Source organism: Geotalea sp. SG265 (assembly GCF_022808985.1).
Classification (GTDB): domain Bacteria; phylum Desulfobacterota; class Desulfuromonadia; order Geobacterales; family Geobacteraceae; genus Geotalea.
Window position 1 is genome coordinate 114,436 of the sequence record NZ_JAKZFT010000004.1, and the last position, 57,671, is coordinate 172,106.

The following is a 57,671-nucleotide window of genomic DNA, read 5'->3' on the forward strand; positions in this document are numbered from 1 at the left end:
AGGGCCTTTCTCGCCCGCAGGGCCAGGGAACGGATCCGCTCAACCGTATGCACCCGGTCTGACAACTCCGCCAAAATGGCGGTCTGGTAGCCCGAACCGGTTCCCAATTCCAGCACCTTTTCCCGGCCCGTCAACTGCAGCATCTGGGACATCAGGGCCACCATGTAGGGCTGGGAAATGGTCTGTTTTTCGCCGATGGGGAGGGAAGAATCACTGTAGGCCTGGGCAGCCATGGCCTCTTCAACGAAGATGTTGCGTGGGACCTTGAGCATGGCGTCGATGACGCGACGATCCGTGATGCCGCGGCCGATGATCTGCGTCTCCACCATTCTTCGTCGTGTAATCTCAAAATTCATAATAAAACCTTAATGCCTTCAGCCGGAAAAATATAGCAGACAGGCAATCATCTGTCCAGATAACAACTGCTCCGGCATCAGAAGATATCCCATTTTTTCAGAAGGGCGATGGAGTTGTAATTGGTCAGATCGAGATGCAAGGGGGTGACGGAGACGTGCCCACGGGAAACAGCATGGTAATCGCTCCCTTCGATGTCCTTGAAATTGAGATCGACGGTGCCTATCCAGTAGTAATTGCGTCCGCGGGGATCGACCTTGTCGATTATGGTCCCCTCATAGGATCGTTTCCCCTGGATCGTTACCAGGGGGGGGCGGATTCTCTCCCCGGGCAGGTCTGGAACGTTGACGTTGAGGAATGTATCGGCCGGCAGCCCCTTTTTCTGAGCCGCAGCGGCAAGTTTCACGGCAAATTGCGCTGCAGCATCGTAATTGGTCCCCTCGGCGGACGTCACCAGGGAAACGGCAATGGCGGGGATTCCCATCAACGTTGCCTCCATCGCCGCAGAGACCGTACCGGAATAGGTGATATCGTCGCCAAGATTGGCCCCCCGGTTGATGCCGGAGACGACGATATCAGGCTTGAAGGAAAGGAGGCTGTGGATGCCCAGGTTTACGCAATCTGTGGGGGTGCCGTCTACGGCAAAGATATTTTCGTCGATCCTGTTTGCCCGGAGTGGATGATGGAGGGTGAGTGCATGCCCCACCGCACTCTGCTCCCGGTCCGGGGCAACGACGAAGACCTCGCCGAGGGCAGTCATTGCCTCTGCCAGTGCTTTCAGACCGGGGGCATGAACCCCGTCGTCGTTGGTCAGGAGAATTTTCAAAAGCACCCCTTTTCGTACCACCTTCTTTATAAGGTACTAAGCGGTTTTACCCTTGTAAAGGCTGCCGGAAATTAATTTCTCTGCTCCGTTTTTCCAGGCGCGCACGAAGACGGAGGCAAGGTTGCTAAAAATGCAGAAGCGGAGCCCTGAAACGAAAAAAGAGGCTGCGTTCACAGCCCCATTTTTATTGGACGATATGGGCATCAGCGGTTCAGCCGAGGAGGTCGATACATCCCGGGCCCGTCAGGGAATAGGTGCAATAAGGTTACTCATGCCAGCCTTATGTCCCTTGACCGTCTTAATCAGCGCCTTCACCTCCGGCGGCATCTCCTTACCTTCCTTCATGGCCGTCTTGATCTGTCCGGCCAGATAGGAGTGGTTGATGAAGATGTCCAGAACCGCCAGCATGAAATCCTTTTTCCAGCCGCTTAGCTTATTCAGATTCTGGAATTTGTGCATGTAGAACTTCTGGGCTGCCTTTCCCAGTTCCCTTTCCAACTCTTCCACCGTCATCCTGGTCGGCTTCAAAACCGGTTCTACCAGGTTGTACTTGCGGTAGTCCTTGGTGACGACATATTTTTCCAGCTGCGGATAAAGCTCCGCATATGGCCAGGGCGCAATGGCAAGGAAAAAGGCCATGTCAGGATTGTAATGCTTGGCCAGCTCTATGGTGGCTGCGATGGACTCGGGAGTGTCCTCGGGCATGCCCAGTACGAATGATGTCTCCGAAACGATGTCGGCTTTGTTGATGATGTCGATAGCTTGTTTTGACTGCTCGACCTTGGTGTCCTTCTTGAAAAGATCCAGTGTTTCCTGGGAGCCGGCCTCGACCCCCACATAAATGTGTTCGACCCCCGCAGTGCGGTACTTGTCCATGATGTCGGCATCGCGGAGAATATCGTCAACCCGGGTCTCCATGAGAAGTTTGACCTTGACCTGCCGCTCGATCATCAGATCGAGGATACGCACCCAACGGTCACGGTCGAAGGTGGGAATCTCGTCGGAAAGCATCGCCACTTCCACACCGTACTTGCGGTTAAGCATCTCCAGCTCGGCTACGAAGTTCTCAGGGCTTCTGGCCCGCCAGGTCTGAGCCCAAAAGAGCTGCTGTGAACAGAAAGAACATTTCTGCTGACAGCCGCGCGATGAGGAAACTATTGCCAGCCGAGCGTTGTTTTTGGCCCGGTAGGAATAAATCGGCCATTCAACCAGGTCCCATGCCGCGGGAAGTGAATCCAGGTCCTGTATGTAGGGAGCCTTTGCCGTAGCAACTACACCACCACCGGCATAGAAAGCCAGACCGGAAACCGTCGCAGGATCACCGCCGGCATTCAGGCAGTTGAGCAGGGCAGGCAGCGTCACCTCCCCTTCCCCACGCACCACGTAGTCGATCACGTCATGGTCGGCGGAGAGCAGTTCCTCATAACAAAACGTCGCGTGGACATTGCCAACGACGGTAACAACCTCAGGGTTGATGCTTTTGGCCAGGCTGAGAAGTTCAACAGCATGAACTATGGAAGCGGTATAGGCGGTCGTGGCAACTACATCGGGCTTGAATGCCTCGATTCTTTTCCGTATCTCCGGCCATTTATGCCACAGGGACATGGCATCATAATAATCAACTTCGTAGCCCTGTGCCCGCAAGGAACCTGCTACATAGACGAAACCCACATTAAGCCAGGTGCCTGCAGACTCAACAACCCCTGAATGGTAAGGCGGAGTGATGAGTGCCACCCGTTTTACTGTCATTGAGAACTCCTTTGAGGCTAAATACCCGAAATCACAAAAGGCAGCAATTTTCATGCCCATTAAAAGGCAGCGACGAAGGGACGTTTCCTACGTATTATTAAAGACTTAGCCTGACCAGGTCCGAGTTTTTATTGGCCGGTAGTGAAATGACCGTTCGACCGGGGCAACTGGCGCCAAAAGTATCGAAGGCTGCCCTATCAGTGAAAGGTCATGCCGAAAGCGAACCAGTAGCCGATGCCGAAGCCGATGAACAGAACGATATGCTTTGCCAGGAGCATGCGGCGGCGCATCCTTTCCGAGTCGGCCCCATAATAATTGTCCACATAGGTGAAGGTCCGCCCCGAGCCTGTCGCCATGATGACGATGCCGGCCGTCACACTCTGCCAGAAAAAGAGGTGCTCGACATGATTCAGTATGGCAGTTACCGATGGTTCCTTTCCATGGATATCATGGAGTACCACAATGGCGATTATGGCCGCCAGCCAGTAGCCCGCTGCAAAGTCATGGACGAAGCCATTGAAAACGACAAGGGATTTTTTAACGCTCGCCAAGGTAGTTTCTCTGCCCAACCCTTTGATTTACAAGCAACCTGTCAGGGGAGGTAATTTAGGTTATTGAAGCGCTCGGATTATCGCACAAATGACGTATCCGCACAATTTTATTTTTTAATCTTTGCCATCCCCCTTCTATTGCCTCGCCGCCAGGGTTATTCCTTGACGGCCCTTACATCCCTGCGGTACTATTCCTGTCATAGATAAAGGTCGCACTGACGCTGTTTTCTTGTGCATCACTGCAAAAGAAATAAGCAGACCCCACCCACCCCCGACACGGGGGGCCGTGATTCCGGCACCTCAGACTGTACCTTTATTGGCTCAAACATTGCTAGCACAGTTTTCCAACGTCTGGCAGCACGTCCTTTTACAGGAGCGCATTTCTTATGGCCACTGATATCACGGTAACCCATCGCCTCACTGAAGAAATACTCGGTTTTATCGAAGCGGGAGTAGACGCCGACCTCTCCGATGAACAGTTCAATGATTACTCCATGCAACTGTTTGCGCTGCAATATGCGAACAACGCCATCTTCAGGGAATTTTGCGACGCCAAAAAGGTGAAACCGGGTGACGTCAGCCGCTGGCAGGACGTCCCGATGGTTTACAATGATGTTTTCAAGACCCACCTGGTTGCATCCTTCCCACTGGAACAATCTGTAATGGCCTGTCTCACGGGAGGCACGACCAGTCTAACCCAACGTGGCCGCATTTTCCGAGACGAAGACGGCAAGCGACTCGTCTTCGGCGCCAACAGGATGATGACCGGATCGTATCTTTTTCCAGACTTCGAGGAGGGAAAACGCTGCCGTATCCTTATCCTCGCCCCAAGTCCGGAAATGGCGCCATCCATGGGGATGGCCATTGGCATGGACCAGACCCGGCAGGCCTTCGGCACCTCCGACAGCATGTTCCTCCTGGGAAAGACCGGCATCGATGTGAAGAACCTGCTCAAGGCACTGCGCGAGTCGGAAGCGAGTGGCGTGCCGGTGGCGCTGATAGGGGCTACCGCAGCCTATGTCTACTTCTTCCAGTCCTGTCGGCGGAAAAAGATAAAATTCAAACTTCCTCCGGGAAGCCGGGTCTGCGATGGTGGCGGCTATCGTGGCCGCTTCGGCGTCGTCACCCGCGACGACTATTACGCCATGGTCAAAGAGATTCTCGACATCCCTGAAACCCACTGCGTCAACGTGCTGGGCGAAGCTGAAACCGCAACCAACCTCTTCGATGATGCCCTGCGCCGCCACGTCAAAGGGCTCCCCCCCCGTCAACGCACCCGCCCGGTTCCTCCCTGGTCACGGGTGCTGGCCATGAACATCGACGATCTTTCCCCGCTGCCCGATGGTGAGGTAGGGCTCTTGGCCCACTGGGACCTGGCAAACGTGCCGACCGTCCTGGCGGTAATCACGGACAACCTGGGCTATACCACCGATAACGGTACCGGCTGTGAAATGGTTGGTCGGGCAAAGCTGGAGAACGGCAAGGTTTCCCCCCTCCCCGACGAAGATCGCACCATGGGCCCCATGGGAGACTCCACCATCTTCCGCATGCTGGAAGCCTATACCAATTTCTCAATCGATCTGAAGATGCGCTTTGCCAAAGACCCAAAGGTGGAACAGCCTGCGGTCCGTGAGGAGATCGACGCCCGCCCCGGCTCCGTGGCCTCGTGTCCACAAGTCGTCGATGAGATCCTGGTGTCCCAGGCGAGCGCGGAGGCGGCCCACGAGCGGGATAGGTCCTTGAACGCCTTTAAAGACCAGACGGAGCGCCCATTGGAATGGTACGTGGAAGAAGCGAAAAAGCAGAAACTCTCCGACCATCCCGCCGGCCTTCAGTCGGAAAAAGATACGACAAAAAAGGACACATAGCTGAAAGGAAACAATGTTGCGGCAGGCAGGGGTTCAGGACAGGGAATTATTGGAGCGCCAGTCTTGATATGCTTTGCCAAGGGCCTTCTTCATGGGCAACTGCATCATAAGCGACAGGAAATGGGTCATGGGAAATCCGGAACGTGGTATGTGGGAAATCCGCCGTAATACCCTGTCCAGACGGAATAACTCCTGATTCAAGCGGTGATACTGCTCTTCACGGTTACGGGCCGACATGGCGGGATCGGGGTGCTCGAAAACGGCGCGCACGCCGGTAAAGCATTCCCACCCCATACCAGGCAGCAGAAACTCTTGGTATTCCTCGAACAACTCGGTCCCTGGAAGCGGGGTCAGCAAAACCGGATGTATTCCCACCTTGAGTCGCTCCGACAATTCCAGGGTTCTTTTGAAACCGTCCAGTGTATCCTGCCTCCCCCCAAGGACCACAAACAGCACCACGTCTATGCCCGCATCCTGCATCTTCCTTACAGCGGAAATTCTGTCTTTCCCCTGCTTGCCGCCAGCCTTGAACGTGGAAAGTTGGGCCTCGTCATTCTCCCAGCCCACCCAGACGGAAAAAAGGCCACTGTCACGGGCAGCCTTCAACATACGTTCGCCAGCAGCGTCCTGAATGGCCCGCAAATCGCCGAACCCGTACCAGTGCTTGCGTGATCCACTGGATAGCTCCTGGAACAGCTCAATACTGCGGTTCAGGTCACCACCCCAGATGTTGTCATCACCGTTGAACCATACTTTTCCGGCACACGCCTCAATCTCCTCGGCAACTTCGGAGATGGGGCGGTAACGGATGGTATCGCCGAAAAACCTCCTCACCGAGCAGAAGGTGCACCGATAGGGACAGCCACGCATGGTGAAAAAAGCCCGGAAGTGGTAGTTCCCTTTCAGTTTGCCGTCAACCGGCTTTGGCAGCCCTTCCAGCGGCAGCCTCTCCCCCCGATAGAATTTTTTCAGCACCCCGCGCCTGGCGTCATCAAGGACATCCCGCCATACTGACTCCGCCTCGCCGATCACCACAGCATCCGCATGGCACGCGGCTTCCTCGGGCAGAGCCGATACATGGATGCCGCCGAGGATAACCTGCTTGCCCTCCCGGCGACACTCATCGGCAAAGGCATAGACCCAGGGTGCCGTTGCCGTCATGACACTTAGGGCAACCAGGTTGGAAGCGATATCTGCGGGGGAAATATCCTGCTGATTGGCATCGATGAGGGTCACATCCACATCGGGGGCATCACGTCCGGTCAGGGCGGCGAGGTACTCAAGGATGGGGGGGACCAGGGGCACGCGCCCTGAGAATGGAAACTGGGGAGACACTATGGTCAGAAGCATCAGCGCGTTTCCCTGCTCCGCTTCTCCCGGACCTCGCCCCGTTTCTTTTTCCATTCCTCATAGGCGATCTTTACCCCTTTTCTGATGGGCAGCTGGGACATCAGGGAGATGATGTGTGCATGGGGAAAACCGGCCAGGGGAATCCTGAACATGTGCCGGAAAATCCTCGGCAGGCTCAGCAGTTCGAGAAAGGTCTTGTGAAACAATTCTTCACGCACCTCGGCCGTCATGGCCGGGTCGGGATGATCGAAGAGGGCGAAGGCGCCGGTGTAATATTCCCAACCCAGGTCCTTGTACATATAGGGCTCGTATTGTTTCGCCAGTTCCGTCCCCGGATAGGGGACGACCAGGGAGGGGTGCATGCTCACTCCCAACCGGTCGCACAACTCCACCGACCGTTTGAAGTCGTCAAGGGTATCCTCCCGGCTGCCGAGCATATAAAAGATGGAAACGTCGATGCCGTGATCTTTCAGGGTCTTGATGGCCCGCTCGCGGTCCACCCCCACCTTTCCCGTGGCCTTGTAGGCCTTCAGGCTGTCGTCGGAGATCGCCTCCCATCCCACCCAGGCAGTCAGCATGCCACATTCGCGGGCGGCGTTCAACATGCGTGAACCTGCCGGCGAAAGCACCGGCCTAAGGCTGCCGAACCCCATCCATTTCTTGCCGCTCCCCTTGAGAGCCGTGAACATATCGATGGCGCGCTGCTCGAATCCCTCCCACCATATGTTCTCGTCACCGTTGATGTACATCTTTTCCGGAATGGCAGCCACGTCCCTGACCACATGTTCAATTGGACGAAAACGGATCTCGGCACCCATGAACGGCTTCACCGAGCAAAAGGTGCAGTTGTAGGGGCATCCCCTGGACGTACTGACGACGCGAAACTGCTCCTTCCCTTTCAGCAAGCCATATAGCGGTGTCGGCATATCATCCAGGGGGATATGCTCGCCGTGATAAAAAGGCTTCAGCCGTCCGGCGCGGAAATCCTGTAATACCTGCGGCCAGACCGATTCCGCTTCCCCGACGACAACCGCATCGCCATGCTGTTTGGCTTCTTCAGGCATGGCGGAAGCGTGCATGCCGCCGAAGACGACCTTGATGCCCCGTGCCCGCAGTTTTTCCGCAATGCGGTATCCAGGTACGGCTGTCGGCGTCAGGATGCTGATGCTGGCCAGATCACACTGGAGCCGGTCGATTGCCTCGGGAGTCGCACTGGTATTGATCAGTTCGATCTCAATGTAGGGATCGGCCTTTCTGGTCAGCGCCGCCAGGTATTCCAGTATCGGCGGGGCAATGGGAGCCCAGCCAAAGGGAAGAGGGGGTTTGATGATAGCAAGTTTCATTACGATACCTTTCGGAAGACAGCCCACCAAAGAAGAATCTAACGCTTCAATCTCTGATTACCATAGATTGCATCGAGGACATTTTTTATATCTGCCCGGGGAGTACGGTAAACGCTTCCGTTACTGCGAACTTCAACGCTTGAGACCATCCCGACTTCGTATGCGCCGTCAGGGTGAACGACAAACTTCACTTCCAAGCCACGGGCAGAAATACCTGCCCGTTTCATCTTGAAGTCAAACCACCGGGTAGGTGCGTAACCGGTAAAATCAATGAAAACATCACCGTTTGCCGCTCTCGTCTCACGCCATTCTTTGTTTTCCAGATAGCCATATTTGCCGAAAGCCTGCCCTATGGTCATTTTGGGGTAACCGGGAAGATGGGCCTTCTGAATGGCACCCGCCATCCCTTTAGGACCCGCCTCATTGCTTGGCGCTTGCACACCAGCGGGGACCATACCGTCCGATGTACTGGCTATTCCAGCTTTTGTATCTCTCATATAACCAGGCAAGGCATGTGCCACACCTGACAACGGCAATACGACAACCATGGCAATCAAGACAATTTTTCTCATTACCTAAACTCTCCCTCCAATCAATCAGTGTTCAATCCTGAATCCGGCATGGAACGTCTCTACTGAGAAAGGAATCCCCCAATAACTAACAATCATTGCAACCAATGCCACCAATGCATACCAGGCGAGTTTCTTGCCACGCCAGCCGAAGGTTATCCGTAGATGCAGGTAGATGCCGTATATCAGCCAGGTGACAAGCGACCAGACTTCCACCGGGTCCCAATTCCAGTAGTTACCCTTCACCTGGTTGGCCCAGAAGCACCCGGAAATCATCATCAGGCCAAAGAAAATGAACCCACCGGCTATGAATCGATAGGAAAGATCATCCAGTCCCTGCAAGTCAGGCAATTTTTCCAGAACTCCACCGGAATTCTTCTCCTTCAAAAGGTATAAAAGCCCCAACCCTGCAGCAATAAGCACCGATGCAAAGCCGATCGATGCCCCGACAATATGCACCCAAATCCAACCGCTCTGCAGTGCCGGAGCAAGGGTGGCAGCAACTTCTTTCAACATTGTTCCCGCCCACCCCATCATGACAAAGGAGACAGGCATCACAAGCACACCCAGGGGCTGAAATTTTTTCGTCGTAAACTGCAGAATCAGGTAGATGAGCAGCGCCATGAATATGCCCAAGGTTATCGACTCGGCGACAGAAATAAAAGGAGTTATTCCCGTCGCCATCCACCGGAGTACGATTACTGCCACATGAGGCACAAAACCAGCCAAAACGCTGAACAGGCCAAAAGTAAAGAGTTTTTCCTGTTTGGCAATCAGTCCGAATATGTAGCTAAACGTACTGACACCGTACAGCCCAACGGCAATCCAGAATAGCGTCTGATCAAGTTTCATTTGGCTACCTCCATTATTGAATTCCTTCTTACATTATCATGAACAGCGGGGAGAATAGCTGTCGGGTGCATTCGTACTGGATTTCCTGGCTATATCGACAAGTGATGCAGCGTTTATAGACACCCGGTTAACTGCATCACTTAGGGATTGACGGAGGCATTATTTTATGCGTCAATAATGAATTCGGCCATTTAAACATAACCCCCTAGGTCATGTCAATTTTTCCCGTCCAGTTACCATGGCGGACCTTCCCTGTAGAACCAGGACCAGTATGGATAGCAGCTTGAAAAAAAAGCAATTCCTTTTTGACCAGCTCTCCTCTGCCCGTGGCAGATGGCGAGCCCAAAACTGGTATTACTATCACAAGTTAGAAAGGCTGATGGTTTCCCTGATCCCACCTGGCAGAAAAGTACTAGAAGTTGGCTGCGGTACTGGTGAGCTATTAGCTGGTGTAGCTCCAGGCGAAGGGATCGGCATAGATTTCAGCAAAAAAATGCTCGATATTGCAGCGAAGCAGTTCCAAGACCTGAAATTTGTATGTGATAATGCAGAATGTCTGCAAATGCACGAACCATTCGACTATGTCATTCTCTCAGATCTGCTCGGTGAAGTCAGCGATGTCTGGCAAGTCATGCACGAACTTCACAAGGTTACTGACCCTAATTCCCGTGTCATCATCACCTACTATAATTACCTTTGGGAGCCACTCCTCAAGGCCGGGGAACGACTGGGAATGAAAATGCCCCAAGATTACCAGAACTGGCTGTCTCCGTCGGACATGGCATATGCATTGAGCCAGAACAGTTTCGAGGTGGTCAAACGTGGCACCTATCTGTTGCTGCCGATCTACGTTCCCGTCATCTCAGAAATGGTCAACCGGTATTTAGCACCTCTACCTTTTTTGCAAAGGCTCTGCATGGTGCAGTACCTGGTAGCGAAAAGACAGACATCGTGTAAAACGGAAACCATTCCCCATTACCGTGTCTCGGTAATAGTCCCGTGCCGGAACGAGCGGGAAAATATCGAGAATGCTGTAGAGCGCATCCCGATGATGGGGGCAGACACAGAAATCATTTTTGTCGATGGCGAATCTACCGACGGAACCGTTGAAAAAATCGAGGAGATGATCAGCAAATACGAAGGAGTGAAACATATTCGTCTCATTCATCAAACCTCTGAAGAGGCAAGGGCTTCTTCAGAGCACCGCCCTGACAAGATGCTGCCGCTTGGCAAAGGAGATGCGGTCCGCAAAGGCTTTGAAGCTGCAACAGGCGAAGTTCTGATGATACTCGATGCAGACTTGACCGTCCCTCCAGAGGAACTCCCCAGGTTCTACCATGCCATCGCCTCCGGCAAGGGTGAGTTCATCAACGGCAGTCGGCTCGTCTACCAGATGGAAAAAGAAGCGATGCGGACGCTGAACCTGCTTGGCAACAAATTCTTCAGCATTGTCTTCAGTTGGCTCTTGGGGCAACCGATCAAAGATACCCTGTGCGGCACAAAAGTTTTGTTTCGACGAGACTATGAAAAGATCAAGAGTAATCGTTTTTTTTTCGGAGAGCTTGACCCCTTCGGAGATTTTGACCTGTTATTCGGTGCTGCGAAACGAAACCTGAAAATTGTCGAGGTCCCCGTGCACTACCGTATGCGAACCTATGGTGACGTCAAGATAGAACGATTCAAACATGGCTTCAAACTGCTCCGCATGAGTCTCATCGGTCTGTGGAAGCTGAAATTTTTTAAATAGTTAGTCCTGCCATACCATAACTGGTTCTCCCTACCCCCTACATTCCACGACACCCCCTCCGCCATGCCATAAGCACGAGGCCGCCAGCTACCCGAGGAGGGAATTTTCCAATATTGGCGGTCTCAACTTCACAGCAAAGGGCACACCCATCAGCACCATGCCGACAATGAGGTATGTCATGATTACGGCCGTTTCAGAACCGTCAAAAATAAAATAGGCAAATGATGCCAACAACAAAAAGCCGTAAAAGAGAATTTGGGTGCTCCATCCGGTAATGTAATCTATTCCCGGCAGTGCAGCCCAATAGATTATAAACGGGATAAACGCCGTCAAGTATGGGACGCTGTAGTCGAATGCAAACGTCGGATACGTTACCAGTATGGTCGCCGCACCAGCAAAGAACGGTGATAGATACGGGAATTGCCTGCCGCTGAATCGATTTGAAAAACCAATGGCCATCAGAACCAATGGGACTGATTTCACTACATACAACGGCACTATCCTGACAAGTGCGTTCCCCATAGCCATCAAAGTCAATTCCGCTTCCTGCTTGAACAGTCCCTGTAGGAAACTTACAGCACAATTAGGCAGCATCAGCAACATCAGCAGAATGGAGATAAAAAACAATACACTGATCATCCCCCTTTGCTTTAGTTCCGGGATGTTCCTGGCAGTCAACAGGGAGACTGCACAGGCAACAAAGGCAAATGGAAATGCCGTCCATTTGACAAAACCAAATAGCGCCGACACCACCACATAGCGCCATTTCCCAGTAACGAGCGCCAGCATCAACCACAGATAACAAAGCCCCACGTAGAGCGTAAACTGCCCGCGTTCAAAAAAAGAAAGTCCGACCGGTGTTAGGAACAAAGATATATCTAGCAACAGCAGCGCCGGCAACAGGTATCTCGTGATTTTCAGAACAAAAAAGACGAAGATGAAGCTGCCAATGAAAAGAATCGCCTGTACCGCAAGATGTACAAAACTGGCTTGTCCATAGGGTAACAGGCATAAGGTATAGGCACTGATGAAATGAATGAGCGGTGGGTATCTGGAGGGCCTATTCCAGGGATCGATTGTAGTTTCTATTGCATAGGCATCTTTCAGTGCTTTCACCTGCTGGGAAGGGAAATAAATTTGTGCGAAATCAGCGCACAATCTTCCCTGGGCCTGATGCTGCAAGGCAATTGGTGTCGGTGGTATTCGCATCGTCGGATAGCGCAGGGGAATAGTCATCTCCGAACTGGAACCATCCCCCAGCAAGATATCCTTGGACAGCCAGTATACCTGCGAAGCAATCATCAAATGAATCAGCACGAAAAAAACAATGAAAAGCAACCTGCCATTCACAACAATGCCAGTCGATTGCTCTTCAGTATGCTCAGCAGGCACCTTCACCTCCAGTTACACGATAGCCAATTAACTGGTCCAGTCCATACGGCTTTTCACATGCGCTCTTTGACGGAACAGAATGCAAGGCGTAATCCCGCCTTAATTTTGTGGTAGATCTCCGAAAGGCTGTTCATATTTCTCAACTCTTGGACAATGTACGCCGGCCGGAAATAAAACCTCTCGTACGCCTGCATCATCAAATCGGTAAGTTGTTTGCGGTCGAGAGATTCTTCCCAAAGATGAGCTCGGAATTCTTCAGAAGGATCACGACTGAACACACCCCAGTAATCGCCGAACAGCCCTTTTTCCATACCGTATCTATAAAGTGCCGTCCCCGGATAGGGAGTGGTGATGGCAAACTGCGCATAGTTTATCGGCAGTTCAAGGGCAAGCCGGATCGTATCCTCCACTTCCCGTGCAGTCTCCCCCGGCAGCCCAATCATAAAGTCACAGAGAATCTCGAAACCGTATGTTCTGGTTTTATGCACAACCTGGCGCACTTGCTCCACAGTAATATTCTTGCCAATGGCTGCAAGGATACCATTATTTCCCGATTCGACACCATACTGTATGCGGCTGCATCCTGCCTGCTTAAGCGCATGCAACATCTCATCATCCATTAGATCGATTCTGCTGCGAATATCAAAAGATACGTCGACTTTATGTTCCAGAAGTAGCGCACAGATATCAAGCACCCGTTGCCTGTCAACGGTGAAAGTCGAGTCGAATATGAAAAATTGCCGAATGCCTAGACGTCGTCTGCAGTCGAGGATTTCCTCCACAACCCGTTGGGCAGAGAAAGCACGGAATTTATGATGTCCTTCGTCGCAAAAAGAACAACGATACGGGCAGCCACGACTGGTAACCAGTGTCGTGAAAACGGCATCTTTTGCCAGGAGAAACCGGTACTCCCCATACGGTGTCATGTCACGTGCGGGAAAGGGTAGCTCGTCAAGCTTTTCGATGGGTATGCCGGGATTGTTAACGATCCGATCTCCGTAGCGAAATGTCAACCCCGGCATATCCTTGAGAATATCTAAATCATTCAGGTGCTCTACAAGGCACGTCATGGTGACTTCGCCTTCTCCGGTCACCACAAAATCAACTCCGGGATGACAAAGCGTTTCGACGGGATAATGATCACAATGTCTGCCTCCAAGCACCGTAGTGATATGTGGATTAACTTTTTTGGCAATCTGCACCAGGCTTAGTGAATCCAGCAGCGTGAATGTCAGCGTCTGGACTCCAATCACATCGGGATTTGCCTCACGTACATGCTCCTCAATCTGTTGGTCGGTGAGATTCATGAGCACTGTATCAAGAACCTGCACCTCAATCCCCACCGGCCCCCGCTCGCGAAGATACGCGGCTATATAAAGAAGCCCCAGGGGGGGATAAGTACCCCTTTCTTTTTCAACAAAAGCTGGGACATTCGCCGAAACCATACGTCTCAGTGGAGGGTTAACAAGCAACACTTTCATGGGCTTAATTGCGCACCTTGAATTTGAATAATGTCCATACAGCCTCTACAGCATCGCGCCAGCCAATCTTCTTTCCTTCTTTCTTGCTCCGGGGAAAATATGAAATCGGCACCTCCGCGATATGAATCTTCCGTTTTGCCAGCTTTGCCGTTACCTCGGGGCAGAATTCAAACCGTTCACAGGACAAGTGCAATGATTTGAGCAGATTTGTGTCAAACATCTTGTAACAGGTAGCCTCATCGGTGATTTTCAATCCATAGAGCCAGCGACTGACATAGGTTACCAACACCCCACCGAGAAAATAACAAAGCCCCGAATGCTTTTTATTGTCTGCATTCAGCCGGCGCGAGCCATAGACCACTTGTGTGCTCCTTGCCGACAAAAGCCTGACCATTTTGACAAGATCTTGGGGATCGTATTCCAGGTCGGCATCCTGAATGACGACAAAATCCCCTCTCGCCATAGCAAGTGCGGTTCGAATTGCATGACCTTTGCCATAGTTATGCTCATGATTAATCACTGTAAAACCAGGCTTCGACTCGAATGCCTCCAGAATCTCACGGGTTGCATCGGTCGAGCCGTCGTTAATGACAAGAATTTCCTTGTCGAGCTGCACAGCGGCCACGCGCTGCAGCAATATGAGCAGGGTCTCTTGTTCATTATAGACGGGAATTATTATACTTAGCACCGGTACACTACCATGCACTTGCACACTTGGAAACGAGCATTTTCAAAAGATCACCTGGATATCGATCGGATTGGGTTATTGCCTCAATAATTCCACCATATGAAACTGCTGACCTGCTTCTACCTGTCTCCCGAGCTTTTTGAGGGCAACTCCGTAGTCATAATGGGCTTGAGGGTTATCGGGTTCCTGGGCCAGCATCTTTTCATAATGGGGCAACGCGGCTGCAAATTGTCCCTTGGCACAATAAATAGAAGCCAATTGGCTGTTGGCTTTATAACTCTTCGGCTTGATCACGAGCAGCTTTTTTAAGGTATCGATGGATCTTTCCGTTTGGCCGATCTGGTAATAATAGGTGGCGAGCCTACCCATAATCTGCGCCCGGTAGGGATCATCGCCAAGAGTCTGGATTGTGTGGGTAAATAGGGTTTCACTGTTTCGCCAAACTGCCACCTGCTTGAATGATAGCCATGCAAGCACTACCAGTACAACTGACATACCGCAGAAAACCGGCAATGGCCTGAGCATGGATACAAGGCGCACTAATACCACACTTGCCAGCACGGAAAAGCACAGGGATGAAAGAAGGGAATACCGATCTACTGTAAAATGGGGATGTTCGAATATTCCGAGAAAAGGGACTTGCAGCACCAGGTAGCAGATCCACACGCCAAGGAGAAATGGCCAGCGCTTACGAAGAAACAAGCAGAGCGCGGAAATTCCTGCAACAAGAAAAACTCCCAACAGGAACGGTAAAGAAAGGGGATCAAATGCGAGCAGAGTCGTATAGATGGGGGCGAGTTTCACCGGGTAAAAAGGTTTCCAAAGGTAATAGGACCAGACATAAAATGACTGCATGACGCGATCAAGAAGGCCGAACTGCGAAAGTGGCACAGGTGCCCCCCATATACCCATTGCACGATGCCTGACTACCACAGCAACGACAGCAAACGCAAAAGCAGAAAGCACAAAAATCAGTTTCCCCCGCAAGACCTGCTTTACCTTAGCCTTAGCCCCTTTCGAGACAGCAAAAGAAAAGACCTTTGGGCGTAACAGAAAGATGTCGAGCAGGAAAAACACTGCAAAAAGCGTGATGCCAACCGGGTACGACAACAAAGACGAGATGTAGCAAACCAGCGACAGTGCCATGTACAGACGGAACTGCTGAAGATTAACCGCCTGCTGTGCCCTCAAGTAGCAGAGAAGTGTGCCAAGGATGAAAAAAATAGCCTGGCAGTATGATCTAGCAGCTGCCCACACAACAGATTCGACCCGCAGGGGATGAAGGGCCCACAACAGGGCACCGGCCACAGCGGCAAACTCTCTAGAACAAGCGTTGTGCCCAGCAAGTGGATTCTTATGGGCAGCAATGATCAGCAGATCCCGCAATACAAGATACAGCAAAACGGCACTCAAACCATGGAGGAGCCAGTTGCCGAAATGAAACCAAAATGGATCGAAGCCGGTAAGATGGTAGGTAAGTGACCAGGCAAGAAACGTGAAGGGATTATACCGTTGCATCGAGTCTACGTCTGTAAACACCCACCAAAGGCTGCTGTTTGTCAGTTTTTTGTTGCCGAGGATATCCAGATCGTCGTCCCACATGACAAAATCAGCTTTCAAAACCTCTGAAAAGGTTACCATCGTAACAATAAGAACCACTACAGCTAAGACAAGCGGTAAGGCGGCATGCAACTTTCCTTGTTTAAAATTATTTTCTGCCATCACGAAACCGTTACCTTGTGGCCATGCCAGGGTTAAATGCCCTTTGTCCCCTATTGCATGGTACTGCTATGGAATCAGATCAATGAACACGCGTACTGAGCGTCAAACGATTGAACTACACGCTTTGCCGCAAAACATTGGCCTACCATTTCGCCGTACCGCCTATTTCCCAAATGATTGAGCAAGCCGAAACTGCTGTTCAGCTTCTGCCGTTCTGTCGAGCTTTCGGAGTGCAACGCCGTAATCGTAATGGGCTTGCGGGTTATCGGGGTCCTGGTTAAGCATCTTTTCATAATGGGGCAATGCGGCGGCGAATTGTCCCTTGGCACAGTAAATCGAAGCCAACTGATTGTTGGCTTTATAGCTGGTCGGCTTGACGTTGAGCAATGTTTTCAGTGTCTCGATGGCCCGCTCCGTTTGGCCGATCTGATAGTAATAGGTGGCAAGTCTACCCATGATCTGCACCCTGTAGGGATCATCGCCAAGGGTTTGGATTGTGTGGGTAAAAAGGGTTTCACTGTTTTTCCAAACCATAACTTGCTTGAATGATAACCATGCAAATAATACCAGTACAATAGACATACCGCCAAAAACCGGCAATGGGCTGAGCATGGCCACAAGGCGCACTAAGACCACGCTTGCCAGCACGGAAAAGCACAGGGATGAAAGCAGGGAATACCGGTCTACTGGAAAATGTGGATGTTCAAAAATCCCGAGAAAAGGGACCTGCAGCACCAGATAGCAAAGCCACACGCCAAAGAGAAATGGCCAGCGTTTACGGAGAAAGAAGCAGAGCGCGGAAACTCCCACTATCAATGCAACGCCGAGTTCGAAAGGTGGTGAATAGGGATCGAATGAAAGCAGTGCCGTATAAATGGGGGCCAACTTCACCGGGTAAAAGGGTTTCCAGAGGTAATAGGACCAGACGTAAAAAGACTGCATGATGCGATCAATCAGGCCGAACTGCGAAAGTGGCACTGGCGGGTCCCAGATGGCATTGGAATGATAGCGTACCAACACAGCAACTGCAGCAAAGGCGACAGCGGGAAGCACGAAGATCAGCTTTTCCCGTAAGGCCTCTTTGAGTGCTGCATATCTCGTGGCGGGACAGAAAAACTCAGCCCGCCGTAACAGAAAGATATCGAGCAGCAAGAACACAACGAAAAAAGTAATACCCAGTGGATAGGATAGCAGAGAGCAGATATAGCAAAACAGCGAAAGTAGCATAAAAAGGCGGTACTTCCGGGGACTTATGTCATGTGCCTTCACATAGAAAAGGAGTGCCCCGATGAGAAAAAACATCGCCTGGCAATAGGTTCGATCCGTTGCCCAAGCAACAGGCTCGACACGTAGGGGATGAAGAGCCCACAACAGGGCGCCGGCCCCAGCGGCAAGCTCTCGCGAAAAAGAAGTGAACCTAACAAGTAGATTCTTATGGGCAGCGATGATCAACAGATCCCGCAATACAAGGTAAAGCAAGACGGCACTCAGACCATGGAGCAGCCAGTTGCCGAAATGGAACCAACAGGGATCGAAGCCGGTGAGATGGTAGGTGATTGACCAGGCGAGAAATGTCAGCGGATTGTAGCGCTGCATTGAGTCGACATCGGTAAAAACCCACCATATGCTGTTGTCGGTGAGATTATGATTACCAGTGATGAGGAGATCATCATCCCACATCACAAAATCAGCCTGCAAAACTCCTGAAAAAATGGCAAGCGTTACCATAAGCACTACCGCCGCTGCGACAAGCACAGCGCCGGTAGTTAAGTTATCCTTAGCGAAATCAGAGTGAGCCATTACCGCCACCCGTTTCCTTAATTGCCATGCGGGACAACCTGAAGTCCCCGTTCGCCAAGTCGTCCCGACCCATTTTTTGATACGCCGATCCCCGTGCATAGAGAATCTCTGAACGCTTGTCTGCCTTTGCGGTTTCCAGCGCCTTGGTATAATCCTCTACAGCAGTTACAAGATCTCCCATATCGCCATGAATGATGCCACGTTTTTGATAAAGTTCGTGCATGGCTCGATATTGTTTGCTTGCGGCAATGGTGATAGCCTTGTCAAGGTCAGCCAGGGATCTTTGATAGTTGTGCTGCAGGTAGTAGGCGTGACTGCGCTGAAAGTAAGCTCGTCCTGTACTAGGGCTCAGTTCGATGACCCTGGTCCAGAGCGTCACATCATCTTTCCAGAAGGCAATCTCCCTCACCGTCAAATATGCGTTTGTCAGGACCAGCACGGCCATAGCAGCCAGGAAGGCAATACGGGCAGCTCTGGAGGCGCCGAAGGAAGCGAAGAGGGCATTGATTCCCAAGGAAAACAGTAACGCCAGGGGAAGTCCGGCAAGATAGGTAAACCTTCCCGCCATGGCCTGCGCCCCAACCTGTTGCGTAAGGCCGAGAAAAGGCAGCAGGGTTACCAAGTAGATCAACCAGCACGCCATGACAACCGGTAGACGCTTCGTCAGCTGCATGCAGGAGGCAGTGATCACTATGAACAGAGCGATCGGCAGGAAATATGCCCACGTCATACCGGGGATATTGAATGGATGCACATAAAAGGGGCTTATCCCTGAAGGCCACGCCGTAAGTCTCAGGTAGGCCGCAATGGACGCGAAGGCATTCAGCACTCTCGTCTGCCCATCGATAGGCTCGATTGCATTTGCCTGTGCGGCCATGGTAAGCAGGGCAACCGCGGCTGCCAGCAGGAAAAAAGGGACCTTCTCCAGCACGATTGCTCGGATGCCTGAAGAGGCAATCCTCTTGAGTGGGAACCAGTCCAGCACCAGCAGCACAACCGGCAGCGTAACCAGCAGCGACTTGCTGCACAGGGAGAAGGTAAAAAACAGCAGAGACAACGAGTAATCACGAAGTAGGACGTTGTTGTTTTGCGGCCACCGAGCCTGGAGTGAACCGCATCCACAGGCATACCGCAAGTAAAAAAGGATTGCCATGAGCCCGAAGAATAAACTCAGGACATCTTTCCGCTCCGTAGCCCAAGCCACCGATTCAACCCTGAGAGGGTGTATGGCAAAAAGTAGCGCTGCCAGCGCCGCACACCACAGAGGATTCAGAACGGAAAAACGCCCCCGGGATCCCTTTGGCAACGCTCCGTCATATACCATCATTAAGCGGTGACAAATCAAAAAGAAGGTTCCGGCACTGAGCGCATGGAGGATGTTATTGACGAGGTGGTACCCGACCGGATTGCCCCCCCAGAGGGAGTAATCGAATGCCAGCGATAACCAGGTGAGCGGAGCCCAGTAATTCAGATAAAATGAAGTGAACGCCCAATGGACTGTCGCTAAAGAGAAGGAGTGAATATTGCTGTTTTCAAGAATGTAACCTGCGTCGTCCCAGGCCAGCAGCCCGTTGCGCAGATCGGGAAGATAGGCGAGGAACACCGAACAGCAGACAAGCCAGAAACAGGTCCATCTACGATTCACGGCCTTCTCCCTTCAAGCATAGTATCAAATGTGCTGTGGGAAGCATTATCTCCGTTTTCGCAGCATCCTGCCCACGGTTGTGATGATCATCCCTGCCAGTCCAACCCAGAGGCTGGCAAGGACAATGGGCTTGCCCGGTTCGTGGCGGACGGTCATCCTGACCCAATAACGAACTTCTTGCGCGGTCAGCACGTACTGGCCGACAGCAAATTGCTGGCCGATGGGCATCGTTTCTTCGGCAAACGGTTTTCCTATGGGTGCGTTTCCTTTTAAATCAAGAGGAAACAACTGGAGTTGAGCATCCCCTCCCCGTTCCTTCTGCTTAGAAGGGAAATACTCCACTTGAAGGGCCATGAGCGGTTTTTCCGGAGGGGCAGGAAACATTATGGGTGCCGGTCTGACAGCTTTGCCATCATAATAGCCTGACGCATAAATATTTTTCCCATCAGCCAGCCGAATGCTTTGCAGCGGGATATGGCCACCATACATAATATGACCCTGCCGGTCGGAGAGTGTTACCAACAGCGAATACCCCTCTTTGTCGGTGAAATAATCAAACGCGCCATGGGTTAGTTTATGGGTAACGTAGACCATCCCTTGCTTCTTGTTTGCCCCCTCACCGACTGCTACCTCATAGGCAGCCCACTTGTCTTGACCACCGACCTTATAGCCGGTATGCATTTTGATCAGGGCGGTATCGCCTTTCAAGCGGCTAAATCTGAAGAATCGCCCATAGTCTACGCTGTCGTAACTACGCAGGTCCCAGCTGGGTAGTACCTCGCCTTCCGTAAGTCGGATTAGTCCGCGGAAACAGAAGAGGCTGTTATAAACTATTCCCAGGAGCATGAACACAAAACTGAGATGAAACAGGATCATGCCGAAGGATGTGATCGTCAGCCTGCGGTGCCATACCCTGCCGAAAAAACAGCAGGCGACATTGATTACCAGTAGCACCTGCAAACCGTTGAACCAAAGAGTCCCAAAAATCACACGGCCGGCTTCCGCACCACGCCAAATTGTCACACCGGCGACACAACAACCCAGGATCGACACCAGCAGCACCATTGCCAGCCGGGCTGATGCCAGGAAATTGTAAATTTTCTGCGGAATTCTATGAATTGGATGGTAGTAAGGCTCTACGGGAAAAACTTCCTGCTCCGGTTGCGGGTCAACAGAAGGGGAGAGATGTTCGTTCATGCAGATATGTCCTTTTGAAGATAGTCACTGGGATTTTTGCGTTATCGAGGCCTCAGGAAGCCTCCATCCACTCTGCCAACAGGAACAGAGCGTCTGTTCACTCGCATGTACCGGTCCGTTACCATACTGTCCTCGTCAACCCAGCAGGTGCCATAATTGTACTCGGACAGGTTCACCGCAACCGGCTTGCCACCCGCATCCCTGACCACGCTTTCCACGTATGAATAGTGCATCGGCTTGAGGAAATGGGCAACATCGCCTTTTTTAACCTGCGCCTGGCTGATGGGAACCAGCCGAGGAGGAGAATCGTTACTTGCCAGCTGTGTTCTTTTTGTTATGTAATCAGTACAGAATCCACCTTTGGACATCCAGCAATTCGCATCACCCACCGTGCAGCCTGATTTAGCAGTTACGGCCTGGATAACACGATTGCTGCAGGTAGGCAGGTTGGAAGCCACCGCGGAACCAGAAGCAACAGACACGATAATCGTAAAAAAGAATATCAACTGCAGGAGGTTGATCAAAGGGGTTCTACCTTCCAGGCCAGCTGCTGGCCATCCTTTACGCCATAGGCAACCGACCTGCCGTCGAGAGTAAACTGAACGTCAAAGACCTGCTCATAGGAGGGATGTATCCGAATCGTTTTCCCAGAAATATCTGCGACGACGACAAAACGTTTCATATCCTTTCGGGCACGATAGACGATATATTTACCATCGGGGCTGATCTTCGGTGAAACCACACGATCAAACGAGGGGCCTTCCTTGCCGTTGACCACAATGAACCACGCACTTCCCCTGCGTGCCGCACATACATACTCTTTGCCATCCTTGCTGTAACTGAGGGAGGAGAGCTCATCGTATTCGTTTCCTACCTTGCCACTTTCAGCAGAAAATTGCCAGAGATATGACCTGTCATGATTCGATATTATCGCTCCGGCACCTTTCAAGTCGGGACGTAAAAGAGGCCCCTCGACCAATGCTCCATCGGGAAAAGGTTCTTCCCGATTATTAAGCACGATGAGCTTTTTGCCGCCTCGCTCTGCCATGTAGACTAATGAGACGCCATCGGGTCCAAAGCTGATATTTTGGACCGAATCGTATAACGGGCCCTTCCTGATGTCGGCAGGCTTAGCAAAGCTGAAATCGATAACCTGCTGCTTGCCATTGGTCAAGAGAGTCGTCACGACTCGCGTATTATCGTCATTAGTGGCAAGGAAAGACACACCCCCCGGCTCCAGAACTTTTGCGTGCTCGAAGCCAATATCGCTGACGAGCAACCGCCCCCGGTAAGCATCGTCAACATCATCCACATAGGCAATTTTCAAAGAATCGCCACTGAACACCGGGCGCAGATACCGTTTCATGGTCCCGCTATTCTGCCTGGAGTCGAGTACCAGATACCACTTTTCCCCTTTCATGGCTTGATAGACGAGATGATGACTGTCCGGACTGAAAATGGGCGCTTTGACAGTGTTGAAGTCCATGCCTTCCACCCCGTCTACCACCATGCGCCACATATTGCCCACCAGTGCGCCATAGGCGACATGCTTTCCATCAGGGCTCAGCTTAACTTCTCCGAGCGCCTTGTACGGCTTCCCCGCCATGCCGTTATGTACCACGTGGGACATCCCGGCCTTTTGAGTCGTGTAGAAAACGCCGCCCCCCAAGTCACTAAACGTATATTCTAGTCTGGCTTCCTTAGGTGCATGGTAGGCAAGGCCGGATGATTGGACAACAGGCTTGTCATCGGGCATGACCGTTGCCAGGACCGCCGGCTTATCCACTACCGAATACAGCCGTTGTTTAGGCGAACTGAAATGGCTCTCACGACAGCCCGTAGTTGACAGGGCAAGCAGCACCATTATAACGATAAATCTGTTGAAACCTGTATCAATCATTTTACTTGCATCCTTAAAAACTGGACATTGCTATTAAGGTAACTGGCTATGAGGAAAATTACCTTGCCGATGGGTTGATGCACTCGCAGAGATCGTATTCTATTTTGGCGGGACGCAACATACCTTGCTCATAAATACAGCAACCCCGTTCTTGCGAACGGGGTTGCTGTGTACAGCAGGAGTTATGTCCAGTACTTAGTATTGACCACCTGGTGAGTAGGTCTGCGTACCGTTCTTACCGGCACAATGGCTACTGTCACCCACGCAAGTCGCATTCCCCGTTGTCCACTCGGTAGCGGTCTTTGGTCTGTGGCCGATGAAGTTTGTCGTATTTCGAATGAAGGCAAACGGACGCTGATTTGCACCGGTACCGGTCCAGTTGGCCCCGGACACCAGCTTGTTGAAGCCATGATAATCAGCTGCCGGCATCGGACGTGCTGGCTTGGTTGTAGTACTGGAATGGCAGTTCCAGCAGGTGGTGGCCCAACCTTCAGAACCGTCCGAGTTGCCATTCATCGCCGACCCGGAACCGTGATTGGAGGTCGAGGTATAGCCGGTGTGGCATATGGTGCAGAGATTCGGCGCAGTGGCGGAATAGATATTCCCGCGCACCATTTGCGTGTTATTGGTGCCGTGAGCTGCGGTGGTTCTCAGTGTCTTTGGCGTGCCGTTGTAAGTGTTGTGACAGTCAAAGCAGTTAATGATGACGCTGAGGGTTTTTGTTCCGCCGGTAGCCACCCGCCCTGCGACCTGCCCGTTATATGGCACACTCAATCTCGACGCGATAGGGAAGTCCCTGTTCAGAGGACCACGAACCGGATGAACCGATGAGTTGGCGGTAGTGAACTGGGTGAACACGTTGATGGTACCACCGGCAACCGTTACGCCATTGCCACTTGCCACCGTGTAGCCTGTTGTTCCGCCAAAAGGCATATTTGCACTGCCTGCCGGGGTACCGTTAGCAGAGCGTGCTGCCGGGTTGGTGGCACCCTGGCTGCTATGGCAACGAATGCAGAACCGCAAGCTGATAACCTGAGCGATATCGGCGTTATTCATCGTTGTTTTTCTCGATCCGGAAGCATAGGAGGTTGAAAAACGCTGGAAGGTAAATTGCCCGCCGGACATGTTGGTAATCGGCGTCTCGCCGTTACCCCAAGGGTCACGCAGGTCAATGTTCCCATCTGCATGGAATTTGGATGTTCTGTGATCAGTGGACCTTCCCTCAAGATGGCAGACTATGCAGTCATCATCGGCAACCGCATTACGTCCGAGTTTCTTATGCCCATAAGTCTTAGCAAATTCAGCCGTTACAGCATCCAGAACATCACCGGCAGCGCGCCCTTTCTTACGGGTAATGGTTTGCGCATGGCAATCGATACAACGGAGTTGACCGCCCCAGGTAGCAGCTATGTGGCAATCTTGAGCGCAACCGTTGACAGTATAGGTAAATGGCGCAGCATGCTTGGCAACAGGCGCGGCATACTGGATGACATTAATCCAAGTATTACCATGGTTGCTACCACCAGTTGTCCCTGAAACAGCACCGGCATGGCAGTTACCGCAGGTATAACGGTCATAGTTGAGATGCTCGTCATGGCTACCGGTCATGGGACCGATCTGGGTAGAGGGAGCAGAATAGCCAATGAATGCTGCCTGATTATTGTTGTTGGCGGCATTCTTGTGGCAGGCAACACAACCGCCGCTGGTAGCGCTCCATGTATTTGTAGTGACGGTGGCTGTCGAGTAAGGATCTGCATGGCAGGAGGCTGTAGTACAGGTTGAATAGCCGGAACCTGCAGCATGTTTCGTGACAGGGTTGCCACCATTATACCCATTGGCAACATTGACGTAGCCGTCTGCATGACTGTTGCCACCCGTGGTATTGGCAACGGCACCGGTATGACAGTCACCGCAGGCTGCGCCAGCGGTCATATGTATATTGTGACCACCGGTATTTGGTGCACCATTTGCCTGGAATGCACCAGGGGTTCCGGTATGGCAGGCGCCACAGCCGGCAGAGGTTCCCCAGGCAGGCGTAGGAGTTGTTCCTGTAGGACTGTAGACATTGGCATGACAGCTTGCGTTATTACATTGGTTATTCGGAGCACCACTCCATTGCAGAGTAGACGCAAGGTTCACCACAGCGGGGTTAGTGACTGCATTGCCCCTGTTGCCCGGGCCATGATCGGCGGGGTTGCCGGCGTCGCCGCCTGCATCATGGCAGTAAGAACAGGACGTAACCTGAGCAAGGGCTGTATGTTTGGGATGGCTGCCGACTGCGTTAGGATGAACGGTTCCGTTCGGCTCGCCGGTGCCGCCATTGGCGCCGTGGCAGCTACCGCAACCGATACCCGCAGTGAGAGGATCGCCCTTGGTATGGCAGGCCTGGCAGTTGGGTGCGGTCCCACCGGTGGTGGGGTATGCCCCCGCTGGCGTGCTGTTGGTATGGCAACCGATGCCGCTGGCACAACCGGTGTGACCGGTGCTCGTGGCGTAGTAAGGAACATTGTGGCCGCTGGGTTTGAATCCAGTACCATGCTTATGACAGGAGGCGCAGTCCACGCGATTGTAATGACTGGTGGAGGTGACCGACTTGCCAGTTGCTTTCGTCACTGAACTGTACTGATGGTAATTGGTCTGATGGTGGCAGACTTCGCAGATGTTTGAAGACTTGGTCAGGACCTGCCGCTGATCGTTACCGAACAGGTCCATCGCGTTAGGTGTCGTAGAGGTCATCTTGAGGAAGGTAACGCTCCTCGCTCCGGTGGGTGTAGCTATCTGCTGGGCGATCTGCTTGACGTTGGTAGAACCGGCTGTGTGACACCAGGTGCAATCCTTACCGATACCCCAGTTGCCGTATTTCGTGCCTAGGTTGGCAGCGCTGTGCATCAAGGGGCTCGAGTTATTGACTGTCGTCACAGCAGTGACATTGGCAGGTGTGGTATGGCCGGTAGCGGTAACGCCCACAGTCGAGGTATTGGCATCACCTTCTACTGCGGTAGCTTTTGCAGTTATTGCGAAAGTAGAAGTGCCTGTTTGACCAGCTTGCAGGCCGACAGTTGTTGGCGTCAAAGAGCCGAAGGTAAAGCTTGTGCTGTTGTTATTAGTCAACGATGGCGTAAAGGTAACGGTGTCAGTACAACCTGCTGAGTCATTGTTAGTGACTGTGACCGTGTAGGTTGTGCTGGCGCCGCTTTGAACATATGTGGATGGCGAAACAGCAAGAGTTGGTGTGTTGCGGATACAGGATACCGTGATCGTAACAGCAGCACTCCGGCTTGTAGAAACATTGCCAGCGGCATCCTTCGCCCAGGCATAGGCAGTACGGGCACCGGTACCAGCAAAAGTAAAGGTCGTCGGCGCTGTGGCAGTCCAACCGGCATCACCGGCTAGCGGAGCAGTGGCACTTTCGGTAATCATATATCCGGTTACACCGACCGTGTCGGTGGCAGTAAAGGTGGTTACGCTCACCGTGGTGCTACTGGCGGTTGCCGGCATGGTGAATGCCGTGACCGTCGGAGGAGTTGTATCGGGAATGGTGATGGTTACGTTTGCGCTGCGACTGGTCGATACGTTTCCGGCAGCGTCTTTGGCCCAGGCATAAGCCGTCCGCGCACCGGTTCCGGCAAAGGTAAAGGTAGTCGGCGCTGTGGCGGTCCAACCGGCAGCACCGGCAAGCGGAGCAGTGGCACTTTCAGTAATCATATACCCGGTTACGCCAACCGCATCGGTAGCAGTAAAGGAGGATACGTTCACGGTGGTGCTATTGGCGGTGGCAGGCATGGTGAATGCCGTAACCGTCGGAGGAGTTGTATCAGCAACAACAGCGGTTTCTGTAACGGTAAAATTCGTTGATGTCAACGTTCCGGCAACGCCGAAATAAACACGGGGTGTACCGGTAGATGCAGAATACCAGGTAAATCTGAATTGAAGTCGGTGACCAAGAGCAACACGTCCTGTCCCATTGATTGTAAAATCACCAGCAGCCCAGGTATACTGGGTTGTATTAGTTCCACCTGTAAGGGTTTGTGCGGCTGACGAGGCGACCAGCGTTCCATTATCTAAAGCACCAGCAGGATCATAATCGTATAGATCAAGCTTTACCGTATCCGTAGCGGCTAGCCCACGAAGAGCAGCCGACACTGAAATTGCAGATATATCCACGGCATTCGCAGCGTACACCGGCGTGTAGACATTTAGTTCTGTGGCTGTAGCGCCGCCCGTTACCGAAGGATAATATCTCGACGCGGTGCCGTATTCTGACGTTCGGGTGGTTGTCCTTCCGATACCGGTTGATGTGTAGGGAGTTACACCCGTTACGTTACAGGTACCATCCGCTCCAAGACTTGTTGCGGTATCCACATTCATATAATAGGTCACTGTAGCTGCCTGAGCTTTTAGTGGTTTATACCACCCCTCATACATGAACACCGACAGAGCCAAAGTAAAAACCAGCGTCAACGCTACCTTAGCCCACAGATTCAGTCCTCTGATTTTTTTAGCGATAACCTTACCCATAATCTCTACCCCTTAGAAAGTAGTAATCCAATTTGCATATATCAAAACACTGACTGATCAAATAAATTCATAAGCTCGGTCATAGAACACCAATCGCGACAGATGCAAAAAGAATACCCATATATCACCAGTCAAATACAAATTTAATTTATGAAATTTAAGCAAAGCTAAAAGCAACTGATTTTAGGTAATTATTTGTAATCATTTAAAATTATTAACAAAGACATCGATTAGATCTGATATTGAAATCTCAGTAAGTTACAAAACTCAGACATTTAATCAATATCAGACCCTTTTACCAGAGCGCACCCTCTTTTTTACGCTGTTCGACCGTATGTAATGGCCAAATAGCTATACAGAAGTACCGGTTTCTAACACACCTTCCAACGATTCCTCCGAAGTGATGGCGATTTCCCCATAATCGCCAAAGGTAAAAGAAAAGGGCTTACGGAAAAATCCATAAACCCTTTATAATGGTCGGTGCGACTGGATTCGAACCAGCGACCACTAGACCCCCAGTCTAGTGCGCTACCAGGCTGCGCTACGCACCGATATGCTAAATTGTATCTCTTAGATCCTTCAACTGAGCCACCACATACCTCAGGAGTTGCTTCAACTGCTCAGCTTGTTTGCCGGTGCCGTCAGCCTCCGCCTCCCCTGGATTTCGGCTTCGCCCCACAAGTCTTCTACGGGCGCCGTCGATTGTCAATTTCTCGTCATAGAGCAGCTGCTTGATTTCTTTCACAACCTCAAGATCTTCACTGCTATAGAGCCTCTGACCGCTCTTGCTTTTCTTCGGGGACAGAGCCGGAAACTCCGTTTCCCAGAAACGCAGTACTGACGGCCTCAGGGCGGTCAGTTCCGAAACTTCCCCTATCTTGTAAAATAGCTTGTCCCGAATGGAAACATGGCCCCTGATGAGGATTATTGATTGTTGATAGCGGCTTTAAGTACCTGACTCGGCTTGAATGTAAGGATCTTCCGTGCGGAGATGGTAATCTCCTCGCCGGTTTGGGGATTTCGTCCGCGACGGTCCGCCTTCTCCTTGACGACAAAGTTACCGAACCCGGCGATTTTAATTTTATCACCCTCTTCCAGGGTGCTTTTTATGAGGTCAAAGACAGTCTCAACAAGCTCTGCCGATTCTTTTTTGGAAAACCCTACCTTTTCGTAAATCCTTTCGACTATATCAGCTTTCGTCATAAACCCCTCAACTTAATCGGTAATTCAGTGGGCAGCCAAGTTCGACAGCGAGGTTGGGTTATACCACAGGGGGAACCGAGAATCAACCCATTTTTAGCGGATCGATGCATTTAATTTTTGCTGAAGCATCTGTATAACCTGCTGGTGGATGGGGGTCACTTCCTCATCGGTTAAAGTTTTTTCCTTGGAGCTGTACCGCACCCTGATGGCGATGCTTTTATATCCTGCAGGGATGTTTCCCCCCTTGTACAGGTCGAAGATTTCAACCCGCGATATTTCCGGTGCTTTTACCTTTCTGGCGCAGCCGACGACGGCCTCTGCTGTTACGTCATCTCCCACCAACAGAGCAATATCACGGTACGTGTCCGGAAAACGGGATGGGGCAAACACCGTCATGCCTTCCTTGCGGCACCCCACCAACTTCTCGAAATTCAATTCGAAATGATAAAGGGGTTTCTCCAGCCCATATGTTTCCTGGATGGTTGGGTGCAGTTCACCAAGAGAGCCGACAACACCACCGTTACAGACAATGAAGGACGATTTGCCCGGATGATAAAATGGCTCCGGCTCCCTTACTTCGAAGGAATAGCCAGATATGCCCAGAGCGGCAAAAATGTTCTCCAGGATGCCTTTGACATCGTAAAAATCCACTTCATCCTTTGCCTGATTCCACCCCTCACTCCCCCGCAGGCCAGTCAACAAGCCGGCAACGAACGGTGGCTCCTCGGGAAGTTCATCGGCGTGCTTTGGCAGATAGATACGGCGCATCTCGAAAATGCGCTGGTTCAGGAGACGGAAGCTGGCATTTCTGGCTGCAGTTTCGAGAAGACCCGGCAACAGCGTCGTACGCATTATTGACTGTTCGTCGGACAGGGGATTGAGAAGCCGTATGGTGTTGCGGCGATAATCGTCTGCTGCAAGGAGGATTTTGTCATAGGCATCGGGCGCGAAAAAACTATAGTTGATCACCTCGCTCAATCCCTGACTGACGAGCAGATCTTTTATTTTCTTCGCCGTGGACAAGTATGACGGGGTGGCTTCTGAAAATATCCTGGCCTGGGGCATGGTGGCGGGGATTTTTTCAAAACCGTGCAACCGCGCGACTTCCTCGATCAGGTCGATTTCACGCTCCAGATCCACGCGATATGAAGGAACGGCTACCTCCATAACACCCTGACCGGATGTTATAATTTTTAGTTCGAGCCGCTCAAACAGCCCTTTCACCTCGGCATCGGTAAGTTCAATCCCGAGAACATGGTTTATTCGGTCGACACGGACCGCTATCTGCCTTTCCGGGACAACCTGTGGGTATGCATCTATAATCCCCCTGGCGATAGTTCCGCCAGCAAGCTCGGCAATCAGCGAAGCGGCACGATTAAGGGCAATGGGGAGGATATTTATGTCTGTTCCCCGCTCGAAACGATGGGAGGATTCCGTGTGGAGTCCCAGACGCTTGGAGGTGCGGCGAATGGCTGATGGATTGAAATAGGCGCTTTCGATGAGGATGTCGGTAGTGTCATCGGCTATCTCCGAATTTTTCCCCCCCATGATTCCGGCCAGGGCAACCGCCCTCTTTCCGTCGCAGATGGTAAGATCGGAGGACAGGAGAATTCTTGTCTGTCCATCGAGGGTTTCGAAAGTGTCACCATCCGCTGCCTGCTTGACGACGATCTGTTCTTGCTCCAGGAATTTGAAGTCGAAGGCATGGAGAGGATGACCGTACTCCATCAGAACATAGTTGGTAACATCCACTACGTTGTTGATGGAGCGCTGCCCCACCGCTTTCAGCCTGTTGACCATCCATTGTGGCGATGGTCCGATTTTGCATCCTGAGACATAACGAGCCGTGTACCGGGGGCACAACTCCGGCGCCTCAATGGTTACGGAAGCCACATCGGTAATTGCAGCCCCCCCCTCGGCAATCTCCAGGGCGGGATATTTTACCTTCTTGCCCAACTTGGCGGCGATTTCCCGCGCAATGCCGATGACACTGAGGCAATCGGCCCGATTGGGGGTCAAACCAATCTCGAAAATGGTATCCTTCAGCCCCAGAGCGGAAAACACGGGCTCGCCCAGTTGCAGGTCCGCCGGCAGGATGATGATTCCTGCCGACTCATCTGCAAGACCCAGCTCTTTTTCGGAGCAGAGCATGCCGCATGACTCTTCGCCCCTGATCTTGGAACGCTTGATCTTGAAGTCTCCCGGCAGTACAGCGCCTATCTGGGCCAGGGCGACCTTGTCTCCTGCCTTGAAATTCTGCGCGCCGCAGACAATGCTCAGGATCTCCGAGCCGTTGTTGACTTTGCAGAGCGAAAGCTTGTCCGCGTTGGGATGTTGGTTTTTTTCCAGGACCTGGGCGACAACAACATCGTCCATTCCTTCGCCAACCGTCTCCACGCGCTCAACCTCAAGGCCGAGCATGGTCAGCAGATCGGAAAGTTCTGTCACGGGCAGATCGCAATCGACAAATTCTCTGAGCCAGTTATAGGTAACAATCATGATTCCACTCTTTAAAAGATATTGTGAGAAACTAGAATTGCTTGAGGAAACGCAGGTCGTTTTCGAACAACAAACGCATGTCGCTGATGCCGTATTTGAGCATGGCTATGCGCTCGATGCCCATGCCGAAGGCAAACCCTGTGTAGAGTTCCGCATCGTAGTTGACGTGCCGGTAGACTTCAGGATCGACCATGCCTGCACCGAGAATTTCCAGCCAGCCGGTGTTCTTACAGACCCGGCACCCCTTCCCTTTGCAGATGACGCATGCAATATCCACCTCGGCGCTTGGCTCCGTAAAGGGAAAGAAACTGGGACGCAGACGGACACCTGTACCGGAGCCAAAAAGCTGGTTTATGAAGTTGGTGAGGATCCCTTTCAAATCGCCGAAAGTGATACCCTTGTCGACCATCAATCCTTCTATCTGGTGGAACATTGGGGAGTGGGTGGCATCGGAATCACAGCGGTAGACGGTTCCCGGGGCAATGATCCGCACGGGGGGCGGCTGCTTGAGCATAGTACGCACCTGGACGGGAGAAGTATGGGTGCGCAGCAGAAGCGTATCGGAGATAAAAAAGGTGTCCTGCATGTCCCTGGCAGGATGATCCTTGGGGAAATTGAGGGCTTCGAAGTTGTAGAAATCGTGCTCTATTTCCGGTCCTTCAGCGACCTGAAAACCAAGCCCGGCAAAGATCCCGGAAATCTCCTCAGTAATGATGGAAATCGGATGTCGGGTGCCGACTGGTTGCCTTCTGCCGGGAAGGGTAACGTCAAGGCGTTCGGAACGGAGTTTTTCAGCCTTCAATCTCTCCCGTATCTGCAATGAAGCAGCTTCGATCTTTGATTCCAGCTCTCCCTTGACCTTATTGACAATCTGCCCCACAAGGGGGCGTTCCTCCGGCGTAAGGCTGCCAAGGCCCTTCATGACCGATGTCAGCTCCCCTTTTTTGCCGAGATATTTGACTCGTAGCTCCTGCAGTGATTCTTCGGAGCCCACCTGGGCCAGCTCTGCCGCAGCTGCCGTCAGAAGTGCCTCTAGTTTTTCCCTCATAGCGTGACCTTATAAAAAAAGAAATGAGATGACAGCATCTCATTTCTTTTTTGGACTATTTTAGATGTTCCTAAATATTGGCTTTTGCCACTGTAACGATCTCGGCAAATCCCCGTGGATCGGACACCGCAAGGTCGGCCATCACCTTCCGGTCGACTTCCACCTTGGCCTGTTTGAGGCCAAAGATAAGCTTGCTGTATGAAATGCCGTTGGTCCGGGCTGCAGCATTGATCCTGGCAATCCAGAGGGCACGGAAATCTCGTTTTTTGACGCGCCGGTCACGGAAGGCATAGTTCAGTGCGCGATCCACCGCTTCGGTAGCGCTCCTGAAAAGTTTGCTCCTGGCTCCCCGGTAGCCTTTGGCCAGCTTCAACACCTTGTTTCTTCGCTGTCTCGCTTTAAAACCTCTTTTTACGCGTGGCATACTTACTACTCCTTTGATGTTTATTTGCCGGATCCGCAAGGGGAGACGTTTCCTCACGGTTCACGGACTTAAAGGCGGTGACGGGTAACGAGTTGCGAGTGACGGTTCGTAAATTCCGTCACTCGTCACCTGTCCCTTGTCACTGTTTTTTTCTTACATGTAAGGGATCAGCTTGGCGATATTCTTGTGATCGACAGCCTCAACGATCGCTCCCTTGCGCAGGTTGCGCTTGTTTTTCCTAGTCTTGGAAGTAAGAATGTGGCTGGTGAATGCGTGGCTTCTCTTGATTTTTCCGGTTCCTGTCTTGGTGAAACGTTTAGCAGCGCCCCTGTGAGTTTTGATTTTCGGCATGGTCCTTCTCCTTATTTTTCTTATTTCGTTTTCGTTTTAGGGGCGACAATGATGAACATGCTCCGCCCTTCCATTTTCTGTTTTACCTCGACAATTCCTATATCCTGCAACTCGGAGGCAAAGTTTTCCAGGGCATTCATGCCCAGCTCCTGGTGAGTGATCTCCCTCCCGCGGAATACGACGGTTATCTTTGCTTTATTTCCCTCTTCGAGGAATCTCCGAACATGTTTTACTTTGAACGCTAGATCATGTTCATCGGTTTTGGGTCGCAGTTTGACCTCTTTAAGCTGAACCTGAACCTGTTTTTTCTTGGCTTCCTGCAGCTTCTTGCTCTGCTGATACTTGAATTTGCCGTAATCCATGATCCGGCAAACAGGTGGCACGGCAGTAGGTGATACTTCAACCAGATCCAGTTGCTGGCTCTCGGCAAGAGCCAATGCTTCGCGGAGCGGCAAAATGCCAAGCTGTTCGCTCTCGGCCCCCACAACGCGGACTTCTTTTGCCCTTATTGCCTGATTGATGTTGACTGTCGGCTTAGCTATGACGCCACCTCCTCAATGGAAGCCTTTGACTTCCTTTTGTATGAACTCTATAAAATCAACGCATTTCATGCTGTCGAGGTTTTTGCCGTCCCTGTAACGGGGTGTGACCATACCGGCTTCCACTTCCTTGTCACCGATTACCAGCATGTATGGAACCTTCTGCAGCTGGGCTTCGCGGATCTTGAAGCCGAGCTTTTCATTGCGGGAATCCAGCTGAACCCTGATCCCCGCAGCACGCAATTCTTCGTAGACCTGCCGGGCAAACATCAGCTGGTTGTCCGTAACGGTAAGCACAACAGCCTGAACCGGAGAAAGCCAGAGAGGGAAATTGCCGGCAAAATGCTCGATCAGAACGCCAATAAAGCGCTCGATGGAACCGAGAATTACCCGGTGGACCATAACAGGGCGCTTTTTTTCACCATCTGCGTCGATATAGGTCAGGTCAAACCGCTCTGGCAGGGTAAAATCGCACTGGATTGTAGCACACTGCCACCTTCTGTCAAGACAGTCGCGCAGCTTGATGTCGATTTTAGGCCCATAGAATGCGCCGTCACCCTCATTGATCTCGTAAGGACGCCCCGAATCCTTCAAGGCACCAAGGAGAGCGTTGGTAGCCCTATCCCAGTCTTCGTCGGAACCGATCGATTTTTCCGGACGGGTGGAGAGTTCCATTTCGAATTCGAAACCCAGGATGCCCATCACATCCCGAACAAAGGAAAGCACCCCTTTGATCTCACCATCCAACTGCTCAGGCGTGCAGAGGATATGGGCATCATCCTGGGTAAAGCAGCGAACCCTCATCAGGCCGTGCAGAACCCCTGCCCGTTCATGGCGATGAACAGTGCCCAGTTCGAAAAACCTAAGGGGAAGATCACGGTAGCTGCGGAGATGGGACTTGTAGATCATCATGTGGGAGAGACAGTTCATGGGCTTGATGCCGAAGGACTGTTCATCCACCTCAGTGAAATACATGTTTTCCCGGTAATTGTCATAATGGCCGGAACGCTGCCAGAGATCAGTCTTTAGAATCTGCGGGCCAACAACGATATCGTATCCCCGCTTCAGATGCTCCTTGCGTTCAAAGTCTTCTATGATCGTCCTGAGCATCGCCCCTTTCGGGTGCCAGATGGCAAACCCGGCTCCGACCTCATCGGAAAAGGAGAACAGGTCGAGTTCTTTGCCCAGCTTGCGATGATCGCGACGCTTTGCCTCTTCCAGTCGAGTCAGATAAGCGTCGAGATCTTTCTTATCCGCAAAGGCAGTGCCGTACACCCGCTGCAGCATTTTTCGTTTTTCATCACCGCGCCAGTAGGCGCCGGCAATGGAAGTCAGCTTGAATGCCTTGATGTGAGAGGTTGAAGGAAGATGTGGACCACGACACAGATCGACAAAATCACCCTGACGATAAAGGGAGACGGTCTCGGCGCCCAGATCTTCAATAAGCTCGACCTTGTAGCTTTCTCCCATTTCCTTGAAAAGCTTGACGGCATCGGCAGAAGACAGCACCTGCCGCTCTATCTTCAGGTTGGCTTTGGCCAGCTCCTGCATCTTGCTTTCTATCTTCTCCAGATCTTCGGGAGCGAAGGGATGATCCACATCGAAATCGTAGTAAAAGCCGGTCTCTATGGCAGGTCCGATGGCTACCTTTGCTTCCGGGAACAGCGTTTTCACCGCCTGCGCCATGAGATGCGAAGTGGAATGTCTGATTATTTCCAGAGCCTCAGGACTTTTCTCAGTTATAATTGCAACGCTGGAGCCGTCGGGCAATGCGGCAGAAAGATCCACCAAGTCGCCGTCTATCTTTCCAGCGATGGCAGCCTTGGCGAGACCGGCACCAATTGAAGCGGCAAGATCATAAACAGACGCCCCTTGAGAAAGAGCTCGTTCCGAACCATCCGGCAGCTTTACAGTAATCTCGCCCATAAAAAGACCCCTTAACAGAAAGAGGCATCGAATCTCGATGCCTCCGTAGACCTCAGACCGGCCGATGTTTCTGATGGTAGGCGCGGGCGGTTTCGAACCGCCGACCCCTAGCGTGTCGAGCTAGTGCTCTACCCCTGAGCTACGCGCCTGCTGAAAAACAGACAGTACTTTTAACAGGACTGCATGATAATGTCAACAATTTTTTAATCCCATATTTTCAATTCCGGCAATCTCATTATGCGATTACCGATTCTATGGCCATTATCACTTCGTCCAAAGTAATGTCCGCCATGCACCGGACATTGTAGGGACATGACGGAATGGTGCCATACCGGGAGCATGGCGAGCAGGCGCTCTGCGCACTGACAACCCTGTCACTGCTGCCCCGGGGTGACCACTTGGCAATGCTGCTAGGCCCGAACAGTGCCACGGTCGGAACACCAAGTCCTGCAGCAAGATGAAGCACTCCAGAATCACCGCTTACCAGAACATCAGCCCGGGCTATAACTGCGGCAGTTTCAGCAAGGGAAGTTCTGCCAGCAAGATTCACCCCGCCCACCTTGGCAATCTCTTCACCAATGGGAATATCCTCCGTGCCGCCGACAATCACAACCGTCTTCCCTTGGCTGGTCAGTCTGGCAACGAGGGAAACAAACCGCTTTGTTTCCCAACGTTTCTCGCGAACACTCGTACCGGGAAACAATGCCATAAATTGACTAACTCCGGCTTCGGCCAACAATGAAGATGCACTAACTGCGGTCTCTGGTACATGGAGAAACGGTTGCAGAGTACCAGGTGCGACATTGACTTTAAGAGGACGCAGCAGCGTCAGGAATGTTTCTACCTCATAGACATCATGTGGGTACGGTACAAGATGAGTAAAAAGGCGCCCTCTTTCATTCGTCGCAAATCCAATCTTGATGGGGGCACGTACCAGCCGTGCAACTACGGCAGAAAGAAAGTACCACTGTTCTGTGTCGACGACCACATCATAACGCTTGCGAAAAACTGAAAACAAATTATTCAGACTATGATACAGGTAAATCGCTCGTATTCCAGGGTAAAGAGCAAACACTGCGGCGTTTCTCTTTTCCGCCAAGATATCAATTGTGCAATCAGGGTAAGCTCGCTTTATGGCATTAACTGTTGGAACGAGCAGTATAGCATCGCCGATACCACCGGGGCGAATAAGGAGGAGTTTTCTGCAGTCACGTAAGAATCCAGTTGAGGGTCGTGGAAAAAGGGCGGTCAATCCCTTGCCAAGAATACCATCAACCGCTTTCAATACAGAAGTCCAAACCATCGATATTTCTAACTGGATTGATCACGAAGGCAAAAAGAGCAAACGGAAATGAAACAACTATTCCCAGCATTTTCTCCTCAATGAAAATTGCTCCAGGATCTCCTTTAATTTTAATTCGGAATGATGTCGCTGAACTTCTATCTGTTTTAGGCGCAACTTGCCAGCAGCAATAAGATTTTGACGTTTATCTTCATGCATGCAGGAAATCATGGCCTCTACCAAATCCGTCACAGAATCAGGATTGACGCAAATAGCAGCATCTCCCACGTTGTCATGCAGATATGAGGAATATATTAATGGTTTGCCAATTGCCCATGCCTCCAAGGGTGGCAAATTGGTAGGGCCAAAATAGGTAGGCATCGTGACTGCCAAGCAACTTTCATATAGACCACGCATGTATTCTTTAGGTACAAAACCAAGTATCCTGACCTGGCTTTCAAGGGAATATTTTGCCACAAAGCGTTGAATATGGGCCTGATTGCCCTTATCTCCACCGGAAAAAACGACTTTGCACTCAATACCCTTTTGGCGCAAGGCAAGTAATGCCTCTAGAATGCGAATATGATTCTTATGGGCCCAAAATTGAGCAGGGTAGAAAAAAAAGTTCTCCTCCAAATCATATTCCTTAAGGACCCATTTTTTATCCACTGAATGCTCGGGTTGCATGTAAGGTGTCACTGAAAATGGCATTGGAAGAAGTCTGCTTTTATCGATTCCATATCTAGCAACAAGAGATTCCGACAGTTGTTGAGAAGCAGTCAAAATCACCAGAGATGATGACAAATTATGATTCAAATGTTGCTCGCGCCAGAAAAAATTGTTCAACATTTTAATTTCTGGAAATTCCGGATAATCTCTATGGCATAGATCAACCACAGTATTAACGTAATTAAGTCGTTGAAACATACTTGCACTCATCGTATGACTAGCAAAATAAATTAAATCGATTCCTTCTTTAATAAATTTTGATTCTGTTTTGCCTATCAAATTTAGTTTAGTGCATATCAATTTAACAATATAGTTATAAGCAGATACAGATACAAGCTTGTCTGATAAGCAATAATTAAAATAATGAGCCTCTATCCCTAGTTGCTCAAGAAGTATGAGATTTTCCTTGTGCGTGGTATACACTTTAAATCCATATAGGTCCTGACATATTCCCTTCATTTGGAGAATAGCATTAAGGGCCTGGTTAAACTCACCACCGGCTAATACAGGATCTTCTAGGATCGCAATTATTTTCATATGGTCACTTTAAGGTGAAGGCGCAGCCTGAAAAAAATTCTATAAAGCGGTTCCACAACCGGCTGTGTAGTGGAACCTTTATTGAAGAAAAGTACGAACAGAACTCGTTGTAAGCTACAAGATTCTCGTCAGCTAGCAGTCTTTCGACAGCAACAGGATAGTCAGCAACCTTTGTATCATAGGCCTTAGTTTCACCACCGTGGTTGCCGCTGTTATCATTGCCAATGTTGTGGACAAGCGATCGCCCCGGATAAAGAGTTAAGCGATCGTTTATCAATGCGGATGCATACCACCTGATTGCCCAGGAGTTATTCTTCCCGGCGACTTGGTCATGCAGCATACGGTAGTAACCAAACGTACCGTCATAGTCAAAACGTCGTTTCAAGTTGCGACGTTCGATCTCATGAAGTAGCTTGCTCCCGTCTGGATCAAAAAGGTTCCAGCCTCTCTGCCACGTCCCCCACCCCCAACAATCCGCTCCTTTGATAAAAAAAGTCTCCGGAACATTTTTTCGCAGAGGATAAACGTATCCATGAATACTTATCACTCTTTCGTTATCTTTGTAAACCCTCAGAGCATCGTTCATGTACTTTAAAAAAAACGGTGAAGTTACAAGATCATCCTCGACAATTATACCCCATCCATAACACCCCAAAATTTCTGATACGCCAGCTATTACGGAGCGTGCAAGGCCCCAGTTCGTGTCGCGTTGGATCATTTTAATTGACTTAAACCCGTTGATAGAACTGATGTATTTTCTCACTTCCGTAACTGCAGCTATATCATCAGTTCCCTTAGGTCCATCAGAATACACGAATACATCGCTTTCTGCCGCAAGCTCATTATTCTGTAACGCCTCAACCGTCTGGCAAACATGCCAAGGACGATTATAGGCAAACAGTATGATAGGAGCGTACTTCATAGTCCTAACTCTCTCGAATCACGAACTAATAACCAGCGCCAGTTCATTGACGAGCTCGCGTCAGCTGATATTTTTCCCGCATCCCCTACCGCTACCAGAATCACTTCGCATCTCATAAAAAGGCACTTTGCCATAAAAAGAAGCCCACGCTGAATAAGAACTCTGAGGTCCATAGATTTCGTTACATCCAGCAAGGACATATAAATCACCTATTGTATCACCAGGCCCGACAAGATATGTAAATTCTTCAAATCGTGACCATTCCTGATCCTCGTTAGTGCAAAGGATAAATACAATGGACTTACTCTTATGCTTCTCTATTATGGTCCTCATTACTTCTATGTACTCATCTACTGTGAAAAAAAATTTACCATCATTCCAGTATCTGTAGTCGCCCATTCTCATATGAATTCCAACAACGAAGTCACCATGATCTTTGGCCTTATGTAAAAATGCGTCCACTCGCAATGCATGTTCTTGCACCAACGAAAAATACTCTCTAATTCTCACTGCATGCTTCTCAATGATTTCAGGTCGAACACATGGCCAACCTTCAAGAAACAAAACTATTTTTTTCTTCTGTATACGCTCAACAAAATCCGCGTTAAAAACATGGCACCCGTTCTCCTCTGGTTGCGGAACAATGCCCCGGGTAAATGCTGTGAATTCGGATAAGACCCTAATTATGATGTTAAGAAGCAGCTGCCTGCATCTTCTTCCTACTCGTTTATCGACTGCTAGCCCTCTCCCACATGGGAAGGAGCAAACGAGACCTCGCTTTGTCCCTGAAAAATAATGGGCATATTCATCAAATGAGAAAAATACGACATCAAGATCATGCTCAAGTGCAATAGCAAAAAATTCTCTGAGATAAGAAAGCCTGTTCCCTAGCTGACCGTATTTCTGCAGTAATATAATCACTAGTTGTGCCTATTGTGATCTTTAGTTTGAATTAACGACCGGTAAGTCTCTGGATTAGACTAACATATTGTTTAGCAATTCGAAATGAACTGAACCGGTCTCTGACATAATGTGCTGCGGAACTGGAAAGTCTTATGCAAAGATCATTTTCAAATAAGTTACTGGCGGACTTTATCAATCCCTCCAAATCGAGGTAAGGAATCAGAAACCCATTGATCCCGTCTTTAATTACTTCACTTGTCCCATCAACGTCAAAGGTGACCATAGGCACCATGCAGGAACCGGCCTCCAGGAGTGCCATACCGAAGCTTTCCAGCAGAGTTGGTGACACCCCGAAACTGCATGACTTGACATAGGAGATATTTGAATGGAAATCAACATGGCCAGGCATAAACAAATGTGCATTTGGGGGCAGATATTTCAACTCAGCCTTTAAGGTCGAATCTATTGTGCCGGAAAGGTAAAAACCCAAATGACCACCATAAACAGTAGCAAGCCTTCTGACAATTTCGGAAACATATCTGCTCCCCTTAAACTGATTTCCTGCTGATGGTATGTACACGACCGGTGCTTCACAGGGAAGACCCATTTCAACTCGGATGTCATGGGCAGGAATCGAATCCATCAGACTTTCATCCATCGGATTGGGGATGACCACAATTTCTCCAGCGAATAAATATGTCTTCTGAAATTCTCTTTTCATGTATTCTGAGGGGCAAACGACAGCACTTACTTTACTGACAACACGCTGTTCCAATGCTGTTGCCTTAAATACATCTAGCCTGCATACGTCCCCAAGCAGCGGATTGTTAATAAAACGTGCCGGAATATGATGTGCAACAAGAATAAGGGGGGAAACACTCTTCGACAGGACCAACCCGGGAGCACCATGGTCAGGAATGATAGCAACATCAGGATTCAAACGACGGTGATGCCTTCGCAGTTGAAGCGCCCCAGGCAAGGAAAGGAATATGTCTGCCAGTTGGTAAGCTGGTTTACGGGAACCCAACGCCTTTAGAAAGCAATGCACAGAAGCACCAAGGATAAACTTCTGCAGGGGTGAAGCGCCACATCTGATGGCATCTGGGAAATCGGACAATTTCATGTCTTCAAAAGTCATGAACTTGGCATCACAACCAAGGGATTTCAAGGAACTGTAAATATTATAGTGTGCACTGGTAACGCCTCCGGCGCCATCGTGCGGCACTGTTGGGCTGACGACAGCTATACGTGGGAGTTTATGTCCTGTGCAAGTCTCTTGAAGCATATCCACGTCTTATCTCCGATAATAGCCCATAATGCATTTCACAGCAAAAGCTAAAAGAGTCCTTTTAGCACCCGAAAAGGTTTTGGCCAATGGTGATCGGAAAAATTTCATCAATACCACTAATCTCAAGGAAGTCGATTCATTGCAAACCAAAAACCAACGCCCCGATAATTCTAAGGAAAATTCCGGTTCAGGAAAGGCCTGGACAACAACATTGGCTTCCTTAAGCCGCAACAGCCAATTGTGTGACTTTTCAAGAAAATCAGGTGTTACAGGGTTCGGAACCATCACAAGGCTCAGTTGCCGATGCAGGACAAGTTCATAATCCGTTGGCTGTAAACCGAGCTCGTGCAGCCAACGTAAACGCACCAAATCTGCCACCGACTGCTTCGACTCTGGGACGCGACTACCTATGCTGTGCCCATGAATGCGATAGTTGACCAGCACTTCTCCGAGATTTGCAAGTTGAAAGTGAGACACACAACGACTCCACAGCTCATAATCTTCGGCATACTCAAATTCTTTCAGATAATGAAGTAAGTGGTTGTTTAGGCACGCTTTTCTAATAATCACCGTAGGATGAAACAACGGCGATTGAAACAAGAGCCGAGACTTGATGCTGTTATGTGATAGAGGAACACTCCAGACATCTGACCCGCTTTCCCCGCAGGCCAGCATCCAACTGCCGGAGATGCCGACTGCAGAATTGTGCTCCATGAAACTCACCTGACGTGACAAACGTTGCGGGAGACAGATATCATCAGCATCCATACGCGCAATAAGTTCTCCACGCGCCAACATAAACCCGTGATTCAGGGCGGCTACCACGCCCATGTTCTTCGAATGCCTTACCAAACGGATTCTGATATCAGAAAACGTCGATGCAATGCAGTAACTGTTGTCACAAGACCCGTCATCTATGATTATCAGTTCAAAATCAGTGAAGGTCTGGTCGAGTACACTCTGGATCGCTTCTCCCAGATAACGGGCCCCATTGAAAACCGGCATTACTACTGATACTTTCGGGCGTCCAGGCATAATCATAGCTTCAGCCAATCCGAAGGCAAAAGGTCGCTGATATCCAACGAAGGATTATTGAACCATTTTCTTGGCGCAATTACGAGTTTCCCGGGATTCTCCGAAAGCCATGCCCCCCACCAGCTGAAAGAACTGTTTGCGATAATATGGTGCTTGCAAAGACTCATAAGACGAAGATCCAGGTGCGCTTCTTGAGATGTAGTATTGTGCTGGATGACCGTTGATGGACAGGGAAGCTGCAGATTTTCGATCACCCACGAAGGATCGTCAGAAAAAACAAATACATGGGGGCAAGCAACGATTCCTTTCATTATTTCTATGCTTCTCATGTAGTAATCTACTGAACAAACACCGTGTACTGCATTCACATCGGCATCCGCGATATAATCACCACGCCTTACGTGCAGCGAAACTGAATTCTCAGCCTGTATATGTTCTGCTATTTCCTTGTCTTTACCTTCCAAAGAAATAATTGGGCTAAACTCTCTGCGTATCATTTCACCGATATCTTTAAAATATTTTTCCGACTGCCAATATCCGACAAGTAAAGTGTCATCAGGAAGAGACAAGACAGCAGGATCAAAATGGAAAAAGCATTCGGTGTAAATGCCGGGATGACATCCTAAGCCGAGGGAGCGGCATACGCGTGATACGGCAGACACAACTCGTTTGCTATCTCCGGTCATCTTTGCGATTTCGCGAGGAGTCGCAATGGGCACGGTTATGGCCAAGTGCTTCAACTGAAAAGGCCTTGCTGTGCCTCCGATGCAGCTATTCAAACAAGAGATATCGAGCTTAAGCTCCGTGTTCCGGTAATCTGCCAAGCGCTTTGCAGCCGCATATTGGAACATCTGGTTGCCAAGTCCGCCGGCCAATCTCACAATTATCATTCTAGTCGTGCCTTAACGCTGCAGTTTTCATGCGGATTCCATCTCCTTCGGTTCTCCCGTACAAATTGCAAATGTATGTCAGGTGATGAGATGAAGATTAGCGATCGTGAATGCATTTCCATCGTGTTGAAGCTTCTAGAGCTAAATCATGAAGCCGAATTTAGAATGTCTCGAATATTAGTATTGTTACTGTTTCGTCAACTCAAAAATACCGCAACCATATACACATCCAAAATTGCATCGAATATCTTCATCCGAAATAGGAATGTTTTCGTGCAAATCACCGTTGTCATCAACGAACGAAAAGTTGTCGATACGGTACTTTACATTAAGACACTCCAGCAAATACCCAACGGAGAACACTCTATGTGCGTTAAATTCGATCCGTTGTAGGCCTATAGGAACAGATAAATAGAGTTTGCCGCCCTTCTGCAGCATTCGATATAGGTTGTCTAACCCCTGAATATATCCATTATAATTTACGGGGTCACCGTACCGCCCCAAACCAAAGTGTTCAATGGCGTGCAAACATGACAATGAATCGCAGTATCCATAAAGATTTTCTTGAATAGGAAAAGAGAAATCAGCTTGCTTAAATATTACATTTTGTATTTTGCTTGATAATGGGCGTATATCAATAACTTCAATAACACGATATGCAGCAACATGCGCAACAAAACCGTCAATTCTTGAGCCAATATCAACGTGGCGATGTGGATTGTTCAAATAAATTCTTCTGGCTACCAACAGGTCTTGATGGAAGTAATGCCCCCCGGCAGAACCGCTATCGGTGAACCTATCTCCAAGACAGAGATAAGGCTTGCCGAATCTGAATTCTTTTGCGGCAACCTTCCTTTGATTTATTAGTCTCTTGAGGTCGCGGAAATATGCAGGTAATCCACTTATTGACATGATCGTTTTTAGAGGATCAATCCCAAATAGAACTGACAGGGCATATACACTTCTCAATATTCGTTTCATGCTTGTCCTCTGTTCAAACTACTATCTCTGTTCACACTTATTTAGTGTATTTGAAATTATTACAGTATTTTTTTAAATAATAGTTGTATCTATTAATTTTTGATTGAAAATATTCTTCCGGTCTCATTGTACATGTATATACCCTACAATTGGCCTTTATTTGAGTATGTATACAATTGCTTATTATATTAAACATATTATATTCATACAATATCTTACGTTTTAGATCTGCAATATTGTTTTTTTGTCTTATCCACAAATCAGAATCTATAATTTTTATGATTTTATCGACAGCTTTCCTTGGCTCATAAATGTCTATTACTTGAACAACATCGGTTGAAAAATACTTTTCTATATTTGAGCAACCATGATATATCGGCAGCGCCTCGCCTAATAAAGAATCAGCAAGCTTTTCTGTCCAATAGTCCTCAATAGAAGAATTTTCTATTGCAAGATGATATCTGTAAGGCGCAATAGCTTGCCATTTATCAATAACAGGGTCACGGCCATGTCCAAATACGTCAAGAGAACTGCCAAGTTCAGCCATCAGCATCTTGATAAATTCATGCCTGGCAATATGCCCTTTGGTTGCAAGTTTAGAAGATGCGACAACAGACAATAGCTTATTTTTATTGATGACTGGTCGAGATAATTCTTCGAAACTTTTATAGTGGCCCCAGGTTGAAGTTGCACAGTCCCACTCCGCTCCGATCATCCACGGCAGCCCCTGCTGGGAAAAAATGAGGTTAGGATGCTGCAGCGCCCTGTTACAGGTAATTACTGTTCCAAACTGTGTTAAAAAATGTTTGTCATACGACCTTACAGCGGGTGGCTCGCCAGTTATCAGCAATGTATTATGAACAGGGCATCTTGTTCTCTCTTCTTTCGTCAGCCCTTCATAAACAACCCAAAAATCACACTCTTCAACATCTTGATTTATCAGAAAATGGCAATCGCTCCATATTCCGGAAAAATTCGGTGTTTGTCGTTCAAAGCACCATTGGGAATTTGTCGAAACTTTTACCGTCAGCATAAAAGGTGTTCCATACATCTCCCATCGTTAGTACGTTTATATTGAGCAATCCCTGATAGCACTTCATCGAAACATCTTTCAAACTCCATATGTTCCCGATAGAAAGGTTCTATATGTTTCGTCATTGAATAATAGTTCTCCTCAATGTCAGGCAACACCGCAGATAATTCACCGGCACACGAGCAGATTCGGCCAATACCGTGACCCTCAAGCATCTCCCTGTAACCATGGATACCTCCACTGCAAACAACAGGAATACCGCATGACAGAAATTTGTTCAGCTTGCCAGAGGAAAACCCCAAATAATACATGTTCGGATTTGCTGCTGTTGGGAGGGGATACCAGACAATGCCGATATGTGCACTTCTGACCAGTTCATCATATTCTTCTTCATTGAGGTTTTCCGTTTGAAAGTAAATTGTTCCGGCTGCAACTTCACTCGAATAGTGCGAGACAACTTCATCCAGATATCCGTCACGACTATACACATTTAAGAAAAACACATACTCATCTCCCAGTCGTATACCTGCATCGATAAGGGCAAGATCAAAACCTTTTTCAAAGCCACCTGTGTATAGCAATATCTTTTTATAGGGTGGAATGCCATATCTGTTGAAAGCATAGTCAGATTTTTGGTCGTTGTAGCCAATATATCCAGCCTCAGGCACATAGATAATATCATTGACAAAAGGGAACTCTTCTTTTAACACCTTCGCCCTCATATGATCTGAAACTACCGAAAACAGTATTCTCTTATATGACTGATGCGAAAGACGCCACCAAGATCTAAGCGCCAGAATTGAATACAAAAACTCCTTTAAATATGCGCTCAGCAATTCCCTGAACCGCTGAATCGTGAACATATCGTTTCTAGCAGCCGTGATCAGGGATCTCAAGAGGGCAGCTAACAGTTTATTCGGATTTATAATATTACTGATAAGGCGTGAAGGGTAATTTTTATATATGAGCTCCATAGAAAAGTAGACTATCTGTATAGAATTTTTCTTGTTTGACAGTATTTCACTGACAATCAATCCTTCAATATAATAGGCAAAAAACAGGTCGTAGGGAATTCCCAGATTCCTTGCGAGTCTGGCAGCCTTTTTCACGTAGTTATACTGGTCAGCATCACTGACGATAAATATGCGACAATTAACAATGTTGATTTCAGTAGACATGGGAAATGGGAGATAGAGATCAACGGAATGGCCTTCACTGGAGAGAACTCGAATTGCGGCTACAATAGACGGAAATGTGTTCAGATTTCTCGTTTCATAGGCAAACAAAGCAATTTTCATTTCGTAAGCTTCCCTGTCAAGCAGAGTTGTAAAGTAGAGTTTACGCTACCCCACGGCGCATTTACACCCTCGCATATCTTGCCCCACGTACTAATTCAAGGGGGCAAGTATCATCGCCAACAGTTCTCCGCATTGTTCCGCGTTCTCATCTCTTCAATGCCCTGACAAAACAACCATAATGAAGCAGTTCGGATGAGCCTTTGCCACTTTCGCTGAAGCGGTCAAGCATATTCAGCACCAACCGCATCGCTAAAGATTCTAGGAGGGTAGTTCTCCGGGTAGAGTATTGTTCAGCAACAGTCGGAATCCGTCGCACTTCTTGAGCCAAGTATTCAAAATAATTGCCGTTCTCCACCAGTTCATCAACGTGAAAGCCGCAGGCAGGAAGATTGGTCTCGTAGAAATATCTGCTAAACCCGGTGTAGAAATGGTACGGGGCGAAGTGTGTTAGACTGCAAAATGGGGCGGTCAGAATCAATGCTCCACCCGGTCGAAGGAGTCTGGCAAATTCCCGGATAGCAGCAAGGGGGTCGGGTAGATGTTCGAACACCTCAATACACATAATGGCATCGAAAAAGTCATCAGGTTTAGGAATCGCCGTAATATCACTCACTATATCAAGCTTCGACTGATCCCATACCCCGGTTTGTAAGCCACGAGCGTCTCCTTTTCCGTCATACTGGGCAAAGTCCTGAGAGACATACTCTAGAAGTCTGCAAAATTTTTTGTATTTCCGCTCCCCGGCGCCGGCATCGAGAATTCTTGAACCGGGGGGAATGCTCTTCAGGCAAGCCTCAAGCCATGTCTCACGAGTATATAGGTTCTTAGTTCCGATTTTCATTATTTTCTCAATAATGCTTTAAGTTTAGATTTGACTCTGTTCAAACTGATGTCCCTTAGTGAATAAAACTCCGGCATTGTCATCCAGGCATTGCAAGACAAACACGGATCCTCGTCTATTAATCCTTTGACATGCCTGATTCTTATAGCTTTTATTTCCGAATTCCAAATCGCTAACAGAGGCTTCTCCATTACGGAGGGTAACCTCGATTGAAGTTTATAATCGTGGCAACAATACATTACTCTACCTTCAGACGATATTGCCATTGATGCCCATAGTAAATGACACGGGTATCTGACCCGTTTCGCCTTTGTCGTAGTTCGCTTATTTCCGAACTCCTCTGGCAGTTTTACTTTTCCGGCCCAATCATCAAGAGGTATGAAGTTCACCGGAATATTTTTTTGTCCCCAAAACTTCTCTATATGTCCCAGCTCGGAACATGTTAGATCCGAAACAATACAATCGACGCCAACTTTGCATTTGCCATTCAACTGTATATTCAAACGGGAGAATTCTGCAATATGCGCAAGAACCTCTTCATAGTTGGCTCCAGACCGAATTTTTTCATATGTTTCTCTGTTGCATCCGTCAAATGAAAATACTATTTCTCTGAGACCTGCCAGGATCAGCTTCTTTCCGATTGATGCAACTAATTTTGTGCCGTTAGTTGTGAATCCGACGTGGTGGCCCTTTGATGATGCATAAGCAACAAAATCAACTATTTCAGAATTCAGCAACGGCTCACCCAACTGATTCAGTCTGATTGTCCTGCATTTATCAGAAAGCTGGTCAATTATCCTTCGATATAACTCAAAAGGCATACCGGAATACTTCCGACCATTCATATTGTTATGTGGATCGGGAACAGGGCACATTTTGCAGTGCAGGTTGCAACCCATAAATGACTCAATGAAAACAGTGTCAGGAAGTTCACTGATATCTGCTTGCCTACAGTTAAAATACTTCTGATGCCGAGTCATATTCATCTTTTTTAAACCAGAAACAACTGACGTGTGCTATCAATAGCTAACACCATCTGTAGTACTCCCTCTCATATTCTGCTGGTGAAATGTACCCTATAGACGGGAACGTGTCAGATTTCTCGTTTCATAGGCAAACAAAGCAATTTTTATTTCAATCAACCGCTTTACAAACCCAAACCACACCCCATGTATCCGGCCCCGCTTGCTTGCCGGTCACAAACTCCTCGCACAAAATTGTTTCGAACCCTGTTTCTTCGAGTAGCATCACAATCTCCGGCTGGAAAAGATATCGCATGCGATGTGTCTCCGACAGTTGCTCCCTTACCCCACTCCGTTTATTAGTAACCAGAACATCGTAGTTAACGTCCACGACATTATCATTATAATTAATGGCAGGCTCAGCAATGCGAATTACAGATATTTCATCATCCTCAAGACGCTTCACCCTTACAACCGGAGGATCAGTCAATACCGCCGGGCCGTACCAGCAGTCGAAAATGAACAGCCCCCCCGGTTTAAGATTGGCCTTTGCGTTGACAAAAGCTGCTTTAAGGTCATTATTTGATGTCTGGTAACTCATCACATGGAAAAGGGAGACAACCACGTCAAACATCGAGTTAAGACGGGCGGTTCGAATATCTCCTGCAAGAAAGGTACAGCCGCCTCTTACCTGCTGCCGGCCGAATGCCTGAAGGCGGGAGACTGCGATATGCAGCATTTCCTCAGACATATCTATACCGGTGACCTCGTAACCGAGTTTCGCCAATTCAAAGTCATGCGATCCCGTGCCACAGCCAAAATCCAAGATAGTACGCGTACCAGGAGCGTGCTTGGCTAATATTTCATGAATATAGGATGCCTCTGCGGCATAATTCTTGTTTCTGTAGCATAAGTTGTAATATTTCGAGTAGGTGCCAAAAACACTCATCTCTCCCCTCCCAGCACATTTTGCATTTCTTCTGCAACCGTCGAAATCTGTTCTTCAGTTATTGCCAGACCACTGGGAAGATAGAAACCACGCCGCGCGAAACGCTCGGAGACCGGATACTTCTCGCCAGCAAAAAGCCCCATCCGTTGAAATACCGGTTGTTCATGCATTGGCCAGAAAAAGGGGCGAGTGCCGATCCCTTTTTCTCCCAATCTGCGTATAGCCTCTTTTGCATCAAACGGTACATTGTCTTTTAAAATAATCCCGTAAACCCAATAGATATTTTCAGCGTATGTAGTTTTTGTGGGCATAAGCTCCAGTCCGTCAACCATTGCAAACAACTCAGTATATTTCTTACCCATAGCTCGCTTGCGAGCAACGAATTCCGGGAGCCGCTCCAGTTGAGCTACCCCAAGCGCAGCCTGAAGGTTGGTCATACGATAATTCCAACCCATTTCCTCATGCACAAACCGTCTCGCTGGCTGGAAACAAAGATTTCTCAATCCTTTGCAGCGCTCCGCCAATTCGGGGTCATTGCACACCAGCATCCCCCCCTCGCCGGTGGTAACATGCTTATTAGGGTAAAAACTGAATGTGCTTATATCTCCAAAACTGCCGCATGGCCTTTGCTTGTATGTCTGACCATGCATCTCGGCAGCATCCTCTATGACTTTCAGATCATGTTTGCGAGCCAGTTCCATGATGGGATCCATATCGACCGGGAAGCCGTAAATATGAACCACCATGATTGCTTTGGTTCGGGCGGAGATTCTATCTGCCACCTGACTGACATTCATATTCCATGTGAATGGATCGGTATCAACCAAGACCGGTGTGGCACCAGCACGAACAATCGCATTGACACAAGAGATGATTGTAAATGCAGGAACGATTACCTCGTCGCCTACTCCCAGTTTCAGTGCCGTGACAGCAATATCAAGCGCACCGGAACCGTTCGACACCGCAATACCAAATTGTCGTTCCACCAGTTTGGAAAAACGATCCTCAAAAACGTTAACAAAGGGTCCTTCGGAGGAAATCCAACCGGAGTCGATACACTCCAATAGGTACTTTTTTTCATTGCCATCAAGGAGTGGCTCGTTAACAGGGATAAAGTTATTCATTCTGTTCCACCATTGAACTTTTCGCAAAAATTCCCTCGAACCTGGTCTTGTCAGCCTCACCGACATAGGGTCCCTGTTTCACTTCTACCATCTCGATTTCTTCTATAACCTCAAATCCATGGCCACCTGCAGCAAGCAGAATGACGTCTCCTGATTCAAGAATGCGGCTTTCAAGGAAATTGTGCTGATGATCGAAGAAGTCCACACGTAGCTTACCCTTCCTGATAAAGAGAACTTCTTGCGTATAGGTTACCGCCCTTGACACAGGGTTATGCACATGTGGTTCTATTAATTTGCCTTGCGGATGATTCATGTAGGCAAGCTGTTGAGAAAAGTCATCAGGTGTGAAAAAGTGAATACCAGATGCACTATAGTTTTGGCGCAGGATTATTGCGTAAAGCTTGTCCTCTAATATAACTCGTTCTATCATAATGTTCTCCATACCTTTACTAGCCCTACCTTCATTTGTTAAAGAGTTTTTCGGCATATGCCCACAACATTCGTGACATCCGGACTAACGGGTTGGCTTTTCGATGCGAATCGTAAGTTATTTTTTTTCTGGCTAACCATTCAAGAAGAACAATTTCACAAGAAGTTCCTACCGTTTTCGCTAGAACTTCACTTGCCTCGTCAAAATATTCCCAATTCAAGGCTCTTTGCGCACTTGAGATCAAATGACCATTCAATGTACTAATACCGCAATATTTCACTATTTCTTCTTGATGCTTGTTGACCACATATTGATATCCCCTGATATCTTTCAATTTGTCTTTAGAAATCGTTTCTCCATGATGCAGATGATAGGCAAAAAGAGGTTCTCTAATGTGAATAAACCTACAGCAATTGGCCAGCATGATTGCCGTGTCCCACTCTTGATACGAAGGAACATTTACGTCAAGTAACCCAATGGACTTTAATGCAGTCTTTGATGTTAGCATTCCCTGGAACATTGGGCCTATAGAGCTCAAAACAGTTTTGCTGACAGAAATGCCATGAGTTAGTGGAATTGAACATAGGGTTTTCGTGCCGGAAACATGATCGATTCGATAACAATCCGAATGCACAACCGTCATCGGATCAAATTTTACCGAGTAGAGAGCAGCTACTTGTTTTTCGATCTTACTGGGCAACCATTCATCATCTGAATCCAAAAAAGCTACCCACTCCCCAATAGATTCACGGATACCACGGTTGCGTGCAGCTTGGGCTCCAGAATTAACGTCTTGTATTATGCATCGGACTCTTGGGTCCTGAAATTTCTTGACCACTTCCACTGTGTGATCAAGAGAGCAATCATCCACAACGATTATTTCACAGGGAGGTACCGTCTGATTAACAACAGACGAAAGACAATATTCTATGGTATCTGCTCTGTTAAAAGCAGGTATGACAACTGATATCTCAGGCAGCATTCTTGAAGACACTGCATATCTCCCCAAAGATACATCGTATGACGACACTTTTTATTGTTTAGCTAAAGCAATATTTATCATACAAATTGCAGATAATACTTGCATTGAATCTGTCATTTACAGATTTAGTCGAAGTGACCTTTAAGGCTTTTAATCGAGCTTTATTGGTCAGCAAACCTATTGAAAAAGAAATTAGTTGTTCCACATCCATAAAGGCAGCCATGTATCCATTTTCGCCATTAATAATAATATCTGAGACACCACCAATATTAAATGAAATAACCGGAAGAGAGCAAAAATTTGCCTCAAGGAGAGCCATGCCAAAACTTTCAAGTAACGTTGGAGAAACGCAAAAATCACAAGCCTTAATAGTCGCAATATTTGCCTCATAGCTGAGTTTGCCTGGTAAATGAACTTTTATATAAGACGGTAGGCTACTCAATTCATGCAGTAATTTCTCATCGCTCACATCACCAGAAAGGTAAAATCCAATTGCCTGCCCATAAGCCGCCGACAGCCTTCTGATTATTTCGAAAACCAAACGAGCACCTTTAATTGGAGACCCAGCAGATGGTATATATATCAGTGGTGAAGCTTCGGTTAGACGCAATATTGACCTGACATCAACAGCTCCGATGGAGTTGATCATCTCATAATCCACCAGATTTGGAATAATATGGATTGGCTTATCAAAAGCGTGAGTATGCCGAAAAGTTTCCTCCATATATGTGGACGGACATACTGCCATATTGGCTTTATTCAAGCTCATCTTCTCGATCTTATGAGCAATTAGTGCATCATGCTGGGAATATTTGCCTATGAGCGGTGCATCTATAAAACGAAGATAGTTGTGATGGGAGATAAAAATAGTTTTACATCCAGGTATTTTGGGAATAAAAAAACCTGGGCTGCCATAATCCGGTAATATCAATATGTCCGGCCTGAATTTGAGTAATTCCCTGCCAACTCTCCAAGCACCAATAGCTGAAACCAGAATATAGGGAAACTGGTCAGCCACATCAAACCACTCTCGAGTTTGCAGAAGCTTTGTATAAGCACTATAAAAAGCTCCCAAAGTTTTGAGGGCTAATTTCGGTGCGCCATGACGGACGACTTTCTCTTCAGTAGTACCGTCCAAATCATGGTCTGTGAAGGTGAAGCATTTAACATCGTATCCTTTTTGTATGAACAATCGATAAAGGTTATAATGTGCACTGGAGATGCCACCTGTTACATACGGGGGAAAGGAGGATGAAACAATGGCAATTCTATGAGATTTGCCTGGTAATTCCATTCTTGGTTACCTCTTCCGGACCACGAGCAAATGCATATCCGAAACCTTATCCTGCCACTTGCCCCAAACGGCAGGAGGATTTGTCCGTTCCCTGCAGACCAGGTAATCTTCTTCCATTATCACCTCACATTGGGGTTCCAGCCTCGAACGGATGACATCCCATTCAATATGGTCATCAACAAACACATGGATGTCACCATCTGATGTCATTCTGCTATTCTTGGTCTTTAACAACCCCATGATCAGCTTCTTCCACTCATGGAATGAGAACAGTCTTCTCACTAGACGGAAGGCAGGGTTATGGCTTACTGCTCCTGCTTCTGGATTAACGCCCAATTCATAAAGATGATCTGTATAAAATTTCTCACCCAACTCCCTAAGATATTCAAGATAATGTTCTTCAAACCTCCAATAGGACGGACTTACTTCATGGTCAATGACAATCAAACCGCCGGGTTTAACAACACGCACAAACTCATCAAGAATTGATAGGTAGTCCGGAACATGATGTAGTACAGAATAAGTAACAATAACATCAAACGAGTTGTCAGCTATAGTATCAAGATTCTTACCGTTCAAAGCAAGTGTGGCAAGCCGGCTGTTTCCCCCCATTTTTTTTTGAATTTTATCGATGCATCCAGGTGATACATCCGCGGAAGTCACCATCAGCCTTAGTTCCAGGAGATGTCTGGTTAAATTGCCTGTTCCAGCTCCAAAATCAAGAGCCTTTATCGTGCCCCCCCCTGAAGAAAGATGTGATAAAGCTCCTTTAAGTTTCTGATGAATTCTCAATTGCTCAGTGGAATTGAAAATTTCAGGATGATTATTATCATACTTTTCAGCTGCAAGATCATGTGCCAGTCTATTAACTTGAATGAAATCGTTATCAGACATGACTATTACACCCGGTTTTTCTTATGGAAAATCCACCACCACTTTACGATTGCTGCTTTCATAAGTAGATGTCGTTCTCTCGAATAAATATGTTTATCTTTTCATGCGTTGCGATTCAAAGAATCGATTGTGGAATCCTGCTGTAAATTAATACTCCCATCTAAAATTATAGCCCCATGACCTCGACGATTTTCCAAAACCACCCCTGCTGCAGTTATCACTTCGCTTTCTACACTCAATCTTACGGCACGCGGGCAGTCGATAAGCCATTCAACTCCCGGATCAGTAAATCTGAAACTCAGGTAATATTCTCCCTTAGTAAGGTTTGGCAGCATGATCGAACAACGGACATGAAAATGACCAATTTGCAGAAAGAGTCTTGGTTCTGAATAATGGATGGGGTAAAAGATACCTATAACATGTTCTGAGCTTTCGAGAACTCTCGCTTCGAAGGCAATTCTGGTTCTTGAATGCACTACCCCCGTGACGTCAATGGTGAGATTTTGTCTTCCTTCTTTAATAGGTATAACATTATCCTCGCAGCCATTTACCAATATTTGATGGACATCCAGCTTTTCTGAAAATTTAGCTGCATGAGAAACGATCCTTTCAACATTGTCGGTTCCATTTTCCAGATAACTGTCAATACAACCATCTATATCATCAAAACAAGAAACATTGCCATTTTTAACGTAAAGCCCTCTGGTGCAAAGCTTTTTAATCGACTCAAGACTGTGGCTGACGAACAGAACAGTCCTCCCATCCCTGCCAGCATCCTCCATCTTGCCCAGGCACTTTTTCTGAAATTGTGCATCTCCAACCGCCAGCACTTCGTCAACGATAAGGATTTCCGATTCTAGGTGCGCTGCAACAGCAAACGCAAGGCGAACATACATCCCTGAAGAATAGCGTTTCACTGGTGTATCAATAAATTTTTCCACCTCAGCAAAAGAGATAATGCTATCAAACTTATTTCTAATTTCATCTTTGTCCATGCCAAGAATTGCACCGTTAAGATAGACATTCTCACGTCCGGTCAAGTCGGGATGAAATCCTGTGCCAACCTCAAGCAAGCTTGCAATTCTCCCCTTATAACGTATTTTACCCCTTGTAGGATTTGTAACCTGCGACAATATTTTCAACAGAGTTGATTTTCCAGCACCGTTGCTCCCGATGATGCCAAGAATTTCACCCTGTTTGACATCAAAAGAAACATCCTTGAGCGCCCAGAAACGTTGCCCCTCTGTTACAGCAGGCTTCAATGCTGCAGCCAGTGGGCTGTTAGGGTCTTCTTTGCCGCGCATTCTGGCCCACCAGCTTTGCAAATCCAGAGCAAGCGTATGGTGGTTTATTACTCCAAGCCTGTACTCCTTCCAGAGATTCTCAACCTGTATGACGTTATCGCTCATCTAAACCGTATCCATAAATGACTTTTCCACTCTGCTGAACAGAACTATTCCGACTAAAACCACGCAGCAGGTAGTTACCAGGCTGAGCAACCAGTGTTGCAGATTGATCGTGCCGGTGCCGAGAAAAGCATAGCGGAAAGCCTCGATGACAGGCGCCATGGGATTGAGAAACAGGAGAATGCGCCATTTCTCAGGGAGCAATGATGCGGGATAAACAACCGGGGTCACGTACATCCAGAGTTGGACTCCAAAGCTCACCAAATGCGATAAATCGCGATAACGTGTGGTCATAGACGAAACAATAATCCCAAATCCAAGGCCTAGTGCTGCCATCTGGAGAATAAATACAGGGATCAGTAGTAGCGCAGCAGGCTTCAGAGTGATAATAGCACCGCTGTCCCAGAAATAAGCGAAAAATGCTATAAACAGGAGGAATTGAATCCCGAAAGCGATCAGATTGCTAATGACAACAGAGACTGGAACAGTAAGCCGGGGAAAGTACACCTTGCCGAAGATATGCGCGTTGTTTACAAATGTGTTCGATGTGTTGATGAGGCAGTCGGCAAAGTATTTCCATGCGATTACGCCTGAAAGGTAAAAAAGAAACGGTGGCAATCCATCGGTTGGGAGTTTGGCCATGCTGCCAAAAATTATGGTAAATACTGTCGTGGTAAGTAATGGTTGAATTAAGAACCAGAGCGGCCCCAGAATCGTCTGCTTGTACGTGGATACGAAATCGCGCCAAACAAAGAGGCCAATCAGGTCACGGTATTTCCAGAGCTCAAGCGGATGCACGTCAAACCAGCCGCTGCGTGGTTGGATTATTTTGTCCCAAGCTCTGCTACCCATTTCTTTCATGATGAATTCCGATTCATAATTATCAGTTGACGCCACAAACAACGGCTTTACGCTTTGGCATAGAGACAAAGCGTGATTCCTCACCAACTGAGGCAGATGATGAATTTCTTTGTAAACTCATATACATCACGTCCGAAGCAACAATCTGAGTGACTGATTAAAATAATAGCCAGAATGATGGAGCACAAGCTGAGACAGCATAAGAAATTTCTTAAAGTAGCTCATGGAATTGGTCATTGATTGAGAGGAATTGCGATATTTAAACAAAGTCTCAGGGAGCTGAAAGACTTGCCTCCCCGCCTCAGCTAGCGAAAGCCAAAAATCCCAATCTTCCCAGCCATATTTCATGTATGTTTTGTATCCCCCAACCAATTCCCAGTCAGACTTTCTAAACAGTGCTGTGCAGAATATCGGATTTTCAATACATATCCGTGCAGGCGAGAATGCAGGAAGTTGCCAGTTACCATTCATGGCTCCGAACTTCTCAGCATGGCAGTAGACAATACCAATCTCGGGCTGTCTCTCTAAAATGGCAACAGCCTGCTCAACATACGTGGAGCCAATCAGATCGTCGGCATCCAAAGGGAGAATATATGCTGCCGAGGAAGCCTGAATTCCAGTATTGCGAGCCGCGGCAAGCCCTTTATTCGGTGTATGGATAATTCGCGTGCGTGGTCGCGAAAATTCTTGCAGTAACTGTATTGTTTCCGGGTCAGTTGAGCCGTCGTTAACCACAACGACTTCCAGATCCTCGTACGTCTGGTCCAGAGCCGAATCAACGGCCTCAGCTAAGTAGCGACCGTGATTGAAACATGGTATAACAACACTGACTGTAGACATTAAAGGGAGCCCTGTGAATCTTAGGGTTTACGCAAAACAGAAATCGTGTCTGGCGACTGTTCAAGCGGTAGACCCGGCCAAATACGAAACTTGCCATCCCCCCAACTCTCAAATTGTTGTTCTACAACCAGACCAGCTTCTGTTGAGAATTCAATCATCTTGTCGGAGGTCATATCACTGCGCCAACCAGTTCTGCTTACCCCTTGCTTGCTATGATGGATCACAGCCACTCCGCCTGGATTAATGAGGGTTGAAAACTGCTTTACATATCTCCTGACGTCTTCCGCTGCTACATGGACAAAGACATCCCATGACCAGATACCATCAAAATGGAGATTTCCAAGTAACGTGAGATCTGTACCATTATTCACGAAATAGGAAATATGTGAGTACTCCATGAAACGTTCTCTACAAATATCAATACACACAGGTGTGATGTCAACCACAGCCAGCTGTTTGGCAGTCTTGGCCAAATACTCTGTCCAGCGCCCTCCTCCTGGCCCGATCTCAAGAACTGACTCTCGACCACCCAAGTACCGAAGCAGTACGTCATCAACCAGACTCTGCTTCCATTCGGGATTATTAGACCATTCTTCGCCAAGGCGGGACCAGTCCCACTCCGACCAGACCTTGATATTGTTGGCAACC

Annotated in this window: 50 protein-coding genes and 2 tRNA genes (2 of these 52 only partly in view); 2 read left to right on the top strand and 50 right to left on the bottom strand. The window is 48.8% G+C overall.

The genetic code is table 11. The features are described from left to right. The 4 genes from ML541_RS06370 to ML541_RS06385 all read right to left on the bottom strand — a co-directional run. Positions 1-356, bottom strand: the 5' portion of a protein-coding gene (locus tag ML541_RS06370) for a protein-L-isoaspartate(D-aspartate) O-methyltransferase (protein ID WP_243371759.1). The gene continues 295 nt to the left of window position 1, outside the view; the window shows 356 of its 651 coding nt (coding positions 1-356); the start codon lies at positions 354-356; the stop codon falls past the left edge of the window. A 77-nt stretch (positions 357-433) separates the two neighbouring features. After that, the gene (gene surE, locus ML541_RS06375) at positions 434-1,180 is read right to left on the bottom strand and encodes a 5'/3'-nucleotidase SurE (RefSeq protein ID WP_243371760.1); all 747 of its coding nucleotides are present in this window, start codon (positions 1,178-1,180) and stop codon (positions 434-436) included. A 243-nt stretch (positions 1,181-1,423) separates the two neighbouring features. Beyond that, complete coding sequence (locus ML541_RS06380; protein WP_243371761.1) at positions 1,424-2,929, bottom strand: cobalamin-dependent protein; 1,506 nt, start codon at positions 2,927-2,929, stop codon at positions 1,424-1,426. Positions 2,930-3,126: 197 nt separating this feature from the next. Beyond that, positions 3,127-3,480 carry a hypothetical protein gene (locus ML541_RS06385; RefSeq protein WP_243371762.1) on the bottom strand — a complete coding sequence of 118 codons (354 nt, stop codon included), beginning with the start codon at positions 3,478-3,480 and terminating at the stop codon, positions 3,127-3,129. A gap of 386 nt (positions 3,481-3,866) precedes the next feature. Here ML541_RS06385 and ML541_RS06390 point away from each other — a divergent pair, with 386 nt between their 5' ends. Further along, on the top strand, positions 3,867-5,348 hold the full coding sequence (locus ML541_RS06390) for an acyl-protein synthetase (RefSeq protein ID WP_243371763.1): 1,482 nt from the start codon (positions 3,867-3,869) through the stop codon (positions 5,346-5,348). 33 nt (positions 5,349-5,381) lie between these two features. On the opposite strand, the gene ML541_RS06395 is transcribed toward ML541_RS06390, so the two are convergent. Genes ML541_RS06395 through ccsA form a run of 4 tightly spaced genes read right to left on the bottom strand, consistent with a single transcriptional unit; the run spans position 5,382 to position 9,462 of the window. Continuing rightward, positions 5,382-6,752 carry a radical SAM protein gene (locus tag ML541_RS06395; protein WP_243371764.1) on the bottom strand — a complete coding sequence of 457 codons (1,371 nt, stop codon included), beginning with the start codon at positions 6,750-6,752 and terminating at the stop codon, positions 5,382-5,384. Next, entirely contained in the window at positions 6,698-8,041 is a 1,344-nt protein-coding gene (locus tag ML541_RS06400) for a radical SAM protein (protein WP_243371765.1), read from the bottom strand. Before ML541_RS06400 ends, ML541_RS06395 begins: the two co-directional genes overlap by 55 nt. A gap of 38 nt (positions 8,042-8,079) precedes the next feature. Next, positions 8,080-8,613, bottom strand: a complete 534-nt coding sequence (locus ML541_RS06405; protein WP_243371766.1) for a hypothetical protein — start codon at positions 8,611-8,613, stop codon at positions 8,080-8,082. Positions 8,614-8,637: 24 nt separating this feature from the next. Beyond that, positions 8,638-9,462, bottom strand: a complete 825-nt coding sequence (gene ccsA, locus ML541_RS06410; RefSeq protein WP_243371767.1) for a cytochrome c biogenesis protein CcsA — start codon at positions 9,460-9,462, stop codon at positions 8,638-8,640. A 271-nt stretch (positions 9,463-9,733) separates the two neighbouring features. Between ccsA and ML541_RS06415 the strand changes: the two genes are divergently transcribed. Next, a complete protein-coding gene (locus ML541_RS06415) occupies positions 9,734-11,209 on the top strand; it encodes a glycosyltransferase (protein ID WP_243371768.1) in 1,476 nt (491 codons plus the stop codon). Between the two features lie 87 nt (positions 11,210-11,296). Here ML541_RS06415 and ML541_RS06420 read toward each other — a convergent pair whose 3' ends face one another. From ML541_RS06420 to ML541_RS06625, 42 genes are all read right to left on the bottom strand, one after another. After that, complete coding sequence (locus tag ML541_RS06420) at positions 11,297-12,601, bottom strand: hypothetical protein (protein ID WP_243371769.1); 1,305 nt, start codon at positions 12,599-12,601, stop codon at positions 11,297-11,299. 53 nt (positions 12,602-12,654) lie between these two features. Then, positions 12,655-14,082: a radical SAM protein gene (locus ML541_RS06425; protein ID WP_243371770.1), complete on the bottom strand. Its 1,428-nt coding sequence runs from the start codon at positions 14,080-14,082 to the stop codon at positions 12,655-12,657. A gap of 4 nt (positions 14,083-14,086) precedes the next feature. Beyond that, on the bottom strand, positions 14,087-14,794 hold the full coding sequence (locus tag ML541_RS06430; RefSeq protein WP_347710785.1) for a glycosyltransferase family 2 protein: 708 nt from the start codon (positions 14,792-14,794) through the stop codon (positions 14,087-14,089). A gap of 51 nt (positions 14,795-14,845) precedes the next feature. Continuing rightward, the gene (locus ML541_RS06435; RefSeq protein ID WP_243371986.1) at positions 14,846-16,492 is read right to left on the bottom strand and encodes a tetratricopeptide repeat protein; all 1,647 of its coding nucleotides are present in this window, start codon (positions 16,490-16,492) and stop codon (positions 14,846-14,848) included. A gap of 162 nt (positions 16,493-16,654) precedes the next feature. After that, positions 16,655-18,292 carry a tetratricopeptide repeat protein gene (locus ML541_RS06440; protein WP_243371772.1) on the bottom strand — a complete coding sequence of 546 codons (1,638 nt, stop codon included), beginning with the start codon at positions 18,290-18,292 and terminating at the stop codon, positions 16,655-16,657. Continuing rightward, positions 18,279-19,937, bottom strand: coding sequence for a hypothetical protein (locus tag ML541_RS06445; protein WP_243371773.1), 1,659 nt, complete (start codon positions 19,935-19,937; stop codon positions 18,279-18,281). The genes ML541_RS06440 and ML541_RS06445 overlap by 14 nt, the downstream gene beginning before the upstream one ends. A 45-nt stretch (positions 19,938-19,982) precedes the next feature. Further along, complete coding sequence (locus ML541_RS06450) at positions 19,983-21,134, bottom strand: cytochrome c biogenesis protein ResB (protein WP_243371774.1); 1,152 nt, start codon at positions 21,132-21,134, stop codon at positions 19,983-19,985. A 41-nt stretch (positions 21,135-21,175) separates the two neighbouring features. After that, positions 21,176-21,658 (bottom strand): hypothetical protein, encoded by a 483-nt coding sequence (locus ML541_RS06455; protein WP_243371775.1) that lies wholly within the window; start codon positions 21,656-21,658, stop codon positions 21,176-21,178. Continuing rightward, on the bottom strand, positions 21,655-23,034 hold the full coding sequence (locus tag ML541_RS06460) for a hypothetical protein (protein ID WP_243371776.1): 1,380 nt from the start codon (positions 23,032-23,034) through the stop codon (positions 21,655-21,657). Before ML541_RS06460 ends, ML541_RS06455 begins: the two co-directional genes overlap by 4 nt. 195 nt (positions 23,035-23,229) lie before the next feature. Then, positions 23,230-26,895, bottom strand: a complete 3,666-nt coding sequence (locus ML541_RS06465) for a hypothetical protein (protein ID WP_243371778.1) — start codon at positions 26,893-26,895, stop codon at positions 23,230-23,232. 1,131 nt (positions 26,896-28,026) lie between these two features. Next, positions 28,027-28,103 (bottom strand) — tRNA-Pro (locus ML541_RS06470). Between the two features lie 5 nt (positions 28,104-28,108). After that, positions 28,109-28,453 (bottom strand): MerR family transcriptional regulator, encoded by a 345-nt coding sequence (locus ML541_RS06475; protein WP_347710789.1) that lies wholly within the window; start codon positions 28,451-28,453, stop codon positions 28,109-28,111. Positions 28,454-28,476: 23 nt separating this feature from the next. Then, positions 28,477-28,755, bottom strand: a complete 279-nt coding sequence (locus tag ML541_RS06480; RefSeq protein ID WP_012648430.1) for an integration host factor subunit alpha — start codon at positions 28,753-28,755, stop codon at positions 28,477-28,479. 93 nt (positions 28,756-28,848) lie between these two features. Then, entirely contained in the window at positions 28,849-31,254 is a 2,406-nt protein-coding gene (gene pheT / locus ML541_RS06485; RefSeq protein ID WP_243371780.1) for a phenylalanine--tRNA ligase subunit beta, read from the bottom strand. A 31-nt stretch (positions 31,255-31,285) separates the two neighbouring features. After that, positions 31,286-32,302 carry a phenylalanine--tRNA ligase subunit alpha gene (pheS, locus tag ML541_RS06490; RefSeq protein WP_243371781.1) on the bottom strand — a complete coding sequence of 339 codons (1,017 nt, stop codon included), beginning with the start codon at positions 32,300-32,302 and terminating at the stop codon, positions 31,286-31,288. Positions 32,303-32,372: 70 nt separating this feature from the next. Continuing rightward, on the bottom strand, positions 32,373-32,726 hold the full coding sequence (rplT, locus tag ML541_RS06495) for a 50S ribosomal protein L20 (protein ID WP_243371782.1): 354 nt from the start codon (positions 32,724-32,726) through the stop codon (positions 32,373-32,375). 153 nt (positions 32,727-32,879) lie between these two features. After that, complete coding sequence (gene rpmI, locus ML541_RS06500; RefSeq protein WP_243371783.1) at positions 32,880-33,077, bottom strand: 50S ribosomal protein L35; 198 nt, start codon at positions 33,075-33,077, stop codon at positions 32,880-32,882. A gap of 20 nt (positions 33,078-33,097) precedes the next feature. Further along, positions 33,098-33,619: a translation initiation factor IF-3 gene (gene infC, locus ML541_RS06505; protein WP_243371988.1), complete on the bottom strand. Its 522-nt coding sequence runs from the start codon at positions 33,617-33,619 to the stop codon at positions 33,098-33,100. Positions 33,620-33,631: 12 nt separating this feature from the next. Then, positions 33,632-35,542, bottom strand: coding sequence for a threonine--tRNA ligase (thrS, locus tag ML541_RS06510; RefSeq protein ID WP_243371784.1), 1,911 nt, complete (start codon positions 35,540-35,542; stop codon positions 33,632-33,634). A gap of 74 nt (positions 35,543-35,616) precedes the next feature. Next, a tRNA-Val gene (locus ML541_RS06515) sits at positions 35,617-35,691 on the bottom strand. An 86-nt stretch (positions 35,692-35,777) separates the two neighbouring features. Next, the gene (locus ML541_RS06520; protein ID WP_243371785.1) at positions 35,778-36,827 is read right to left on the bottom strand and encodes a glycosyltransferase family 9 protein; all 1,050 of its coding nucleotides are present in this window, start codon (positions 36,825-36,827) and stop codon (positions 35,778-35,780) included. Positions 36,828-36,902: 75 nt separating this feature from the next. Next, positions 36,903-38,090, bottom strand: a complete 1,188-nt coding sequence (locus ML541_RS06525) for a glycosyltransferase (RefSeq protein WP_243371786.1) — start codon at positions 38,088-38,090, stop codon at positions 36,903-36,905. A gap of 4 nt (positions 38,091-38,094) precedes the next feature. Continuing rightward, a complete protein-coding gene (locus tag ML541_RS06530) occupies positions 38,095-39,012 on the bottom strand; it encodes a glycosyltransferase (RefSeq protein ID WP_243371787.1) in 918 nt (305 codons plus the stop codon). 60 nt (positions 39,013-39,072) lie between these two features. Continuing rightward, the gene (locus ML541_RS06535) at positions 39,073-39,933 is read right to left on the bottom strand and encodes a hypothetical protein (protein ID WP_243371788.1); all 861 of its coding nucleotides are present in this window, start codon (positions 39,931-39,933) and stop codon (positions 39,073-39,075) included. Between the two features lie 31 nt (positions 39,934-39,964). Beyond that, positions 39,965-41,200 (bottom strand): glycosyltransferase family 4 protein, encoded by a 1,236-nt coding sequence (locus ML541_RS06540; RefSeq protein WP_243371989.1) that lies wholly within the window; start codon positions 41,198-41,200, stop codon positions 39,965-39,967. 9 nt (positions 41,201-41,209) lie between these two features. After that, the gene (locus ML541_RS06545; RefSeq protein ID WP_243371789.1) at positions 41,210-42,238 is read right to left on the bottom strand and encodes a glycosyltransferase; all 1,029 of its coding nucleotides are present in this window, start codon (positions 42,236-42,238) and stop codon (positions 41,210-41,212) included. Between the two features lie 2 nt (positions 42,239-42,240). Beyond that, complete coding sequence (locus ML541_RS06550) at positions 42,241-43,119, bottom strand: alpha-1,2-fucosyltransferase (RefSeq protein ID WP_243371791.1); 879 nt, start codon at positions 43,117-43,119, stop codon at positions 42,241-42,243. Positions 43,120-43,314: 195 nt separating this feature from the next. After that, a complete protein-coding gene (locus tag ML541_RS06555) occupies positions 43,315-44,109 on the bottom strand; it encodes a DUF268 domain-containing protein (protein WP_243371793.1) in 795 nt (264 codons plus the stop codon). Positions 44,110-44,146: 37 nt separating this feature from the next. Next, positions 44,147-45,142 (bottom strand): glycosyltransferase family 10, encoded by a 996-nt coding sequence (locus tag ML541_RS06560; RefSeq protein WP_243371794.1) that lies wholly within the window; start codon positions 45,140-45,142, stop codon positions 44,147-44,149. Beyond that, a complete protein-coding gene (locus ML541_RS06565; RefSeq protein ID WP_243371795.1) occupies positions 45,136-46,440 on the bottom strand; it encodes a hypothetical protein in 1,305 nt (434 codons plus the stop codon). The genes ML541_RS06560 and ML541_RS06565 overlap by 7 nt, the downstream gene beginning before the upstream one ends. 145 nt (positions 46,441-46,585) lie before the next feature. Continuing rightward, on the bottom strand, positions 46,586-47,281 hold the full coding sequence (locus ML541_RS06570) for a class I SAM-dependent methyltransferase (protein ID WP_243371796.1): 696 nt from the start codon (positions 47,279-47,281) through the stop codon (positions 46,586-46,588). Beyond that, a complete protein-coding gene (locus ML541_RS06575) occupies positions 47,281-48,180 on the bottom strand; it encodes a radical SAM/SPASM domain-containing protein (protein WP_243371797.1) in 900 nt (299 codons plus the stop codon). Before ML541_RS06575 ends, ML541_RS06570 begins: the two co-directional genes overlap by 1 nt. A gap of 235 nt (positions 48,181-48,415) precedes the next feature. Next, positions 48,416-49,192 carry a class I SAM-dependent methyltransferase gene (locus tag ML541_RS06580; RefSeq protein WP_243371798.1) on the bottom strand — a complete coding sequence of 259 codons (777 nt, stop codon included), beginning with the start codon at positions 49,190-49,192 and terminating at the stop codon, positions 48,416-48,418. Next, the gene (locus ML541_RS06585; RefSeq protein ID WP_243371799.1) at positions 49,189-50,316 is read right to left on the bottom strand and encodes a DegT/DnrJ/EryC1/StrS family aminotransferase; all 1,128 of its coding nucleotides are present in this window, start codon (positions 50,314-50,316) and stop codon (positions 49,189-49,191) included. The genes ML541_RS06580 and ML541_RS06585 overlap by 4 nt, the downstream gene beginning before the upstream one ends. Then, a complete protein-coding gene (locus ML541_RS06590) occupies positions 50,309-50,746 on the bottom strand; it encodes a hypothetical protein (protein WP_243371800.1) in 438 nt (145 codons plus the stop codon). The genes ML541_RS06585 and ML541_RS06590 overlap by 8 nt, the downstream gene beginning before the upstream one ends. A gap of 31 nt (positions 50,747-50,777) precedes the next feature. Next, the gene (locus ML541_RS06595) at positions 50,778-51,740 is read right to left on the bottom strand and encodes a glycosyltransferase family 2 protein (protein WP_243371801.1); all 963 of its coding nucleotides are present in this window, start codon (positions 51,738-51,740) and stop codon (positions 50,778-50,780) included. Positions 51,741-51,786: 46 nt separating this feature from the next. Then, the gene (locus ML541_RS06600; RefSeq protein ID WP_243371803.1) at positions 51,787-53,022 is read right to left on the bottom strand and encodes a glycosyltransferase family 4 protein; all 1,236 of its coding nucleotides are present in this window, start codon (positions 53,020-53,022) and stop codon (positions 51,787-51,789) included. A gap of 6 nt (positions 53,023-53,028) precedes the next feature. Further along, positions 53,029-53,916: a class I SAM-dependent methyltransferase gene (locus ML541_RS06605; RefSeq protein WP_243371805.1), complete on the bottom strand. Its 888-nt coding sequence runs from the start codon at positions 53,914-53,916 to the stop codon at positions 53,029-53,031. 101 nt (positions 53,917-54,017) lie between these two features. Beyond that, a complete protein-coding gene (locus tag ML541_RS06610) occupies positions 54,018-55,325 on the bottom strand; it encodes an ABC transporter ATP-binding protein (protein ID WP_243371807.1) in 1,308 nt (435 codons plus the stop codon). Further along, a complete protein-coding gene (locus ML541_RS06615; protein WP_243371809.1) occupies positions 55,326-56,183 on the bottom strand; it encodes an ABC transporter permease in 858 nt (285 codons plus the stop codon). A 126-nt stretch (positions 56,184-56,309) separates the two neighbouring features. Then, a complete protein-coding gene (locus tag ML541_RS06620) occupies positions 56,310-57,023 on the bottom strand; it encodes a glycosyltransferase family A protein (protein WP_243371811.1) in 714 nt (237 codons plus the stop codon). A 20-nt stretch (positions 57,024-57,043) separates the two neighbouring features. Beyond that, positions 57,044-57,671 carry the 3' portion of a class I SAM-dependent methyltransferase gene (locus ML541_RS06625; protein ID WP_243371813.1) on the bottom strand. Its footprint extends 56 nt past the window's final position, so only the last 628 of its 684 coding nucleotides appear in the window; the start codon falls outside the window, past its right edge — the gene reads right to left on this strand; the stop codon is at positions 57,044-57,046.

Coding starts and splice junctions, on each gene's coding strand:
- ML541_RS06380 (WP_243371761.1), bottom strand. CDS start 2,929: ATGACAGTAAAACGGGTGGCACTCATCACTCCGCCTTACCATTCAGGG.
- ML541_RS06390 (WP_243371763.1), top strand. CDS start 3,867: ATGGCCACTGATATCACGGTAACCCATCGCCTCACTGAAGAAATACTC.
- ML541_RS06395 (WP_243371764.1), bottom strand. CDS start 6,752: ATGGAAAAAGAAACGGGGCGAGGTCCGGGAGAAGCGGAGCAGGGAAAC.
- ML541_RS06400 (WP_243371765.1), bottom strand. CDS start 8,041: ATGAAACTTGCTATCATCAAACCCCCTCTTCCCTTTGGCTGGGCTCCC.
- ML541_RS06405 (WP_243371766.1), bottom strand. CDS start 8,613: ATGAGAAAAATTGTCTTGATTGCCATGGTTGTCGTATTGCCGTTGTCA.
- ccsA (WP_243371767.1), bottom strand. CDS start 9,462: ATGAAACTTGATCAGACGCTATTCTGGATTGCCGTTGGGCTGTACGGT.
- ML541_RS06415 (WP_243371768.1), top strand. CDS start 9,734: ATGGATAGCAGCTTGAAAAAAAAGCAATTCCTTTTTGACCAGCTCTCC.
- ML541_RS06425 (WP_243371770.1), bottom strand. CDS start 14,082: ATGAAAGTGTTGCTTGTTAACCCTCCACTGAGACGTATGGTTTCGGCG.
- ML541_RS06435 (WP_243371986.1), bottom strand. CDS start 16,492: ATGGCAGAAAATAATTTTAAACAAGGAAAGTTGCATGCCGCCTTACCG.
- ML541_RS06440 (WP_243371772.1), bottom strand. CDS start 18,292: ATGGCTCACTCTGATTTCGCTAAGGATAACTTAACTACCGGCGCTGTG.
- ML541_RS06450 (WP_243371774.1), bottom strand. CDS start 21,134: ATGAACGAACATCTCTCCCCTTCTGTTGACCCGCAACCGGAGCAGGAA.
- ML541_RS06460 (WP_243371776.1), bottom strand. CDS start 23,034: ATGATTGATACAGGTTTCAACAGATTTATCGTTATAATGGTGCTGCTT.
- ML541_RS06480 (WP_012648430.1), bottom strand. CDS start 28,755: ATGACGAAAGCTGATATAGTCGAAAGGATTTACGAAAAGGTAGGGTTT.
- pheT (WP_243371780.1), bottom strand. CDS start 31,254: ATGATTGTTACCTATAACTGGCTCAGAGAATTTGTCGATTGCGATCTG.
- pheS (WP_243371781.1), bottom strand. CDS start 32,302: ATGAGGGAAAAACTAGAGGCACTTCTGACGGCAGCTGCGGCAGAGCTG.
- rplT (WP_243371782.1), bottom strand. CDS start 32,726: ATGCCACGCGTAAAAAGAGGTTTTAAAGCGAGACAGCGAAGAAACAAG.
- rpmI (WP_243371783.1), bottom strand. CDS start 33,077: ATGCCGAAAATCAAAACTCACAGGGGCGCTGCTAAACGTTTCACCAAG.
- thrS (WP_243371784.1), bottom strand. CDS start 35,542: ATGGGCGAGATTACTGTAAAGCTGCCGGATGGTTCGGAACGAGCTCTT.
- ML541_RS06525 (WP_243371786.1), bottom strand. CDS start 38,090: ATGAAAATAATTGCGATCCTAGAAGATCCTGTATTAGCCGGTGGTGAG.
- ML541_RS06530 (WP_243371787.1), bottom strand. CDS start 39,012: ATGAAGTACGCTCCTATCATACTGTTTGCCTATAATCGTCCTTGGCAT.
- ML541_RS06540 (WP_243371989.1), bottom strand. CDS start 41,200: ATGCTTCAAGAGACTTGCACAGGACATAAACTCCCACGTATAGCTGTC.
- ML541_RS06545 (WP_243371789.1), bottom strand. CDS start 42,238: ATGCCTGGACGCCCGAAAGTATCAGTAGTAATGCCGGTTTTCAATGGG.
- ML541_RS06555 (WP_243371793.1), bottom strand. CDS start 44,109: ATGAAACGAATATTGAGAAGTGTATATGCCCTGTCAGTTCTATTTGGG.
- ML541_RS06560 (WP_243371794.1), bottom strand. CDS start 45,142: ATGCTGACGGTAAAAGTTTCGACAAATTCCCAATGGTGCTTTGAACGA.
- ML541_RS06565 (WP_243371795.1), bottom strand. CDS start 46,440: ATGAAAATTGCTTTGTTTGCCTATGAAACGAGAAATCTGAACACATTT.
- ML541_RS06570 (WP_243371796.1), bottom strand. CDS start 47,281: ATGAAAATCGGAACTAAGAACCTATATACTCGTGAGACATGGCTTGAG.
- ML541_RS06575 (WP_243371797.1), bottom strand. CDS start 48,180: ATGGGTTGCAACCTGCACTGCAAAATGTGCCCTGTTCCCGATCCACAT.
- ML541_RS06580 (WP_243371798.1), bottom strand. CDS start 49,192: ATGAGTGTTTTTGGCACCTACTCGAAATATTACAACTTATGCTACAGA.
- ML541_RS06585 (WP_243371799.1), bottom strand. CDS start 50,316: ATGAATAACTTTATCCCTGTTAACGAGCCACTCCTTGATGGCAATGAA.
- ML541_RS06590 (WP_243371800.1), bottom strand. CDS start 50,746: ATGATAGAACGAGTTATATTAGAGGACAAGCTTTACGCAATAATCCTG.
- ML541_RS06600 (WP_243371803.1), bottom strand. CDS start 53,022: ATGGAATTACCAGGCAAATCTCATAGAATTGCCATTGTTTCATCCTCC.
- ML541_RS06605 (WP_243371805.1), bottom strand. CDS start 53,916: ATGTCTGATAACGATTTCATTCAAGTTAATAGACTGGCACATGATCTT.
- ML541_RS06610 (WP_243371807.1), bottom strand. CDS start 55,325: ATGAGCGATAACGTCATACAGGTTGAGAATCTCTGGAAGGAGTACAGG.
- ML541_RS06615 (WP_243371809.1), bottom strand. CDS start 56,183: ATGAAAGAAATGGGTAGCAGAGCTTGGGACAAAATAATCCAACCACGC.
- ML541_RS06620 (WP_243371811.1), bottom strand. CDS start 57,023: ATGTCTACAGTCAGTGTTGTTATACCATGTTTCAATCACGGTCGCTAC.